Origin of the sequence: Novosphingobium olei (assembly GCF_012927405.1) — a bacterium.
GTDB classification, from domain to species: Bacteria; Pseudomonadota; Alphaproteobacteria; order Sphingomonadales; family Sphingomonadaceae; genus Novosphingobium; species Novosphingobium olei.
In genome coordinates this window covers 453,053-508,775 of record NZ_JABBGM010000002.1, presented here as the reverse complement: position 1 = coordinate 508,775, position 55,723 = coordinate 453,053, and the positions used below count along the sequence as shown (strand labels likewise).

The window sequence follows — 55,723 nt, the reverse complement described above, 5'->3', positions numbered from 1 at the left end:
GGCGCTGAAGCGGCTGGTTCGCAAAGGGACGCTGACGGTTACCGAAAGCTCGGGCAAGACACGGGTCTATGGCACCGCGACCGAGGGCTGGCCCGATCTGGGGCTGCGGCTGATGGATGCGAAGGTGCCGGGCGCGATCGCGCGCGATCCCTCGCTCGGTTTTGCCGAAGCCTACATGGACGGACGCGCCAGGATCGAGGGCGGCGACATCATGGATTTCGTCGGCTTCATCCGCCGCAACAACCCGTGGGAACGCGGGGGCGACCTCGACAATCCCGGCCCGCTGAAGAAGGTGCTGGAGCGCATCGCGTTCCTGATCGACCAGCGCAACCAGCGCGTCGCCTCCAAGCGCAACGTGGCGCACCACTACGACATCGGCAACGATCTCTACGAGCTGTTCCTCGATCCGCTGCGGCAATATTCCTGTGCCTACTGGCCGGAGGGCGTGACCACGCTCGAGGCCGCTCAGGAAGCCAAGATCGCGCACATCGCGGCAAAGCTGGACCTGCGCCCGGGCCAGCGGGTGCTCGACATCGGCTGCGGCTGGGGCGGGCTTGCCATGACGATCCATCGCATGACCGGGGCAAGCGTCCATGGCGTGACGCTGAGCGAGGAGCAGATCTCGTACGCCAAGGCCTGGGCCGCGCGCGAGGGCGTGGCCGACAAGGTGACGTTCTCGCTGACCGACTATCGCGACGTGGAAGGACGGTTCGACCGCATCGTTTCGGTGGGCATGTTCGAGCACGTTGGCGTGCCGAACTATCGCACCTTTTTCCGCACGTGCCATGACCTGCTGGCCGACGATGGGGTGATGCTGCTGCACACGATCGGCCGTGCTGGCCCGCCGACCGGGACCGACGGCTTCACGCGCAAGTACATTTTCCCCGGCGGCTACATTCCGTCGATGAGCGAGATGCTGCAGGGGATCGAACTCAACAAGCTGATGGTAAGCGATGTCGAGGTGCTGCGCCGCCACTATGCCCTGACCCTGCGCGAATGGTATCGGCGCTGCATTGCCAACGAAGGGCGCATCGTCGAGCTGTACGACGCGCGGTTCTATCGCATGTGGCTGTTCTACCTTGCCGGGGCTGCCACCGCGTTCGAGCACGGCGACCTGGTCAACTTCCAGTTCCAGATCGTGCGCGATCGTGACGCGCTGCCGCTGACGCGGGACTATATCGGAACGACCGAGGCGCAACTGATGAAGGGATATGCGCAAGGCAACGTGGTCCCGCTGGGCAAGGCGGGACGGGCCGGCTGACCCTTCAGCCGGATGCCGCGTCCGTTAGCGGCGCGGCGCGCCCGGGCCGGCGCGCACGCCAGTCCTGGATCGTTCCCCAGCTCATCGTCAGCAGCGCGGGGAGCGCCCAGACGGCGGCGAGGTTCGAGAAGATAAGGTGGGGAACGCCGTCGACGATCAGCGAGACGAAGTGGGTGATCACCGATAGCGACTGCATGGCGGCAAACCAGATCGGCCAGTAGCGGTTCGATTTGAGGGCCAGGACCCAGGCGATCAGCAGGATAAGAATGTCGGAACCGCTTCCGATACTCGCGAGGAAGGCTGGTGACACTAACGCGTTCGCAATCACCATGCCGACACTGATCAAACAAAGTAGGCCGGCGAAGCCCCGCTCGAGCCGCTGTCCGAAGACCATCTCCGTGATCATGTTGCTCAGCAGCATGACCCAGAAGAGGATAAGGATAGCAAGCGCGAACACGGGGCTTCCTCAAATCAGCAGGCGACCGGTTCGGTCACGTCGGCAATGGCAGTCCACGGGCCGGTCGGGCAGCCGAAGCTGGTTTCGCGCAAGTTGCTGTGCTTCAGGATCTTGGTCATTTCACGAACCGAATTGGACATCTTGGCACGGCCTTGGACAAGGCAGGTGAGCCCTTCGGCGAGCGACTGGAGCGCCGCCTGGGTCATCGGCATGGCGAGTTTGGATTCCTGGCTGGCTTCGATGAAGCTGGTGGCGAGCCGCATCTGCTGCAGCAGTGCGCGATCGATCATGCCACCCATTTCCTGGGCATCGCTGGCGACAACGCGGGTCGAGCCTTCACGCAGGTTGATCATGGAATACCTCCTGTTTCGCTTCGAGGTCCATGATTATACAGTCAGATATGCAATTTCAGGACGAAGATCAAACCAAGAACAAAAGTGATGATGGCAGATGTGGCCATAATCGAGAGGATCGACACCTGGGCGACCGACAAAATCCTTTCCTTCAACGAAAGTGAATTGCGAATCCCTCCCGTTGGGATTGATCTGCCCACTATCCGCATCGCCGATGGAGGCGGTTCCGGCTTTACCTGGTTGCGCTGCGACTCGACCGTTTCGCGATACCACCGCGCCACGGCGCCGCGGTTCTGGAAACCAAACTGGTGCATCGCGATGGCAATGTGATTGTCGACAGTCGAAGGCGAGATGCCGAGCTCACGACCGATCTCCTTCGAACTCATCCCCTTGGCGACAAGGGCGATGCAATCCTCCTGCCGCGCCGTCAGCCGAACTTCCTCTAGGCGATGGAGAGCGTCATTAAGTGTGTGCATGGCATAAAAATCAATGCCATGGCGCTCCGACCCCTGCATCTCCAACAACGGCCAATTTGGTATGAAATGTCCGAATCGGTGGTTTGCGGCTCAGAAAATCGCGCTTTTAAAACAAATACTTGATCAACGATTCGCGCGCCGGAACCGCGATTTCGGACGATGTCCAGCCGATCTCCAGTGATCTCCAGTCGATCTCCAGCATTCCCCAAGCGATTCTCCGCACAGGTCGGGCAGGCATGGGCAATCTCCAGTGATCTCCAGCGAAGTGCCTCCAATGGTCTGGAGAGCCCACATCCTGCGACAATGCGACCAGCGAAAGGCGGATTGGCCATAGCTCCGGAGGGTTGCCAGCGGCGTGGGTAGTCGTGGCAGCTGCTATCCGTCGGGAGGTCCACTGTCCCGACCCGCCAACCCTGAAGCGACCGGGCCGGCCGTACCGCCGGCTCGGGAAGAACTGGAATGAAACCGGCCGAGGGCGATTTGCCTTCCGACCGGCCACATCGACAAGCGATGGCCAGACGGCACGGGCCAGATTGCGGGTGCCAGCTTGCGGCGCTGCCTGCGTGGCTTGTGTAACAAGCCCATGTGGCCGAGCCGGAAGGCGTACGCGCCGACGCGTTGCGCCACCCTCGACACAGCTCGCGATCGCGATGCCGCGGTGGCCGGGGACCTTTCAGGTTCCTCTCCGGTTGCGCCCCCGCCCCCCGCCTGTTAGGCGCGCGGCGCGAAATTTCTGGCGCGCATACGGGAGTCGCCCATGTCCGATATCAAGCGGGTCGTCCTTGCCTACTCCGGCGGGCTCGACACCTCCGTCATCCTCAAGTGGCTGCAGGTCACCTACAACTGCGAAGTGGTGACCTTCACCGCAGACCTCGGCCAGGGCGAGGAACTCGGACCGGCCCGCGCCAAGGCCGAACTGATGGGCGTGAAGCCCGAGCACATCTACATCGACGACCTGCGCGAGGAATTCGTGCGCGACTTCGTTTTCCCGATGATGCGCGCGAACGCCCGCTACGAGGGCGACTACCTGCTCGGCACCTCGATCGCGCGTCCGCTGATCTCCAAGCGCCTGATCGAGATCGCGCACGAAACCGGCGCCGATGCCGTGGCTCACGGCGCCACCGGCAAGGGCAACGACCAGGTCCGCTTCGAGCTGTCGGCCTATGCGCTCGATCCGTCGATCAAGGTGATCGCGCCGTGGCGCGAATGGGATCTGACCAGCCGCACCGCGCTGATCGCCTGGGCCGAAGCGCACCAGATCCCCGTACCCAAGGACAAGCGCGGCGAAAGCCCGTTCTCGACCGATGCCAACCTCCTCCACACCTCGTCCGAGGGCAAGGTGCTCGAGGATCCGTGGGAAGAGACGCCCGACTACGTCTATTCACGCACGGTGAACCCGGAAGACGCGCCCGACGCCCCGGAATACATCACCATCGACTTCGAAAAGGGCGATGGCGTTGCGCTGAACGGCGAAGCGATGTCGCCCGCCACGCTGCTGACCGCGCTCAACGAACTCGGCCGCAAGCACGGCATCGGCCGGCTGGACCTGGTCGAGAACCGCTTCGTGGGCATGAAGAGCCGCGGCATGTACGAAACGCCGGGCGGCGAGATCTATGCCCGCGCGCATCGCGGGATCGAAAGCATCACGCTCGACCGGGGTGCCGCGCACCTCAAGGACGAGCTCATGCCCAAGTATGCCGAGCTGATCTACAACGGCTTCTGGTTCAGCCCCGAACGCGAGATGCTGCAGGCGGCGATCGACCACAGCCAGGCGCGCGTCAACGGCACGGTCCGGCTCAAGCTCTACAAGGGCAGCGCGCAGGTCGTCGGCCGCAAGTCGCCCGACAGCCTCTATTCGGAACGCCACGTGACGTTCGAGGACGATGCCGGCGCCTATGACCAGAAGGACGCGGCGGGCTTCATCAAGCTTAACGCCCTGCGCCTGCGCCTGCTCGCCCAGCGCGACAGCCGCTGACCGGTTCGCGGGGAAGCGTTCAATTCGCCGCTTCCCCGCCCCGCCATCATGCTGCCAGCCGACCTGACCCCGCTGCATGCCCTTGCCGGCGTTGGGGCCATGCTGCTTGCTATCTCGATCTTCGCTGGCTGGCGCGACCGCCGCAACTTGCGACGCGAGGATCTCGACCGGGTGAGCCTGATCAACTGGCGCCAGATCGCCGCGGTCACCTCCATCATTGCGATCGTCGCGCTCAGCGCGGCCGCGCACCTGTGGTTTACCGCCTGACCTGCTGGGCGGAGTAGAAATTCTTGATTGCCCGAAACCCCTCCCAGATGGGAGGTGGGGTCTGTGGGGGCGCATGCCATTTGCGCCGCCAATAGGTTCATCAAGGGTTGATCATGGCCGATCCCAAAGTCCTTACCCATCTGCAGCGGCTGGAAGCCGAAGCGATCCACATCATGCGCGAGGTCGTGGCCGAGGCGGACAACCCGGTCATGCTCTATTCGGTGGGCAAGGACAGCGCGGTCATGCTGCACCTGGCGCGCAAGGCATTCTACCCCTCGCCGCCGCCCTTCCCGCTGCTGCACGTCGACACCACGTGGAAATTCCAGGCGATGTACGAGCTGCGCGACCGCATGGCGCGTGAATCCGGCATGGAACTGCTCGTCTACCAGAACCCCGAAGCCGAAGCGCGGGGCATCAACCCGTTCGACCATGGCGCGCTCCACACCGACATGTGGAAGACCGAAGGGTTGAAGCAGGCGCTCGACAAGTACGGCTTCGACGCTGCCTTCGGTGGCGCGCGTCGCGACGAGGAGAAGAGCCGCGCCAAGGAGCGCATCTTCTCGTTCCGCACCGCCAGCCACGGCTGGGACCCCAAGAACCAGCGTCCCGAGCTGTGGAACCTCTACAACGCCCGCAAGAACAAGGGCGAGAGCATCCGCGTGTTCCCGATCTCGAACTGGACCGAGCTTGACATCTGGCAGTACATCCACCTGAACGACGTGCCGATCGTGCCGCTGTACTTCGCTGAAGAGCGCCCGACCTATGAATGGGAAGGCCAGTTGTTCATGGCCGACGACATTCCCCGGCTGGAGCGCGTGCTTGGCCGCAAGCCCGAGATCGTCAACCGTTCGATCCGCTTCCGCACGCTGGGCTGCTTCCCGCTGACCGGCGCGGTCGAAAGCACGGCCAAGACCTTGCCCGAAGTGATCCAGGAAACGCTGCTGACCACCACCAGCGAACGCCAGGGCCGCGTGATCGACAAGGACGCCGGCGGCGCCGGCATGGAAGTGAAGAAGCAGCAGGGGTATTTTTGACCTGCCACGGAATGCTTGGCGTTCCGAAGGGTCAACCCCGGACTTGATCCGGGGCCCCGCTTCCTTCCGGAGGAAGCAAGAAACAGCGGGATCCCGGATCAAGTCCGGGATGACGGGTGAGCAAAATGACTGACCAGACCGACGTGATTTACAAGACCGATGACCTCATCGCGCAGGACATCGACGCCTACCTCGAGCAGCACCAGCACAAGACGATGCTGCGCTTCATCACCTGCGGGTCGGTGGACGACGGCAAATCCACGCTGATCGGTCGGCTGCTCTACGATTCGAAGATGATCTTCGAGGACCAGCTCGCCGCGCTGGAAAGCGACAGCAAGAAGGTGGGCACGCAAGGGGCCGAGATCGATTTCGCGCTGCTCGTCGACGGGCTCGCCGCGGAGCGCGAACAGGGCATCACCATCGACGTTGCCTATCGCTTCTTCGGCACCGAGAAGCGCAAGTTCATCGTGGCCGACACGCCGGGGCACGAACAGTACACGCGCAACATGGTCACCGGCGCCTCGACCGCCGACCTTGCCGTCATCCTGATCGATGCGCGCAAGGGCGTGCTGACGCAGACCCGCCGCCATTCGTACCTCGCCCACCTGATCGGCATCCGCCACATCGTGCTGGCAGTGAACAAGATGGACCTCGTCGGCTACGATCAGGCGACGTATGACGCGATCGTTGCCGATTATGCCGCCTTCGCCCGATCGATCGGGATCGAACGCTTCGTGCCGATGCCGATCTCGGGCTTCAAGGGCGACAACATAACCGGGCTGAGCGCCAATACGCCCTGGTACACCGGGCCCAGCCTGATCCAGCATCTGGAAACGGTCGAGGTCGATACCACCACGGACCAAGCCAAGCCCTTCCGCATGCCGGTGCAGTGGGTGAACCGTCCCAACCTCGATTTCCGAGGCTTTTCGGGCCTGATCGCCAGCGGCACGGTGCGCCCGGGCGACACCGTGCGCGTGCTGCCGTCGGGCAAGACCAGCACCGTCTCGCGCGTGGTCACTCTCGATGGCGACCTTGACGAGGCAGTGGCCGGGCAGTCGGTAACGATCTGCCTTGCCGACGAGATCGACTGTTCGCGCGGCGATGTCCTTGCCACCGCCGATGCGCCGCCGCAGGCGGCGGACCAGTTCGAGAGCACGCTCGTGTGGATGGCAGACGAAGCGCTGCTTCCCGGTCGCGCCTACTGGCTCAAGCTCGGTACGCAGACCGTGTCGGCCACGGTGCAGGAGCCCAAGTACACCGTCAACGTCAACACCATGGAGCATCTTGCCTGCAAGACGCTCGATCTCAACGCGATCGGCGTGGCCGAGATCACGACCGACCGCGCGATCGTGTTCGAACCCTATGCCGAAGGGCGCACGCTCGGCGGGTTCATCCTGATCGACAAGATCACCAACGCCACGGTCGCCGCCGGCATGCTGCACTTCAGCCTGCGCCGGGCGCAGAACGTGCACTGGCAGGCGATGGACGTCAGCCGTGCCGCGCACGCCGCGCTCAAGAACCAGCAGCCCGCCGTGCTGTGGTTCACCGGCCTTTCCGGCTCGGGCAAGTCGACCATCGCCAACCTGGTCGAAAAGAAGCTCCATGCGCTGGGCAAGCACACGTTCGTGCTCGATGGCGACAACGTGCGCCACGGGCTCAACAAGGACCTGGGCTTTACCGAGGCCGATCGCATCGAGAACATCCGCCGCGTGGGCGAAGTCGCCAAGCTGATGACCGATGCGGGCCTTATCGTCCTCACCGCCTTCATCAGCCCCTTCCGCGCCGAGCGCGAGATGGTGCGCGAACTGCTGGCCGACGGGGAATTCCTCGAAGTGTTCATCGACACCCCGCTCGAACTGGCAGAGGCGCGCGACGTGAAGGGCCTCTACAAGAAGGCGCGTTCGGGCCAGCTCAAGAACTTCACCGGGATCGACAGCCCCTACGAAGCACCCGAGAGCCCCGAAATCCGGGTGGACACCACGAAGGAAAGCCCCGAAGACGCGGCCGAACGGATCGTCGACCACCTGCTCGGCTGGGCGCCGACGATCTGATTGCGGAGAGCTGACTTGTGGCGATGACCGACGCTGACCTTGCCGCGCATCTGGCCGAAGTGGCCGGGCGCCTGCTGTTGACCGTGCGCGACAGCCAGGTGCTCAGCCTGAAGTCGCTGGGCAAGGCGGGCGATGCCACCGCCAACCAGTTCCTCTGCCACGCCCTGCGCGAGCAGCGCCCCGACGACGGGCTGCTGTCGGAAGAGGAAAAGGACAACCTCGACCGCCTCGCCTTTTCGCGCACCTGGATCGTCGATCCGGTCGACGGGACGCGCGAATATGGAGAGGAGCGCACTGACTGGGCAGTCCACGTCGGCCTTTCGATCGACGGCGTCGCCACCACCGGCGCGGTCGCGCTGCCGGGCGCGGGGATCGTCCTGCGCTCGGACCAGCCGCGTGCCCTGCCCGCAGCCCCTGAAACGCTGCGCATGGTGGTCAGCCGCACGCGCCCCGCAAGGGAAGCGCTGGCGGTGGCCGAAACGCTCGGCGCCGAACTGGTGCCGATGGGCAGTGCCGGGGCCAAGGCGATGGCGGTGATCCTCGGCACCGCCGACATCTACCTGCATTCGGGCGGCCAGTACGAATGGGACTCCTGCGCGCCCGTCGCAGTCGCCCTCGCCTACGGCTTGCACTGCAGCCGCATCGACGGCAGCCCGCTGGTCTATAACCAGGCCAACACTTACATGCCCGACCTGCTGATCTGCCGGAAGGAACATGCCGAGCGGGTTCTCTCCGAAGTCGCGAGGGTCTCCGCCTAAGCGAGCGCCAGCACGCTGGTCAGGATGTGGCGGACAAGGTCCGCCTGCCCGCGCGCGCCGGTCTTGGCGTAGATCTTCTTCGAATAGTTGCGCGCGGTTTCCACCGTCAGCCCCAGCTCTGCCGCCGCTTCGGCAATGCCAAGCCCCTGCGCCATGGCCCAGGCCAGTCGCGCTTCGCTGGGGCTCAGGCCGAACAGCCCGACCAGCTGCTCGCGCCGGTCGGCGCTCGAACTGCGGTCTCCCGAAATATAGGCCACGGCGACCGGCTGGTTGCCACCGGCAAGGCCGTGCAGCCGCACCGGCGCCACCAGCAGGTCGATCCACGGATCGCGACTGAGATGCAGCGCCTTGGGCCGCGCGGCTGGATCGGCGGCGAGCGCGCGAACCTGGCTGGTCAGCGCGCGGTCGATCTCGGGCGAGGCGGGCAGCAGGCGGCCGCGCGGGCCCTTGCGGATCGCCGATGTGCGCGCGAGCAGGCTTTCGGCCTGCGAGTCCATGTCGACCACGCAGCACGCGGCATCGAGCGTGATCCAGCCGAAATTCATTCGCCGGAACGCCTCGGCGCTGATCTGCGCGCGGGCGCGTTCGCGCTCCAGCGCGGAAAAGGCGCGCAGGGCGGCGCGGAAATGCGGCACCACCAGCGCCAGCAGCCGCCCCTGCGCCGCGCCCAGCTCCTCGCGCCCGGCCAGGATCAGCCAGCCATCGAGCCCCGCCGGTTCGCGCAGGCGCACGGCGCGCAAGTCGAAGATCCCCGCCGGCCGCAGCACGTCTGCGGCAAAGCCGGCTTGCGCCGGGCCGCCCGCCGCGACGATCTCCTCCAGCGCATAGACCCGCGCCTCGCGCATCAGCTGCAGCCGGGCGGATTCGTCGGCATGCCCTTCGGTCAGGAAGCGGGCAAAGCCTTCGCCTCCCTGCCCCGAGCGGACTTCGATGACGTCCTCCCCGCTCGCCGCCATGACGACGATAGCCGCCTGCGCAACGCCCGCCGCCGCGCGCAGGCGCGACAGGAAGGTTTGCCACATCGGCTGTTCGAACAGGCCTTCGTGCAGCGGGACGAGCAGGTCGGTCTCGCCGGGAACGGGGGTACGCATCGGCGGCAGTCTATCGCCGCCACGCCTGAACCGCCACCGGGCAAGTCCAGGCGATCGTCGCGATCAGCTCAGGACCAGCCGTCCTGCGCTTCGAGGCTCTTCGCCAGTTCGCCGATCACGCGGTAGCAATCGAGCACCTTGCCCACCGACGAGTTGGGCTCGCGCCCTTCGCGGATGGCGGCGACGAACTCGCGGTCCTGCAGCTCGATGCCGTTCATGCTGACATCGACCTTCGACACGTCGATCGGCTCTTCCTTGCCGTTCACCAGATCATCGTAGCGCGCGATGTAGGTGCCGGTATCGCCGATGTAGCGGAAGAAGGTGCCGAGCGGTCCGTCGTTGTTGAACGAAAGCGACAGCGTGCAGATCGCGCCGGTTTCGGCCTTCAGCTGGATCGACATGTCCATCGCGATGCCAAGCTCGGGGTGCTTGGGCCCCTGCAGCACGTTGGCGGCAACGATCTTGCCCGACTGGTATGCGAACAGGTCGATCGTGTGCGCCGCGTGGTGCCACAGCAGGTGGTCGGTCCAGGACCGCGGCTCACCCTTGGCGTTCATGTTCTTGCGGCGGAAGAAGTAGGTCTGCACGTCCATCTGCTGAAGCGACAGTTCGCCCGCGACGATCTTGTTGTGCACGTACTGGTGCGAAGGATTGAAGCGACGGGTGTGGCCGACCATGCAGACAAGGCCGGTTTCGCTGCTCTTGGCGACCACCGCCTTGGCATCGGCCCAGCTGTCGGACAGCGGAATTTCGACCTGCACGTGCTTGCCGGCATCCATGCAGGCGATCGCCTGTTCGGCGTGCATCTGCGTCGGGGTGCACAGGATCACCGCATCGACATCGTCGCGCGCCAGCGCATCGGCCAGCTCGGTCGACGAATGCTTCGCGCCGTACTTGGCGGCAACCGCGGCGGCCTGCTCTCCGGTGCGGCTGATGATCGAGACGATCTCGACCCCGTCGATCTTCTTTAGGCCGTCGAGGTGCTTCTCGCCGAAGGCGCCAGCCCCGGCGAGCGCGATGCGGATAGGTTGGGTCATTCTACTGGCTCCAGAACAAGGTGGCCGATGGCCGTGTTGCTGCAAGGGATGTGGTAGTGACGATGCAGGCAGCGGGTTTCGCGCCCCAGCGCACCGCGCATGATCAGCCACATCACCATCTCGATGCCTTCGCTGCCGGTTTCGCGCAGGTATTCGATGTGCGGAATGGCCCGCGCCTCCTGGCTGTCACCGACCAGCAGGTCCATGAACATGTTGTCCCATTCCCGGTTGAGCAGCCCGGCACGCGGCCCCTGGAGCTGGTGGCTCATGCCGCCGGTGCCCCAGATCTGCACGTTGAGGTCCTCGGGGAAGCTCTCGACCGCGCGCTTGATCGCTTCGCCCAGCGCCCAGCAGCGGTTGCCCGACGGTACGGGATAGGTGACGACATTGACCGCCAGCGGGATGACCTTCACCGGCCACCGGTCCGGCTGGCCGAACATCATCGACAGCGGCACGGTCAAACCGTGATCGACGTCCATCTCGTTGATGATGGTCATGTCGAAATCGTCGAGGATCAGGCTCTGTGCGATGTGCCAGGCAAGGTCGGCATGGCCTTCGACGTCGGGCACAGGGCGCGGTCCCCAGCCCTCGTCTGCCGGCTTGTAGCGTTCGCCGCAGCCGATCGCGAAGGTCGGGATGATGTTCGCATCGAAGGCAGAGGCGTGGTCGTTGTAGACCAGCACGATCACGTCGGGCTTCTGCTCGGCCTCCCAGGCCCTGGTCCAGTCGTAGCCGGCGAAGATCGGGCCGAAATAGTCGTCACGGCTCTTGCCCTGGTCGACTGCGACACCGAGCAACGGCACGTGGCTCGACCCCACGCCTGCGGTAATGCGCGCCATGTCAGAAGCCCCCCTTGATGCTGCGATTGCCCACCGGAGAGCGTCCGCCATCCAGCATCATCTGCCGGTATTCGGGAAAGGTCATGTCGGTCATCGTCGAACAGGCTTCCGCAAACGGAATGCCGTCGGTCGAAAAGATCTTGGACAGGAAGTAGATGTTCCCGCCCAGATCGAGCATGCGGTTGTAGTCGCGCGCCAGGACCGCGAGCTTCTGGTCCTCTGTCAGCGGCCATTCGTCGAGATAGGCGCGCTCGCCCGCCTTCCACCGCTCGCGGTTTTCCGGCTTCATCAGGCTCATCGCGAACTGGTTCAGGTGATACCCCTTGCGCGCGCGGCTCGCGGTATAGACGCGCGTTCCGGGAATATCCTCGAACTCGGCGAGATATTCGTGGATGTCCTGCACGGACCTGTCGTTCTGGTCGGTCACAGGCCTCGGTCCTTGAGCTGGGCGTCGAGCCGCGGGAACACCCGCCGCGCGTTGCCCTCGAAGATCGCGTGACGTTCGGCATCGGTGATGTCGAGCGCGTCGATGTACCGCTTGGTGTCATCGAAGTAGTGCCCGGTCGTGGGATCGATGCCGCGCACCGCGCCCACCATCTCGCTGCCGAACAGGATGTTCTTGTTCTCGATCACGTCGGCCAGCAGGTCGATGCCCGGCTGGTGATAGACGCAGGTATCGAAGTAGATGTTGTTCATCAGATGCGTGTCGAGCGACGGCTTCTTCAGCATGTCGGCAAGACCGCGATAGCGGCCCCAGTGATAGGGCACCGCGCCGCCGCCGTGCGGGATGATGAAGCGCAGCGTCGGGAAACGGCCGAACAGGTCGCCTTCGAGCAACTGCATGAACGCGATCGTATCGGCCGCGATGTAGTACCCGCCCGTGGCATGCATCGCCGGATTGCACGATCCCGACACGTGGATCATCGCCGGAACGTCCAGCTCGACCATCTTCTCGTAGAACGGGAACCAGAATTCGTCGGTCAGCGGCGGATGCTTGAAATGGCCGCCACCGGGATCGGGATTGAGATTGCAGCCGATGAAGCCAAGCTGGGTGACGCAACGTTCCAACTCGGCGATCGAGCTGCTCATGTCCGCCTCGGGCGACTGGGGCAGCATGCACACCCCGGCGAAGATGTCGGGGTAGAGCCCGACGACCCGCGCGATGAGATCGTTGCACACCTGTGCCCACTTCACCGCCACCGACTGATCGCCCACGTGCGGCGCCATGGCCGAAGCGCGCGGGGAAAAGATCGTCATGTCCGCGCCGCGCTCCTTGAGCAGGCGCAGCTGGTTGCCCTCGATCGTCTCACGGATCTCGTCATCGGAAATCTCGGGGTACGGCGGGCATTCGGTGCCGGCCTTGAACGCCGCCTTCTGCGCCTCTCGCCAGGCGTCGTGCGCCTTCGGCAACACGGTGTAGTGGCCGTGGCAATCGATGATCATCGTCATGCAACCGTTCCCTCAGTTCTGGCGGCAGGCTTGGCAGGTGTCTCGATGGGGTGGCCGGCCTGCGCGCGCTGGCGTCGCACCGTGCCGTTGGTCATCATCGGTTCGACGCCCAGATCGGCCAGTGTCTTGGCCGATTCCTCCATCTCGGCGGCGCGGCGTATGCCGTGGGTCGCCATCCGCTCGATGTTGTAGGCCGCGCGCTCGAACCAGCTCTGCGTCCGTTCGCTGGCATCGAGCGAGGCAAGCACATCCTCGGCCACGCCGGCGGCGTTGGCCGCAAGCATCATCTCGGCGGTCAGCGCCTCGATGCCCTTGACCATGACCGAGCGGATCATCTTGATCGCGCTCGCCCGACCCACTTCGGCACCGACCACACGCATGTTGGCAAAGCCCGCAGCAAGCAGCGCCTGCGCCGCATCATCCGCCGCCGCGCCCGCCACCAGCAGCGGCACGTTCATCCGCGCCGGATTGACCGGCGCCAGCACCGCCACGTCGACATAGCGCGCGCCCGCTGCCTCCACGGCCCGCGCCGCCGCGCGCTTGGTCTCGGGCGAAACCGAGTTCATGTCGCAGAACAGCGCCCCTGGCCGCAGCAGGCCCGCAAAGTCACGCGCCGCATCGAGCGCGGAATCGGCCGTCACCAACGACAGCGCCAGGTCGGCATCGCCCAGCGCGCAGTCGGCTGTGGCACAGGCAATCACGCCCGCCTCCTCCATCACCGCGCGGCGCGCGGGCTGCACGTCATAGGCGAGCGCGCCTGCTTCCCAGCCCGCGGCCTTGGCGAACGTCGAGCCGGCCTCGCCGAAACCGATAAGGGCGATGCGAATATCCATTCCCCGCCTCTCGCCCGCGCCCCGCCATCACACAAATGGGAAGAGCGCCCGGATCATAACTTTATGCGAAGTCTTCTTCAGCCACTTCGCGCAGGATGGCGATGAACCGGGCCTGCGTCGCGGTGGGCCGCCAGCCCAGCCGGGTGGTGACTCCGATTGTCCGCGCGACCGGCATCGGCGGGGGTACTGCGACCAGCAGACCGGCGTCGAGCTCGACCGCCAGCTGCGCTGGCGAAAGGATCGTCAGCGCATCCGATGCGACCAGCAGCTGGCGGATGGTCATTACCGATCCGCATTCGATGGCGATGGCCGGCGGCTCCACGCCAAGCGTGCGCATCATGTCTTCCCAATAACCGCGCAACGGCGTTTCGCGTCCTGGCAGGATCCATTCGCATTGCGCCAGCGCCGCGCCGTGCAGAGCTGCTGCCTGCGCCAGCGGGTGCCCCGCCCGCATGATCAGGGCCGGCCGGTCCTCGAACATCGGCTCCTGCGCCAGGTCATCAAGCGCGCTGTCCGCCCGCAGCGCGCCGAGCATCAGGTCGATATCGCCTTCGCGCAAGGGACCGGCCAGTTCGGCATGGCTGCCTTCGACCACCGAAAGCGCTACGGCAGGCGCCTCGGCACGAAAGCGCAGCATGGCCTGCGGCAGCCACGCCGCCCGCGACAGCGGCATCGCGCCGATGACGATGCGCCCCGCCGCCTTGCCCTGCCAGGCCGCCACTTCGTCCAGCCCGCTGCGCAGCTCGGCGAGCGCGAGGCCGAAGCCCTTGGCGCGGCGCTCGCCCGCAGGCGTCAGCAGGATCGAGCGGCCGCGCCGGTCGACCAGCCGCTGCCCCAGCGCGACCCCCAGGTCCGCCACCGCGCGGTGGAGCGATGCGGCCGACAGGCCGGTTTCCTCCGAAGCGCCGGCATAGGACCCCGCCCGCGCCAGCGCACTGAACGCCCGAAGCTGGGTCGCCGTCACGCGCGAGCTGCCGATGTGCGCCAGCGCGGCTTCGGCACGCGGAGAAAGCAGCAAAGCGGCCTCGGTGGGCGTCATCCCGGCGGTACAGCGTTCGAACAGCACGCAGCCAAGATCGCTTTCGAGCCGCGCGATCGCCTGGGTCAGCGCCGGCTGGGTCAGGTTGACCGCCTTTGCCGCCCGCGTCAGGCTGCCATAGCGAACCGTTGCGACCAGTGCGGCAAGGTGTCGGATATTGGGGACGGATGCAGTCATCACAAACGCACTTAGCATTTCCTTATGGCATGGCGCAAACATCGGATTAGCGCTCGCGGCGCGAGGGGCAGAAGGCAACGCTGCACATAGCCCCCCCCCGCATAAGGAGCTGCCCATGTCGGGTATCGTCGTCCAGAACATCGAACGCGCCGATCTTGCGGTGATCGACGGCCTTGCCGCTTGCGGCGTCGCCACGGTCCACGAAGCGCAAGGACGCACCGGCCTTCTCGCCTCCTACATGCGTCCGATCTACCGTGGCGCGCGCGTCGCCGGCAGCGCGGTGACGATCAGCGCCCCTCCGGGTGACAACTGGATGGTCCACGTCGCCATCGAACAGCTGAAAGCGGGCGACATCCTCCTGCTCGCCCCCACCTCGCCGTGCGAAGACGGCTATTTCGGCGATCTCCTCGCCACCAGCGCGCAGGCACGCGGCTGCCGCGGCCTCATCATAGATGCCGGCGTGCGCGATGTTCGCGACCTCACCGAAATGCAGTTCCCCGTCTGGTCCAAGGCGATCTACGCGCAAGGCACGGTCAAGAACACCTTGGGCAGCGTCAACGTGCCGGTGGTCTGCGCCAATGCGCTGGTCAACCCCGGTGACGTGATCGTGGCCGACGACGACGGCGTCTGCGTCGTACCCCGCGCCAATGCCGAAGCCGTGCTCAAGGCGGCGCAGGCCCGCGAAGCCAACGAGGGCGAAAAGCGCGAAAAACTCGCTGCCGGCGTGCTCGGGCTCGACATGTACAAGATGCGCGAGCGCCTCGAAAAGGAAGGCCTCAAGTATGTCTGACGCCCGCCTCACCGGGCACAGCGCACCCTGCCTATGGATGCGCGGCGGCACCTCGAAGGGCGGCTATTTCCTCAAGTCCGACTTGCCCGCCGATACGGCCGCACGCGATGCCTTCCTGCTCGCCGTGATGGGCAGTCCCGATCCGCGCCAGATCGACGGCATGGGCGGTGCCGATCCGCTGACCAGCAAGGTCGCGGTGGTAGCCAAATCGGAGCGCGAGGGCATCGACGTCGATTACCTGTTCCTGCAGGTCTTCGTCGATCAGGCGATCGTCACCGATGCGCAGAATTGCGGCAACATCCTGGCGGGCGTCGGCCCCTTCGCCATCGAACGCGGCCTCGTCGCTGCGACGGGCGATGAGACCCGCGTCGCCATCTACATGGAAAACACCGGGCAGGTCGCTGTCGCCACTGTGCAGACCCCGGGCGGGCACGTGACCTATACGGGTGATGCCGCCATCGACGGCGTCCCCGGCACCCACGCCCCCGTCCCGCTCGAATTCCGCGATACGGCCGGTTCCAGCTGCGGCGCGCTGCTGCCCACCGGCAATGCGGTCGACGTGGTCAACGGCGTGCCCGTCACGCTGATCGACAACGGCATGCCCTGCGTGGTGATGAAGGCCGCCGACCTCGGCATCACCGGCTACGAGGACCGCGACTGGCTCGACAATGCCACGGAACTCAAGGCCCGGATCGAAGCCATCCGCCTTGCCGTCGGCGAACGCATGAACCTTGGCGACGTCAAGGAAAAGTCGGTGCCCAAGATGATGCTCGTTGCCCCGCCGAAGAATGGCGGCGCGGTCACCGTGCGCAGCTTCATCCCGCACCGCGCCCATGCCACCATCGGTGTGCTCGGCGCGGTCAGCGTTGCCACGGCCTGCCTGATCCCGGGCTCGCCCGCCGCCGAAGTGGCCGAGATCCCCGGAGGTGCCCGCAAGACGCTCTCGGTCGAACACCCGACCGGCGAAATGAGTTGCGTGCTCGAAACCGACGAAACCGGCGCGGTCCGCACCGCCGCCCTGCTGCGCACCGCGCGCAAACTGATGGACGGAGTTGTATTCGGATGACCTCTGACCGCATCCTTTCCTGGCACACCAATCCCAGCAAGCCGCGCTACACCCCGCCGCCGGGCGCCGTGGACGCGCACTGCCACGTCTTCGGCCCGATGGCGCAGTTCCCCTTCTCGCCCAAGGCCAAGTACCTTCCGCAGGACGCCGGCCCGGACAAGCTGTTCGCGCTGCGCGACTTCCTCGGCTTCGAGCGCAACGTCATCGTGCAGGCGAGCTGCCACGGCACCGACAACGCCGCCACGCTCGACGCCATCGCCAAGTCGAAAGGCAAGGCGCGCGGCGTCGCCGTGGTCGATCCCGCCATCTCGGAAGCAGACCTCAACGCCCTGCACGAAGGCGGCATCCGCGGCATCCGTTTCAACTTCCTCAAACGGCTTGTCGACGATGCGCCCAAGGACAAGTTTCTCGAAGTCGCCCGCCGCCTGCCCAAGGGCTGGCACGTGGTCATCTACTTCGAGGCCGACATCCTTGAAGAACTGCGCCCGTTCATGGACGCCATCCCCGTCCCCCTCGTCATCGACCACATGGGCCGGCCCGACGTGCGGCAAGGGCCGGACGGCGCGGACATGAAGGCGTTCCGCGCGTTTCTCGACAGCCGCGACGACATCTGGTTCAAGGCCACCTGCCCTGACCGGCTCGACGCGATCAAGGAGGGCGGCGCGGGAGACCCGTGGAACGCCTTTGCCGCTGCGGTGGCGCCGCTGGTGGCCGATTACCAGGACCGCGTGCTGTGGGGCACCGACTGGCCGCACCCCAACATGGACACCGAGATCCCCGACGATGGCCACCTCGTCGACATGATCCCGCGCATCGCGCCCACGGTCGATCTTCAGCGCAAGTTGCTGATCGACAACCCGATGCGGCTCTACTGGCCCGAGGAACTCTGACCACACGGCTTGCCAAAGCTCGGCCTGCACCATAATCAGAATTTGAATTCTATTATAGTGGGGAGAGTGCAGAGTGGAACTCGATCGTCGATCGTTGATCGCCGGCGCGGCAGCTTTGGGTGCCGCGCCGCTGGTCGCGCAGGCCAAGGCCACAAAGCCGAGCCCGGCCTTTCCGCAGGGCTTCCTGTGGGGCTCGGCAACGGCCGCTCACCAGGTGGAAGGCAACAACATCAACGCCGATGCCTGGCTGATGGAAAACGTCAAGCCGACCACGTTCGTCGAGCCCTCCGGCGATGCGGCGAACAGTTTCGAGCTGTGGCAGACCGATCTCGATCTGGTGAAGACCCTCGGCCTCAACACCTATCGCTTCAGCCTCGAATGGGCGCGGATCGAACCTGAACCCGGCCTGTTCTCGATCGCCATGCTCGATCACTACAAGGCGATGATCGAAGGCTGCCGTGCGCGCGGGCTTCACCCGATCGTCACCTTCAACCACTTCACCACCCCGCGCTGGTTCGCCGGGCGCGGGGGCTGGCACAATCCCGAAGCCCCGGCCCTGTTCGCCCGCTATTGCGACCGCGCTGCCCGTCACCTGGCCGAAGGTATCGGCCATGCGACCACGCTGAACGAGCCCAACCTTGCCGGGCTGCTCGCCGAACTGCTGCCGGGTGATCTTCTTGCCCAGGACAAGGCGATGCTGAAGGCCTGCGCCCGTGCGATGGGCGTGGAACGCTTCAGTGCGGGCAGCGCGCTGCACATCGACGATCCCAAATCCTTCCGCGCGCATCAGCTGGAAGGGCACAAGCAGGGACGAGCCGCGATCAAGGCGGTGCGTGGCGACCTGCCTGTGGGCGTAAGCCTGGCCATGATGGACGATCAGGCGGTGGGCCGGAACTCGCTGCGCGACGCAATGCGCGAACGCTATTACGGCGAATGGCTGCGTGCCGCCCGCGGTGACGATTTCGTCGGCGTGCAGAATTACGAGCGCAAGGTCTGGAACGACAAGGGCGTGGTCCCCGCCCCCGCCGACGCGCGGCGCAACAAGATGGGGGCCGAAGTCTGGCCGGGCTCGCTGGCGGGCGCGGTGCGCTATGCCCATGAAGCGACGGGCATCCCCGTGATCGTGACCGAGCACGGTGTCGGAAGCGACGATGACAGCATCCGCGCATGGCTGATCCCGAACGCGCTGCGCGAACTGAAGCTGGCGATGGACCAGGGCGTGCCCGTCCACGGCTATTGCCACTGGTCGCTGATCGACAACTTCGAATGGGTGTTCGGCTATGGCATCCACTTCGGGCTGTGCACGCTCGACCGGACAACGTTCAAGCGGACGCCCAAGCCGAGCGCGATGGTGCTAAAGCGCATCGCCGAGGCTAACGCGCTCGTCTGATCGAACGAAGGGGCGGTCCCCACCGCCTCTTCGCCCTCTTCAGACCGGAAGGCCGACGTAGTTTTCCGCGATCGTCTGCTGCGCAGCGCGGCTGTTGGCGATGTAGTCCAGCTCGGCCACCTGCATGCGCCGCTCGAACGGACCGTCTTCGGGGAAGCGGTGCATCAGCTTGGTCAGCGACCAGCTGAATCGCTCGGACTTCCACACGCGGGCCAGCGCCTTGTCGGAATAGCCGGCGATCGCGTCGGCATCGTTGCGCTTGAAGAATGCGGTCAGCGCGGCCGAAGCATAGTGCACGTCCGATGCCGCAAGGTTCAGCCCCTTGGCCCCTGTGGGCGGCACGATGTGCGCGGCATCGCCGCACAGCAGCAGGCTGCCGTACCGCATCGGCTCGAACACGAAGCTGCGCAGTGGCGCGATCGACTTCTCGATCGAAGGGCCGCGCGTCATGTTGGCCGCGGCATCGGGGCCAAGGCGCAGCGCCAGTTCGTCCCAGATGCGATCGTCGGACCAGTCCTCGATCTTTTCGGTCAGCGGCACGTCGACGTAGTAGCGGCTGCGCGTCGGGCTGCGCATCGATGCAAGCGCAAAGCCGCGTTCGTGGTTGGCATAGATCAGCTCGTCGTTGCACGGCGCCACGTCGGCCAGGATGCCGAGCCAGCCGAACGGATAGACGCGCTCGAAGCTCTTGCCCACGCTCGCCGGGATCGCCTGGCGGCTGGGGCCGTGGAAGCCGTCGCACCCGACGATGAAGCGCGCGTCGATCCGCTGCGCCGCCCCGTCCTTGGTAAAGGTGAGATAAGGCGCATCGCCTTCGATATCGTGCAGCGCCACGTCACCCGCATCATAGATCACGTTCAGCCCGCGCGGGGCGGCCGCGTCCATCAGGTCGCGGGTGATTTCGGTCTGGCCATAGACGACCACAGTCTTGCCGGTGAGGCCTTCGCAATCGATGCGGATCAGTCGCTCGCCATCGGCAAGGTTGAAGCCGCCCTCGATCAGCCCTTCGGCCTTGAGACGGGCATCAAGGCCAAGCCGCTCCATCAGCTGCACGGTAATCTGTTCGAGCACGCCGGCCCGGATGCGCGACAGCACATAGTCGCCGCTCTGGCGCTCGACCACGACGCAGTCGATGCCCTCCGCCTTGAGCAGATGGCCAAGCAGCAGGCCTGCAGGGCCGGCGCCAACGATCGCAACCTGGGTCTTCATTGCCTGGCTCTCCCCACGATGGCCGCTCGCCGGCGGCGCGTCATTCCAGTGGACATGCAATTGACATCGGCGCTTGCCGGGGTGAAGGGACGGCAACGTCAATCTTCTGGCATTTTCAGGACATGCGATGAATCAGCCCGCCGCGATCCCGACGTTTGCCCTCTATGGTGAAGGAGATTGGCAGAGCCCCGCCGGTTTCGCGCATATTGAGACGATCGCCGAACGCAGCGCGCTCCATGACTGGACCATTGCGCCGCATCGCCACGATCGCGTCGTGCAGCTTCTCGTGGTGCAGGAAGGACATGCGCGCGTCACGCTCGATGGCGCGCCCTTTGCCCTGCCCGCGCCTAGTTTCATCGTGGTGCCGACCGGCGTGGTCCACGGTTTCCGCTTCGATCCCGGCACCCGTGGCCACGTGCTGACGCTATCGCAGGAATTTGCCGGGCGCGGGCGCGGCGATGGCGATCCTCTGCCCGGCTTTCTTGCGCAGGGCGGCTCGGGCGAGATCGCCGCCGACGCCGTCGCGCGGGTTGACTGGCTGACCCGGGAACTGCTGCACATCGCCGAAAGCGCGGGCGCCACCGCCGACCCGCTGTTCGAGGCGCTGGCCGAAGCGCTGGTCCGCTCGATCGCCGGGCAAGCTGCCACGCCCGGCGACGACCGCCGGCTGGGCCTGTTCCGCCACCTCGTCGAAACGCACCTTGCCGAACAGCGCCCGCTCGAATTCTATGCACGCTCGATGGGGCTCACCGTGCGCACGCTCACCCGCCTCACCCGCGCCCGGCTGGGCGCGCCGCCGCAGGTGCTGATCAACCGCCGCCTCGCGCTCGAAGCGCAGCGCCGCCTGCGCTACACGAGCGCCACGGTAGCGCAGATCGCCGAAGACCTCGGTTTTGCCGATCCCTCGTGGTTCTCGCGCTTCTACCTGCGCATGACGGGCCATCGTCCGCTCGCCGAACGGCAAGCGCTGCGGGGCCGCTTGATCCAGGACAATGATCCCGCCGCCTGATCGCGCCAACCCTCACGGCAAAGGGGGGCGATCGTCATGGACTTCGAATTTTCCGCGCGGGTCAACGAATTGCGGCGGCAGGTCGAGGATTTCCTCGAAGACTACATGCTGCCCTACAACGCCGAATGGAATGCCGAGGTCGCCGCCGGGCGATATCCCCTGCACATCATGGAGCCGCTCAAGCAGATCGCCCGCGCCGACGGTCTGTGGAACCTGTTCCTGCCCGGCTTGCGTGACGACGAGCCCGGCACCCGCCTCACCAACCTCGAATATGCACCGCTCGCCGAAATCATGGGCCGCCTGCCCTGGGCTTCGGAGGCGTTCAACTGCAATGCGCCTGATAGCGGGAACATCGAACTTCTCCATCTTCATGCGAATGGAGCACAGAAAGCCCGCTGGCTGGTCCCGCTGCTCGACGGCAGCGTCCGCTCGTGCTTCGCGATGAGCGAGCCCGACGTCGCCTCGTCCGATGCCACCAACATCCGCACCACGATCCGCCGCGACGGCGATGATTACGTCATCAACGGGCGCAAGTGGTTCATCACCGGCGCGCTCCACCCGTTGTGCCGGTTCGCGGTGGTCATGGGCGTGAGCGATGCCGACGAAGTGCAGCCGCGCCATGCGCGCCATTCGATGATCATCGTGCCGATGGACACGCCGGGCCTGACCGTGGTGCGCAACATCCCGATCCTGCACCACTACGCGATCGAGGGGCAGTGCGAACTTGTGTTCCGCGATTGCCGCGTGCCCGCCGCCAATCTGCTGGGCGCCGAAGGACAGGGCTTCGCGCTGGCGCAGGCGCGGCTGGGGCCGGGGCGGGTGCACCATTGCATGCGCACCATCGGCCAATGCGAACTCGCGCTCGATCTGATGTGCGAACGCGCGCTCGAACGCCGCGCCTTCGGCCATGCGATTTGCGGCTATGCCAACATCCAGGACTGGATCGCGCAATCGCGGGTGGAGATCGACATGGCCCGCCTGCTGGTGCTGCGCGCCGCAGCGCGGCTCGATGCGCAGGGCAACAAGGCCTGCAAGGTCGACGTATCGGCGATCAAGCTCGTCGCCGCCCAGCTCCAGACGCGGGTGCTCGACCGCGCAATCCAGGTGTTCGGGGCAATGGGGCTGACCAGCGACACCCCGCTCGCGTATTTCTACACCTGGGGCCGCGCGCTGCACTTGTTCGACGGGCCGGACGAAGTGCACCTGCGCACCGTGGCGCGGGCCGAACTCGATCGCGTGGGCGACACGCTGGGCCGCAACACGCGCTACTTCACCATTCCCGAAACCTTGCGCTAAGCGGCGTTCAGGCGGGCGTCCCCGGATCGCCGACATGGCGCACGCCCCGCGCCGCGGCGAGCTTTTCCTGCCGATGCCGTTCGCGATACGAAGCGCGCTGCGCGTCGGTCTTTTCCGGGTAACAGGCGGCGCAGCTCACCCCTTCCTCGTAGAGCGGCGGTGCCCGGTCGGCCGCGCTCACCGGGCGGCGGCACGAACGGCACAGGCCGTGGCTACCTTCGCGCAGGCCGTGGCCAACGGCGACGCGTTCGTCGAACACGAAGCATTCGCCCTGCCACAGGCTTTCGTCCTCGGGCACCGTCTCGAGGTATTTCAGGATGCCGCCCTTGAGGTGGTAGACCTCGTCGATCCCTTCCTGACGCAGGAACGCGGTCGATTTCTCGCAGCGGATGCCACCGGTGCAGAACATTGCGACCTTGGGCCTGCGCCCTTCCCCCAGCAGTTCATCGCGGTGCGCGCGGAACCAGCCGGGAAAGTCGCGGAAGGTGGCGGTCTTGGGGTCGATCGCACCGGCGAAGGTGCCGATCGCCACTTCGTAGTCGTTGCGGGTGTCGATCACGATCGTATCGGGATCGGCGATCAGCGCGTTCCAGTCCTGCGCATCGACATAGGTTCCGACGCTGGCGCGCGGATCGATGTCGGGCACGCCCATCGTCACGATCTCGCGCTTCAGCCGCACCTTCAGCCGGTGGAACGGCATGGCCGAGGCATGGGACAGCTTGACGTCAAGATCGGCACAGCCCGGCAGTGCGCGAATATGCGCCAGCACATCGGCAATGCCTGCGTCCGGGCCAGCGATGGTGCCGTTGATGCCCTCGTGCGCCAGCAGCAGCGTGCCTTTGACGCGGCTTGCGCGGCAGATCGCCTCGAGCGGCCCCTGCAGCGCCGCCGTATCCTGGAACGGCGTGAAGCAGTACAGCGCGGCGACGGTGAACGGGGAAGCAGCTGCGGTCATGATGCGCCGCCCTTCCCCGATAGCGGCCTTTTCGTCAATTCACTCAGCCGCCACCAAACGCGCGTTCGAGCAGCGGATCGCGCGTGCTGCGCGGATCGCGGCGGATTTCCGCTTCCTCGCGGCCGATCGCCCGCCAGATCGCGTCATCGGCCTGCCGGGCCAGATCGTTGGCAATGGCATTCACATCCACGCCGGTCGCCACCTGCAGCGCCTGGCCCACCAGCGGGTCCGACGTTGCGTGGAGCAGGTTGCCGAATTCGGGGAACATCACGTCGATCAGCCGTCCTGACATCTCGCCGCGCAAGTAGTTGGTCGCCTCGTCCGGGCGGCCGCGCACCAGCGCCAGCGCATCGCGCACGCCGATCCCGCGAATCGCCTCGGTCACCGCGGGCGCCGCGCGATAGGCGGCGCGCTCCGCCATGTCATTGAAGGCACGCGCCAGCCGGTCCTTGAACAGCGGCCCGGTCAGCAGCTGCTGCAGCATGCCGCCGCGATTGCCGAGCTGTTCGGGCAGCGCCAGCCGCGCCATCTGGTCATCATAGAACCCGCCGGGCGCCAGCAACCGGTCGAACGCGCGGTTGGCCGAAGCCTGCAGCAGGTGCCGCACCACTTCGGTCAGCGAAAAGCCGCCATAGCTGGCGCATCCCGCCAGGCTCAGCGCCGCCGTTCCGGCCAGCGCGCCGCTGCCGATCATCCATCCCCTGCGGGTCAGCACTGCTGCCATGCCCATGTCTCCTCTTTTTGCCGCGCGGGCTTTCACCGCCCGCTCATGCCCGCCATATGCAGTCCCCACGATGAACCGCGTCCGCTGCCTTGTCTTCAACGCCGCCCTCGGGCCGCTGGACTATCGCGTGCCCGAAGGCATGACGGTGGAGCCGGGCAGCGTGGTTGTTGCGCCGCTGGGGCCACGCCAGATCGTGGGCGTTGTCTGGGAGGCCGAACGGCTGCCCGCCAGCGAGGTTCCGGATGCGAAGCTGCGCCCGCTGCTGCAGGTCCTGCCGGTGCCGCCGCTGGCCGCCCCGCTGCGCCGGCTGATCGAATGGTGCGCAGATTACTACGTCACAAGCCTCGCCTCGGTCGCGCGGATGGCGCTGTCGAGCAGTGCGGCGCTGCGCGGCGGTGGCACAGTCACCGAATACCGCCTGACCGGGCACGAACCGGCGCGCCTTACCCCGCAGCGCGCGCAGGCGCTCGATCTTCTGAACGGACAGCAGGGGACGATCCGCGAACTGGCCGAGATCGCCGGCGTGTCCGACGCGGTACTGCGCGGCATGGTCAATGCCGGCATCCTCGAAGCCGTGCTGGTCGATAGCGACCGCCCCTATCCCGCGCCCGATCCGCGCCATGCCGAGCCCGATCTTTCGGCCGAGCAGGCCGAGGCCGCCGCCAAGATGGTCGCCGCGGTCGAGGCGCACGAATTCCGCCCGTACCTGCTCGACGGGGTGACCGGTTCGGGCAAGACCGAAACCTACAGCGAAGCCATCGCCGCCGCGATCGCGCAAGGGCGGCAGGTGCTTGTCCTGCTGCCCGAAATCGCGCTGACCGAAAGCTTCCTTAAACGGTTCGAGGCGCGCTTCGGCGTGCCGCCGGTCACTTGGCATTCCTCGCTCAAATCGTCCGAGCGCCGCCGCGCCTGGCGGCAGGTCGCCTTCGGGCAGGCCCGCGTCGTGGTCGGCGCGCGCTCGGCGCTGTTCCTGCCGTTCGCCCGGCTGGGCCTGATCGTGGTCGACGAAGCGCACGAGATCAGCTTCAAGCAGGACGATGGCGTGCGCTACAACGCGCGCGACGTGGCGGTGATGCGCGCCCATTTCGAAAGCGTGCCGGTGGTGCTGGCCAGCGCCACGCCCGCGCTCGAAAGCCTGCAGATGGCCGAGGCCGGGCGCTACGAACGGCTCGTCCTGCCGAGCCGTTTCGGCGGCGCGACCCTGCCCGACATCCGCGTCGTCGATCTGCGCGAGCAGCAGCCGCCCCGGGGCCAGTGGCTCGCCCCCGCGCTGGTCGATGCGCTGAAGGACCGGCTGCTCAAGGGCGAACAGAGCCTGCTGTTCCTCAACCGTCGCGGCTATGCGCCGCTCACGCTATGCCGCACCTGCGGCCATCGCTTCCAGTGCCCCAACTGCTCGGCCTGGCTGGTCGAACACCGCCTTTCGCGCCGCCTCGCCTGCCACCACTGCGGCTACGAAGTGCCCCCGCCCGACGCCTGCCCCGAATGCGGCGAGAAGGACTGCCTCGTCGCCTGCGGCCCCGGCGTGGAACGCATTGCCGATGAAGTCGCCGCGATCCTGCCGCAGGCGCGCGTCGCGCTGGTCACCTCGGACACGCTGACCAGCCCGGCCAAGGCCGCCGAATTCGTGGCGCAGGCCGAAGCGAAGGCAATCGACGTGATCGTCGGCACGCAGCTCGTCACCAAGGGCTTCCACTTTCCCGAGCTCACCCTCGTCGGCGTGGTCGATGCCGACATGGGGCTGGAAGGCGGCGATCTGCGCGCGGCCGAACGCACCTACCAGCAGGTCGCCCAAGTCGCGGGCCGTGCCGGGCGCGGCGAAAAGCCGGGCGAAGTGCTGATCCAGACCCGCCACCCGGATGCCCCGGTGATCGAGGCGCTGGCAAGCGGCGACCGCGACGCGTTCTACGCCGCAGAGACCGAAGCCCGGCGCGAGGCGAACGCCCCGCCGTTCGGGCGCTGGGCCGCGATCATCGTCTCATCCGAGGACGAGGCCGAGGCCCGCGATGCCGCCCGCGCCATCGGCGGCACCGCGCCGCGCCTGAAGGACGTGCTGGTGCTGGGCCCCGCGCCCGCCCCGCTTTCGCTGCTGCGCGGGCGCTATCGCTATCGCCTGCTGATCAACGCCCGCCGCTCGACGGAATTGCAGCGCGTGATCCGCGAATGGCTCGATCCCTTGCGCTTTGCCCCCGGTGTCAGGGTTGCGGTGGACGTCGATCCCTATAGCTTCGTGTGATGCGTTCCCCCGGCCCCGCACGACGCCGCATCCTTTTCGTCGAAACCTTCGGCGGCGCGGTCTACGACGATCGCACGCTCGGCCAGGCCGGCCCCGCCATCGGCGGCAGCGAGACCACGCTGGTGCGCATCGCCTGCGGCCTTGCCGCCACCCATCATGTCGACGTGGTGCAATATGTCCGCACGGAGCCGCGCGATGGCGGCGGCGTGCGCTGGCATCCGTGGAGCGCCCTGCGTCAGCTTGCCCGCGCCGCCGATGCCATCGTCGTCCAGCGTCACGACGAACTTGCCCCGCGCCTGCGCCGCTTTGCCCTGCGCACGCCTATCTTTCTGTGGAACCACGATTCGATCGATTACGCCGAACTGCCGCCGCCCTCGTTCAAGGCCGACCGCGAAGTGCTGCTCCACGGCCTAGCCGGCGTTACCCGCGTGTGCCTTTCGCCCTTCCACGCCGCCAACCAGGCAGAGGCGCTGCAGCGCCAGCGGCGCCTGCCCGGTCCGCCTTCCCCGCGCATCCGGGTCATTCCCAACCCGGTGGTGGTGTACCCGCCCGATCCGCGACCGCCGCTCGATCGCGACAAGCTGGTCTATTGCTCCAGCCCGACCGACCGCCTGCCGATGATCCTTGCCGCGTTCGCCGCCGCCCGGGCGGAGATGCCATTGCTGCGCCTGCACCTCGCCAGCCCGCGCTACGATCCGATTCGCGAGGAGGACCTGCCCGCTGATCGCGACGGCATCGTGCTGATGGGCTCGCTGCCCCAGCCCGAACTCCATCGCCAGCTGTCCGATGCGCTGTGCCTGTTCTACCCGCAATGGGTCGTGCCCGAGGCGTTCGGGCTGGTCTTTGCCGAAGCGCACGCGCTCGGCACGCCCGCGCTGGCGCACAATTTCGGCGCGGCGGTCGACCTGTTGACGCCGGACGAGCGGCTGGATGCGCGCGATCTTGGCGCCGTCGTCGCGCGGGTGCGCGCCTGGCGCGATGGCGCGCGGCCGCACGTCAGCGCCAACCCCGCGCTCACGCTGGAAGCCGTGCTCGGCCAGTGGCGGGAGCTGCTCGGATGACCACAAGCAACGACAAGCAGGGCCCGGTCCTCGTGCTGATCCTGGGCGACCAGCTTTCGCCCGCGATCTCCAGCCTCGCCGACCGGACGCCTGACGATACCGTCGTGCTCATGGCCGAAGTCGCCGACGAGACCACCTACGTGCGCCATCACAAGGCCAAGATCGCGCTGGTCCTCTCGGCCATGCGCCATTTCGCCACCGAGCTGCGGCAGGCGGGCTGGACTGTCGATTACGTGCGGCTGGAAGACGAAGGCAATTCGGGCAGCCTCACCGGCGAAGTCGCGCGCGCCATTGCCCGGCACGATGCCCGCGGCGTGCAGGTGACCGAACCCGGCGAATACCGCCTGCGGCAAGCGATGGAGCAATGGCGCGAGGATCTGCCCGTTCGCCTGCGGATCCTGGCCGACACGCGCTTCGTCTGCCCACTGCCCGATTTCTACGAATGGGCCGCCGGGCGGCGCGAACTGCGCATGGAGTATTTCTACCGCGACATGCGCCGCAAGACCGGCCTGCTGATGGAGGGCGACAAGCCGGTCGGCGGGCGCTGGAACTTCGACGCCGAAAACCGCGCCGGGCCCGAAAGAGGCGCCAGCTTCCCCGCCCCGCCACGCTTCGCCCCCGATGCCACGACGCGCGACGTGATCGCCATGGTGGAAAGCCGCTTCGCCCGCCACTTCGGCACTCTGGATGAATTCAACTGGCCGGTGACGCGGGCGGACGCCGAACGGCTCCTCGCCCACTTCCTGAAAAGGCGCCTGCCTCACTTCGGACGCTGGCAGGATGCGATGGTGGCGGGGCAGGATTTCGTGTTCCACGCCCTGCTTTCGCCGGCGATCAACCTGGGCCTGCTCGATCCGCTCGCCGTGTGCCGGGCCGCCGAGGCCGAGTACCACGAAGGCCGCGCGCCCATCGAGGCGGTCGAGGGTTTCATCCGCCAGATCATCGGCTGGCGCGAATACGTGCGCGGCATGTACTGGCTCGACATGCCCGGCATGGCCGAGGCCAATTTCCTCGACGCCACGCGCCCGCTGCCCGACTTCTGGTGGACGGGCGAAACGAAGATGCGCTGCTTGTCGGAAGCCGTACGCACCACGCGCGACAATGCCTATGCCCATCACATCCAGCGGCTGATGGTGCTGGGCAACTTCGCGCTGCTGGCGGGGCTCAAGCCGCAAGAGGTGGCCGACTGGTTCCTCACCGTCTATGCCGATGCCTACGAATGGGTCGAACTGCCCAACGTCGCCGGCATGGCGCTCCACGCCGACGGCGGCCGCCTCGCCTCCAAACCCTATGCCGCGAGCGGCGCCTACATCGACCGGATGAGCGACTATTGCGGCACCTGCGCCTACAAGGTGAAGGTCAAGACCGGCCCGGACGCCTGCCCCTTCAACGCGCTCTACTGGCACTTCCTCGCCCGCAACGAGAGCAAGCTCGCCCGCAACCCCCGCCTGTTCCAGCCCTACGCCACCTGGCGCCGCATGACCGATGACAAGCGGCGCGACTATATCGAGAGCGCCGAGGCGTTTCTGGCGACGCTGGAACCGGCGGAACCGGGCTGGGCGCGAGGTTAGTTGGGGTCTTGGCGGTTTGCGCTGAGAAGCGGGCGTCCGGTTAGTGGCGACCGATGTTGTCGATAAAGAGGCCGATAATGGGACGGCTGGGATCGCAGGAAGGAAGTGCGGAATGGATCGCGGTTACGTTTGCTGCTTCTGCGGCAACGGCATAGCCAAGGAAGATTACGCCGCCCTGCGTTTGATCGCGACCAACCTGTGGGAGCGGGAGGCAGCGCAAAGTGTTTACGCACACTCGCTCTGCGCGGAAAAACAAATGGCATTTGGGCAGCTGGCCCCGGATGCGCTTCTCGACAGCAAAACCGGTCACTCTCTGCAGGAGATCATCCGGGGTGAGGACGAAGCCGGGCTCTCCTTGCCTCGCTGGGGCTGCTTCGTGATCGCAGCCTTAATTGTCCTAGCCATCGGGATGGTGGTCCGCGCCGTGGTTGCGTAGGCCGGGTGTTTCCACACTATCGGCTGCGCGAGCGCAAGGGAGCGAGCCGTCAGCGTGGCGGAAATGTCGCAAGGACATCAGGATGCAGGCCGGCATCACACCGTAAACCGGAAGTGATGCCAGCTTTCGCTCGCATGACAGTTGGTGATTCGATCTCAACCCTAAGATCGCCGTCATCCCGGGCTTGACCCGGGATCCCGCTTCTTTCCTGCAACCTCGTCAGAAAAGCGGGACCCCGGGTCAGGCCCGGGGTGACGGGAGACAATGCGGACCTTCTTCCGGACACCAGCTTCCCTACCCCTCCAGCAGTTCCGCCGCCGCCAGCAACCTGTTCCCGTGGTCCACTTCCTCCGCCCCGTTCTGGCGCAGCAGCGCGGCGGCTTGCGGGTTGTCGATGCGCGCGGCCCAGCTTTCGTAGAGCGCCTGCCCGCCGAATTCGCCCTGCGCCTGCTTACGCAGGCCTTCGGGCGTGATGGCTGCTACCGGCAGGTCATCGGCGGCGGCGAGATAGGGATTGTCCTCAGCCTCCGGCGGCTCGAACTCGCCACCGCCGAGCAGGCCGACGACTTGCGCCGCACGGCGGGCGTGGACCATTTCCTCGCGGCCGTTGCTGTGCAGGATGTCGATCACGCCAGGATGCTCGGTGCCCTTGGCCGAAAGCTGGTAGAGCGTCTCGCTCGCCGCCTCGACCAGCGCCATGATCTTGATGTCGTCCACGCTCGGGCTGGTCACCGTCCCGATGTGCGCGAAAGCCTCGCGCAAGCTCTGCGGCCAGCCCGGCTCCAGTGCAAAGGCCATTGCTTCTCTCCCCGATTGTCGTTCGCTCGCAGCCTGCCTGAAACCGGCCCCTGCGTTAAGCGCTTTTCGCCTCGTCCGTCGGGGGCAACCAACCGAACGGCACCCAGTGTCCGCGCCGGATCGCGATGCGCAGCATGATCAGCCCGGCGATCGTCGCGATCACCAGCGTCACCGCCGATGCTTCGAGCCCGAAGGCTCCGCCGGTCAGCCAGTCGGGGCCGTTGCGTTCGGTCAGGAACAGGCCGTCGCCCGCCGGATTGCCCGAAACCGGGATCGACCAGATGAACCCTTGGGTGAAGTTCCAGCCGGCGTGGAGCCCCACCGCCAGCCACAGCCTCCGCGTGACCATGTAGGCCGCGCCGAGCAGGATGCCCGCCTCGACCGCGATGGCCACCGCCGCGAACAGCGACGCGCCGGGATTGGCAAGGTGCGCCAAGCCGAAGAACAGCGAGGCGGCGAACAGGCCGACGATGCTGCCGCCCAGCTTTTCCACGAAGCGGAAACCGATGGCGCGGAACATCACTTCCTCGTTGACCCCCGCCGCAAGCGACATCGCCGCAATGGGGAAGAAGATCGTGCCGTGCCCCATGCCGGTAACCTTCAGCCCGCCCATCAGCGCCACCGCGCCGACAAGCAGGCTGAACAGCGCAACGCCGAGCGCGAAGCCGCCCGTCACCTCTTTCAGCGAACCCAAGCCGAGCGGAAGTTCGCCATCGGGCTTGCGTTCGATCCATCGCTTGAACGCGCGGTACGCCACGAACGTCGCCATTACCGCCGCGACGGTGAACGGGAACACCAGCGCCGGGTTGATCGCCCGGATCTGATTGGGACCGAAGCTGGCGAGAACGATCGCCGGGAAGCCGACCAGCGCCTCGCCAAGGATCAGCAAGGTCAGCGGATGGGCAAGGATGCGTGAAAACGTACCAGGCGCAGGATCGCGCGCAGAAGTGGCCATGGTTACCCCCCTACGTCGCGTCCGCCCTCCTTATCGAGCAGCGCCTGCTTTATCGCAAGGCCATAGGCATAGCCGCCAAGGCTACCGTCCGATCGCACCACGCGGTGACAGGGGATCAGCACGGCAACGTTGTTGGCCCCGTTGGCGCTGCCCGCCGCGCGCACCGCGCCGGGCTTGCCCACCGCGGCCGCGATCTGGGCATAGCTGCGCGTCTCGCCCGGCGGGATGCGCTGCAGCTCGCGCCACACCGCCTCCTGGAACGCGGTGCCGCGCACGTCGAGCGGGATGTGCGCGGCACTGCCCGGCGCCTCGACCGCCGCCACGACTTGCGCCAGCAGCGCGGCGAACTCCTTGCCGCCTTCGACCAGCTCGGCCTTGGGGAAGCGCCGGGCCAGCGCCTCGGGCCCTTCGGCGAAGGAGAGGCGGCACACCCCCTTGTCGGTCGCGGCCACCAGCATGGCCCCCAGCGATGTTTCGACCACCGCCCAGCGGATCGTCACGCCCGCCCCGCCGTTGACCCACGCCGATGGCGCCATGCCCAATCTCCCCTCGCTCGCCGCGTAGAACCGCGACGGTCCTGAAAACCCCGCTTCGTAGATGGCGCCCGTCACGCTGTCCTCGCCGCTCAGCGCCTCGGCGGTCCGCTCGGCGCGCAGCGCGCGGGCATAGGCGGCGGGCGAAAGGCCGGTGTGGCGCGCAAACACGCGACTGAAATGCGTCGGCGAATAGCCTGCCTGCGCGGCGAGATCGGCAAGCGCCAGCGGCTGGCCCGCGCTGCGGATCGCCGCAATCGCTGCCAGCACCGCGCGTTCATCGCGCGCCACGTCGTCGGGGCTGCAGCGCAGGCATGGCCTAAGTCCCGCCGCGCGCGCCGCCGCGCCGTCTGCGAAGAAGCGCACGTTCTCGCGCCGGGGATGCCGCGCCGCACAGCTTGGCCGGCAATAGATCCCCGTGGTCAGCACGCCCGTCACGAAGCGCCCGTCGGACGCCCGGTCGCGCAGCAGCACCGCGCTCCAGCATTCCTCGTCATCCAGTGCCTCGCTCATGATGTTCGACATGACAGGTCTCCTTCCTGCCGAAAAGACTATGCGCTCCACCTCGCGTCCGCGTCCCGCCGCTTGCGGTCAAAGCGAAAGGCGGCAAGAAGTCCGCGCATGACAAGAACGGTCGCCCGCCTTTTCGCCGCCCTCTGCCTCGTGCTGCTTGGCAGCCCCGCGCTTGCCGACCCAGCCGACATCGCCGCCGCCAGCCGCAGCGTGGTGCGCGTGGTGATCCTGCAGACCGACGGCACCCGCGCCAGCATGGTCGGCCACGGCACCGGCTTTGCCGTTGCGCCCAACCTTGTCGTCACCAACGCCCACGTCGTCGAACAGCTGCGCAATGACGATTCGCTGCTGGTCGGCGTCGTCCCGCCCGAAGGCCGCGCCGGCGTGCAGGCCACGCTTGTCGCCTATTCCCCGCGCAACGACCTCGCGCTGCTGCGCATCGACGGCAAAGGGATACTGCCCGCCGCCACGATCTATCCCGGGACGGTGCAGGACAGTGCCGAAGTCTTCGCCGTGGGCTACCCCGGCAATGTGGACATGGCGCAAGGCCTGTCGATGGCCGACCTCGTCACGCCGCAGGCCGCGGTGAAGACGCGCGGCTATGTCTCGGCCGGGCGCTCATCGAAGCAGTTCGACACCATCCTGCACACCGCGCCGCTGGGCTCTGGCAATTCGGGCGGGCCGCTGCTCGATTCGTGCGGCCGCGTCGTCGGCGTAAACAGCTTCGGCACGGTCAGCGACAACGGCACCGATTCGTCGTTCTTCTTCGCCATCTCGATGCGCGAACTGGCAGCCTTCCTCCGCCAGGCCGGGGTAGAGCCGCACACCAGCGGGCTGCCCTGCACCTCGATCGCCGATCTCGACCGCGCCGATGCCACCCGCGCGATGAGCGATCAGGCCCGGGCCGCCGCCGAGGAACAGACCCGCTTGGAAGCCCGCCAGCGCGCGCAGGACAAGGCGCGCCGCGATGCAGAACTTGCCGTGCTGTCCGAACGCGACAACGGCCTGGCGCTTGCCGCGCTGCTGCTGGTCGGAGCGCTCGCCATGGGCGGCTGGGCGTTCATGCAGGGACAGCGCGGCGAATCCCGAGCGATGAAAGTGTTCGGCGCGGTGGCCGGCCTGCTGGTGCTCGGCGCGGTGGTCGCCTGGTTCCTGCGCCCCTCGCTCGCCAGCATCGATGAACGCGCCGCCGATCTCGCCGCCGCCCCGGACGCGAGCGCATCGGCCAGCGATGCCGCTCTGCCTGCGCGCGCCAACGGCACCGGCAAGATGACCTGCGTGATCGATGCGCAGCGCAGCCGCGTCACCGTGTCGGACATCACCGATGTGCCGCTCGACTGGAGCGCCGACGGCTGCGTCAACGGTCGCACCCAGTATGGCCTGGCCGAGAACGGCTGGAGCCGCGTGCTCGTCCCCAATGGCGAGGACACGATCTCGGTCACCCATTATGACCCGGCGACGCGCGGCTACACCGTCGAACGCTTCCTGATGGGGCTGGACGCGATGAACCAGGCCCGCGCCGCCCGCGCCAAGATCGTCGCCCCGGCCTGCGGTGCGGGCGAAGACGCCGCGCGCCAGTTCGGCGCGGCACAAGCGGCGATCACCGCGCTGCTGCCCGCCGAACCCAACGAGCGCATGCGCTACAACTGCCAGCCGACGCCCTGACGGAGCGCCACCCCCGCCTGCCCTGAATCTTGTCGAGCACCTTCCTTCCCCGACCCTGTGGGACCCAAGGCAGGACGATCCTTCGACAAGCTCAGGATGGGGGGCTGAGGGACAGACAGCAGCCCGCGAAACCCAAGCGCTCCCCCACCACCCCCGCTCGCCCTGAGCCTGTCGAAGGGCTGCCCTTTCCTCGACGGCGCACCCCAGCTCGCAAACAAGCGGTCCAGTTCGGCAAGCCCGGAACCGGCAAAGACGAACCCCGACGCGCACCCCGCGCGCATACGTCTGCACAGGCGAGACGGTCCGGCGGCATCTGCTCTCTTGTCATATGGGGTCGACGTTGCTAGGCGCGCCCCGTCTGCGGGCCGTCGCGTGTTTTTCGCGCGGCATGAGTGCCTGCCCGGCTCATCGGTACTAAGGGGACACAGGCGCGTGGAGATTTCCGGCGGCATTACGGCCAGCTTGGCAGGGCGCTACGCTTCGGCGCTCTATGATCTGGCGAACGAGCAGGGCTTCGTCGCCGCTGTCGAGGCGGATCTCGAAAAGCTCGCCGCTGCGGTGCGCGAATCGGACGATCTCGCCGCGCTGATCCGCAACCCGCAGATCGGCCGCGATGCGGCTGGTCGCGCGGTCGATGCGGTCGCGAACCTGCTGGCGCTCTCGCCGCTGACCAGGAACTTCCTCGGCGTGCTCGCCGGCAACCGCCGCCTGTCGGCGCTGCCCGATGTCGTCCGCGCCTTCGTGACCATCGCCGCCGCCATGCGCGGCGAAGTCACCGCCGAAGTGACCACTGCCCATCCGCTCGACGATTCGCAGCTGGCCGCGATCACCGAAAAGCTCGCCGCGCGTGAAGGCAAGGCCGTGAAGGTCAAGGCTTCGGTCGATCCCGAAATCCTCGGTGGTCTGGTCGTGCGCATCGGCAGCCAGATGATCGACAGCTCGATCCGCACCCGTCTCAATTCTCTCGCCCAGGCGATGAAGGCCTAATCGGCCCGTACAAGGTTCCAGGAAGGACTGAACATGGAAATCCGCGCCGCTGAAATCTCCAAGGTCATCAAGGACCAGATCGCCAGCTTCGGCGCCGAGGCTCAGGTCTCGGAAGTCGGTTCGGTGCTGTCGGTCGGTGACGGCATCGCCCGCATCCACGGCCTCGACAAGGTCCAGGCCGGCGAGATGGTCGAATTCGCCAACGGCGTGAAGGGCATGGCCCTCAACCTCGAAGCCGACAACGTCGGCGTCGTGATCTTCGGCTCGGACGCCGAAATCCGTGAAGGCGACACCGTCAAGCGCACCGGCACCATCGTCGACGTGCCCGTCGGCAAGGGCCTGCTCGGCCGCGTCGTCGACGCCCTTGGCAACCCGATCGACGGCAAGGGCCCGATCGAGAACGCCACCCGCCAGCGCGTGGAAGTCAAGGCGCCGGGCATCATCCCGCGCAAGTCGGTGCACGAACCCGTGCAGACCGGCCTCAAGGCGATCGACGCCCTCGTTCCCGTGGGCCGTGGCCAGCGCGAGCTGATCATCGGTGACCGCCAGACCGGCAAGACCGCCGTCGCGATCGACACCTTCATCAACCAGAAGGACGTCAACAAGGGCGACGACGAAGGCAAGAAGCTCTACTGCATCTACGTCGCCGTCGGCCAGAAGCGCTCGACCGTGGCGCAGATCGTCCGCCAGCTCGAAGAAAACGGCGCGATGGAATACTCCATCGTCATCGCCGCCACCGCTTCGGAGCCCGCACCGCTGCAGTACCTCGCGCCTTACACCGGTGCGACCATGGGCGAATTCTTCCGCGACAACGGCATGCACGCCGTGATCGTGTACGACGACCTTTCCAAGCAGGCCGTGGCCTACCGCCAGATGTCGCTGCTGCTCCGCCGCCCGCCGGGCCGCGAAGCCTACCCCGGCGACGTGTTCTATCTCCACAGCCGCCTGCTTGAGCGCGCCGCGAAGATGAACGACGAAAACGGCGCCGGCTCGCTCACCGCGCTGCCGATCATCGAAACCCAGGCGGGCGACGTTTCGGCCTACATCCCGACCAACGTGATCTCGATCACCGACGGCCAGATCTTCCTTGAAACCGGCCTGTTCTACCAGGGCATCCGTCCGGCCATCAACGTCGGCCTCTCGGTGTCGCGCGTCGGTTCGTCGGCCCAGACCAAGGCGATGAAGAAGGTCGCCGGCTCGATCAAGCTGGAGCTCGCGCAGTACCGCGAAATGGCGGCCTTCGCGCAGTTCGGTTCGGACCTCGACGCCTCGACCCAGAAGCTGCTCAACCGCGGTGCGCGCCTGACCGAGCTGCTCAAGCAGCCGCAGTTCAGCCCGCTCGCCTTCGAAGAGCAGACCATCGTGATCTTCGCCGGCACCAACGGCTACCTCGACAACATCCCCGTGTCGCAGGTCACCGAATACGAAGCCGAGCTGCTGCACCACCTGCGCAACGACAAGCCCGAGCTGCTCGCGGAAATCCGCAACAGCAAGGACCTGGGCGATGCCGCCAAGGCCAAGGTCATCGAAACGCTCGACGCCTTCGGCAAGCAGTTCGCCTGACGCCCTTTTCCCGTCACCCCGGCCTCCGCGCCGGGGTCCCGCTCTTGCGGGGCAGAACCAAGCGGGACCCCGGATCAATTCCGGGGTGACGATTTAGAGGAACCGATAGAGTGGCTTCACTCAAGGAACTCAAGGGCCGGATCAACTCGGTCAAGTCGACCCAGAAGATCACCAAGGCCAAGCAGATGGTCGCCGCGGCCAAGCTGCGCAAGGCGCAGGCCGCGGCCGAAGCCGCGCGCCCCTACGCCAGCCGCCTCGCCGAAGTGATGGGCAGCCTTGCCGCCAAGGTCGCTGGCCAGAACAACGGTCCGCTGCTGATGCGCGGGACGGGTTCGGACAAGCGCCACCTCCTCGTCGTGGTCAACACCGACAAGGGGCTGTGCGGCGGTCTCAACTCGAACATCGTCAAGGAAGCGCGCCTGCGCGCCCGCGCGCTCGCCGCAGAGGGCAAGGACGTGACTTTCTACCTCGTCGGCAAGAAGGGCCGCGCGCCGATTAAGCGTGACTTCCCCGGCGCCATCGCCAAGAGCTTCGACACCAGCCTGGTGCGCACGCCCGGCTTCGACGAAGCCAGTGCGATCGCCCACGAACTGATCGCCATGTTCGAAGCGGGTGCGTTTGATGTCGCCCACCTCGTCGCGCCGAAGTTCCGCACCGCGCTGTCGCAGGACCCGGTCACCACCCAGCTCATCCCGGTCCCGGCGCCCGTCGCCAAGACCGAAGGCGGCGCCGTGGTCGAATACGAACCGAGCGAAGAGGAAATCCTCGAGGACCTGCTGCCGCGCTACGTCACCACGCAGCTGTTCGGTGCGCTGCTGGAACGCGAAGCATCCGAACAGGGCGCCTCGATGACCGCGATGGACAACGCCACGCGCAATGCGGGCGAGTTGATCAACAAGCTCACCATCCAGTACAACCGCAGCCGCCAGGCGGCGATCACGACCGAACTGATCGAGATCATCGCCGGCGCCGAAGCGCTCTGATCGAACGAAAAGGCCGGGGCTTGCTCCGGCCTTTCTCTTTGGAGCCGAGTCCGTGGCCGAACCGCTTTCCGCAGAGGCAACCGGCAACCGCGAAGGCGGGCCCTCGTTCTCGCTTGGCAACCGCCTGTTCCGGATCGTCTGGGGCCTTGCCTGGCTGCTGCTGTGCCGCTGGACCCCGCCCCCGCTCCATGCCTGGCGCGCGCTCGTGCTGCGCGCGTTCGGGGCGCAGCTTGGGCCCAGGTGCCGCATCTATGGCTCGGTCTCGATCTGGCACCCCGGCAACCTGGTGTGCGGGCGCAACGTCACCGTCGGCCCCGGCGCGCGGCTCTACAACCAGGGGCGCATCACCATCGGCGATGACGTGACCATCTCGCAGCGCGCCCACGTCTGCGCCAGCACCCACCGCGTCAACGACTTCCACTTCCAGCTCGTGCTGCGGCCGGTCACGATCGAACGGCTCAGCTGGATCGCCGCCGAAGCCTTCGTCGGGCCGGGCGTCACCGTGGCCGAAGGCAGCGTCCTTGCCGCGCGCGGCGCGCTGTTTGAATCGACGCAAGCCTACGGCGTGTACCGCGGCAATCCCGCCACCCTGCTCAAGACCCGGGTACTCTCCAATGTACCGCAGGAATGAAGCCATTCCGCCCCTTAGCCTCGCCTCTGGCGACAGCGCTATCCGCCTGCCCGCCCTGTCCGAAATCGCGCCGGCCCTCGCCAGCCAGCTCGATCGTGATGGGTTCGTCTGCGTCAAAGATGCCGTCGACATGGCTTGGGTCGAACGCGCCCGCGCCTATGTCCGCGACCATCTGGACGCCAATGGCGAGAAGTTCTTCTCGGTAATCCGGCCTAGCGACGAAAAGGGCTCGCCGTTCGACGACCTGGCCCACGATCCCAAGATCGCTGGTCTGCTCGAAGGCGTTGCGCGGATCGCCTGCCCGCAGGCCATCTTCGACGACGAGGTCTACAACGTACTTCGCGTCATCGCCGGTCCGAAAGGCACCGATGGTTCGTGCGAGTTCCATTACGACGCCTCAGTCATCACCATGCTCGTGCCGATCATCATGCCCGACGGGGGCGAACCGCACCAGTCGGGCGAACTGCTGACGTTCCCCAACAACCGCCCCTATCGCAACTCGGTGCTGACCAACCTCGCCGAAAAGGCGCTGGTCCAGAACAAGTGGTCTTGGCGTCGTACAAAGAAGAAGGCCCTCGCCAATCTCGAACAGCACATGAAGAAGCTTCTTCCCGGCAACCTCTACCTATTTTGGGGCTACCGTACGCTGCATGGCAACCTGCCCTGCGCGCCCAATTCGCTGCGGGCGACGATGCTGCTTCACCATGGCGATCCACACGGGGGCAACCCCCTGATCAAGGTGGTGCGGTCGGCGCGCAAGGTGGTCGAGAATCGCCGGCGCAGCCGTGCCTGAAAGCTCGGTGCGCTCGCAGGACGAACAGCGCGGCTGGCTGCGTCCCCTACCCAACGGCAAGCAGGTCTCGGCGCTCGGCTTCGGCTGCTCGTCGATCTGGGCCAAGGCTGGCTTTGACGAGGGTCGCGCCTTCGAGATACTCGACACGCTTCTTGCCGAAGGGGTCAACCACCTCGACACCGGCCCCAGCTACGGCGAGGGCCTCGGCGAAGCGCGCCTCGGCCGCTGGCTCAAGGGCAAGGATGCCTCCTCGCTCGTCATTACAACCAAGATCGGCACCAACCTCGTCGACGGGCGGATCAAGCGTGGCTTTGCGCCTGACCTAGTGATGCGCAGCCTCGAAGGAAGCCTCGAGCGCCTCGGGCTCGACAAGATTGACATACTCTACCTCCATGGCCCGGCGGCGGAGGATCTGGGCGCCGCCGTCTTCGACCTTTTCGACCGGCTCAAGGCCGATGACCGCATCACCTGGTGCGGCGTCAACTCCTTCGACAATCAGGTGCTGATGAAGGCTGCGCAGAGCCCGTTAGACGTCGCCATGCTGCAGTACAACGTCGCCGATTTCCGCAACCTGGCGGCGATGGAAGCGCTGGTCGCCGCCGGCAAGCTGGTCATGTGCGGCACCGCGCTCGCCCGCGCCCGCTTCTTGCCCACAAACTTCCTGCCCACAAGCCCCACAAAGCTGTGGTACCTGCTGCGCCTGATGCGCCAGGAGCCGCTGTTTCCAATCACCGGTCTGCGCCTTGCCAAGCGCCTGCGCGAAACCGGCAAGGACCCGGCAGAGGCCGCGCTTCAGTACCTCGTGGGCCACCCGCAGATCGTCTCCAGCCTGTTCGGCACCTCGTCAGCGGAACACGCTCGCGCCAACGCGCGCGCCGGCCATGGGCGATTGGCCAATCGACAGTGGACGCGGCTCGCAGGTTGTGCTTAGGGGCACGCCGACTCAACTGCCGCTTTGGACCGATGCCTCGGCCTCGCCACACGTGTGGGCCGAGCGAAGAAAGATAAGGAACTGACGCATGGCAACCGCCCCCGTCATCAGCACCACTGGCAAGATCAGCCAGGTCATCGGTGCTGTCGTCGACGTGACCTTCGATGGCGAGCTCCCGCCGATCCTGACTGCGCTTGAAACCGACAACAACGGCAACCGCCTCGTTCTCGAAGTCGCGCAGCACCTGGGCGAGAACACCGTCCGCACCATCGCGATGGACTCGACCGACGGCCTGACCCGCGGCCAGGCGGTGGCCAGCACCGGCGCGCAGATCTCGGTTCCGGTTGGCCCCAAGACGCTGGGCCGCATTATGAACGTCATCGGCGATCCGATCGACGAACGTGGCCCGGTCGGCGCGGAACAGACCGCCCCGATCCATGCCAAGGCACCCGAATTCATCGACCAGTCGACCGAAGCGGCGATCCTGGTCACCGGCATCAAGGTCATCGACCTGCTCGCGCCTTATGCGCGCGGCGGCAAGATCGGCCTGTTCGGCGGTGCGGGCGTGGGCAAGACCGTGCTCATCCAGGAACTGATCAACAACATCGCCAAGGGCCACGGCGGCGTGTCGGTCTTCGCGGGCGTCGGTGAACGCACCCGTGAAGGCAACGACCTCTACCACGAATTCCTCGACGCCGGCGTCATCGCCAAGGATGCCGACGGCAACCCGACCTCGGAAGGCTCGAAGGTCGCGCTCGTGTTCGGCCAGATGAACGAACCGCCGGGCGCCCGCGCCCGCGTCGCGCTCTCGGGCCTGACCATGGCCGAATACTTCCGCGATCAGGAAGGCCAGGACGTCCTGTTCTTCGTCGACAACATCTTCCGCTTCACCCAGGCGGGGTCGGAAGTGTCGGCGCTGCTCGGCCGCATTCCTTCGGCGGTGGGCTACCAGCCGACGCTCGCCACCGACATGGGCCAGCTGCAGGAACGCATCACCTCGACCACCAAGGGCTCGATCACCTCGGTGCAGGCGATCTACGTTCCCGCGGACGACTTGACCGACCCTGCCCCGGCCGCCTCGTTCGCGCACCTTGACGCGACGACCACGCTGAACCGCGCGATCTCGGAGCTGGGCATCTACCCGGCGGTCGACCCGCTCGATTCGACCAGCCGCGTGCTGTCGCCCGCGATCGTCGGCCAGGAGCACTACGACACCGCCCGCCGCGTTCAGGAAACGCTGCAGAAGTACAAGTCGCTGCAGGACATCATCGCGATCCTGGGCATGGACGAGCTTTCGGAAGAAGATAAGCTCACCGTCGCCCGCGCCCGCAAGATCCAGCGCTTCCTGTCGCAGCCGTTCCACGTCGCCGAAGTGTTCACCGGCATCCCGGGCAAGTTCGTCCAGGTGGAAGACACCGTGAAGTCGTTCAAGGCTGTCGTCGACGGCGAATACGACCACCTTCCCGAAGCCGCGTTCTACATGGTCGGCGGCATCGACGAAGCGGTCGAAAAGGCCAAGAAGCTGGCCGCCGAGGCCTAAGGCTCACTGGCCCTCTCCCCTCGGGGAGAGGGTTGGGAGAGGGGTGGCCCGCCTCCCCGTCTCACGCCGCCCAGTTTCACGAAGGACCACAGATGTCGCTGCACTTCGAACTCGTCACCCCGGCCCGCCAGGTCCGTTCGGAAGAAGTCTACATGGTCGTCGTGCCCGGCACCGACGGTGAATTCGGCGTGCTGGAAGGCCACGCGCCGTTCATGTCGACGATCAAGGACGGCACCATCCGCGTCTACCGCGCGGCGGGGGCAAGCCCGGAAGAAATCAAGGTCCAGGGCGGTTTCGCCGAAGTGGGCGACAAGGGCCTGACCGTCCTTGCCGAACACGTCGAAGGCTGATCCTTAGCCCCGAGACCTGACGAAAAGGCCGGCCCGATGGGTCGGCCTTTTTCGTTTGTGCCGATGCGCTGTCCACGCAGCACTCACCACCAGCGCCAGTGTGCGACGTCAATCGTCAGCGCAATGTTCGAAGATCCACCACCATTGCCGACCGCCGCAAAACGGCCATGCACCCGTGCCTGAAACACCTTGTACCGTTCAGTACAATATTGTACCAATAGGTACACAAAGGCGAGTCGAGGTGATCGCGATGAAGCGCCACCAAGGGTCCCGCCTGTTTCGAAAGGCATCCTCATGTCCCCTCCTCCGCTGCCCCCGTTCACCCACGAAACCGCGGTCGAGAAGGTTCGTCTGGCCGAGGATGGCTGGAACAGCCGCGATGCGGCCAAGGTCGCGCTGGCCTACACGCCCGACACGCGCTGGCGGAACCGCGTCGAATTCGCCACCAACCGGCAGGAGGCGCAGGCCTTTCTCGAGCGGAAGTGGAACAGGGAGCACGACTACCGCCTGATCAAGGAACTGTGGGCCTTCACCGGCAATCGCATTGCCGTGCGCTACGCCTACGAATACCATGACGATAACGGCCAGTGGTTCCGCGCCTATGGCAACGAGAACTGGCTCTTTGCGGAAGATGGCCTGATGTCGAACCGGCATGCCAGCATCAACGAGATGCCGATCGGCGAAGCTGAGCGCCTGTTCCACTGGCCGCTGGGCCGCCGCCCGGATGACCAAGCCTCGCTGAGCGCACTCGGCCTGTGAGTGCGAAACGCGTCCTGACCGATCGTGCAAGCGCCCTGCCTGCCCTGGCCGAAGCCTTTCGCGAACACGGGTTCGAGGGCGCGTCGCTCGCCATCCTGTCGAAGGCTACCGGCCTTGGCAAAGGCAGTCTCTACAACTTCTTTCCCGGCGGGAAGGAAGAGATGATGGCCGCTGTGCTCGACAACATCGACGGCTGGTTTGCCGACGCGATTTTCACACCGCTGGAGCAAGCCCGCGATCCGGCAACCGCAGTCAACGGCATGTTCGACGATGTCACCGCGTACTTCCGCTCGGGACAGCGCGTCTGCCTCGTCGGCGCCCTCGGCCTGAACTCCGCCGGCTCCGCCTTCACCACGAAAGTGAAAGGCTACTTCACCCGCTGGATCGCGGCCCTTGCCCGCTGCCTCGAATCCGGTGGGGTTGCGCCAGCCTTGGCCGCGAACCTTGCCGAAGATGCCGTCTCCGGCATCCAGGGCGCGATCGTATTGGCGCGGGCGGTTGGCGAAGAGGCAAGCTTCCTGCGCATCGTGGCCCGCCATCGGGCAGCATTGCTCGAAGCCCTCGGTCACCACGAATGAACTCCCACCGCCGCTCGTCCTTCGATGCGGCGCATACTGCACAGCGTTAAACCGCCCTGCGATCGGTGCCTTCACACCGACCTCAGAACACGAGGAAACAGACCATGGCGCAGACATTCCTGAAAACCATGTTCGGCCCGAACGCGCGCGCGCTGCAGGAGGCGGACGGGTCGCGGGCCTCTTACGCCCGCATGGAAGCGCAAGCCGGTGAAACGGACATTCTGACCGAGCGCGAACTGGCGTTCATTGCCGAACGCGACAGCTTCTACCTCGCCAGCCTGAGCGAACAGGGATGGCCCTACGTGCAGCATCGGGGTGGCCCGGCGGGGTTCTTGCGACAAATCAGCGGCAATCGCCTCGGCTTTGCTGATTATCGCGGAAACCGGCAGTACATGTCGACCGGAAATCTGGCCGCGGACGATCGGGTGAGCTTGTTCCTGATGGATTATCCGGCACGGCGGCGCCTGAAGATGATCGGCCATGCCACCACCACCGAGGACCCCGACACGATCGCGACCTTGCGCATACCGGGTTACGAGGCAGTGGCAGAGCGGGCTTTCGTGATCGATATCGTCGGGTTCGACTGGAACTGCCCGCAGCACATCACCCCTCGCTTCACGGAGGCGCAAGTCGCCGAGGCCGTTCGTCCGCTTCGCGCGGAACTGGAGATTCTGCGCGCGCGTGTCGCCGAGCTTGAGGGACGCTGACGCGCTTTCCCAGGCGGCGGACCGCGTTCCCTCGCGCGCCGCCATGCGCTAGCCTGTTGCCGACCATGTCCCACATCCAACCCGACATCCGCACCGCTACCCCCGCCGACGTGCCGGCGCTGCTCGATCTCGTGCGCGATACCGGCACGCTCGATCTGCACACGCCCTATACCTACTGGGCGCTCGCCCATGCCGGCGTGATCCTCGTTGCCGAGCGCGACGGGGGGCTGGTGGGGTTGCTCACCGCGATGCGCGCGCCGGAAGGCAGCGCCATGCTGCTCTGGCAGGTCGGCCTGCGCGAAAGCGAGCGGGGGACGGGACTGTCGCAGCGGCTGCTTGATGCCTTCTTGGACGAAGCGCGGGCGCTTGGCGTCGGGGCCGTCACCCTGACCATCGCCGAGGACAACCTCGCCTCGCAGGGCATGATGCAGCGGTTCGCCGCAAGGCATGGTCTGGTGCTCGAACGCATCGGCGATACCGGCCCCGCCGCCACGGCGATGGCGCTCGAAACGCTCTACCGAATAAAGCTGACGCACGCGTCAGTATAGGCGTTGCATATACAAGATGGGCAAGCGCTGTCCTACAGGCGCAGGATGCGCTAGAAGTGCCCTCCTCGCTCGTTGAAATCGTCGGTAATCAAGGTCTTGTGCCAGTACTCGCGATCAGCGGGCAAGGCGGCCGGATTTAGCTCCTGGACCGTGTAAACCCCGTCAACCCCCTGCCCTGTGCCGAATCGGAAAAGGGGCCGCCGAAGCGACCCCTTCCCCCCTCCCCGAACCGTGATGGCACCAGGCGCTCAGTGGCCGCCGAGCGTGTAGACGTCGCCCGCCACGCGGGTGACCGTGCCACCCGCCTTGACCCCGGTGCCCCACAACAGCAGGCCGGCCAGGTGCGGCGTCGCCATCGACGTGCCCGAGATCGTGTTGGTGCCGCCGTGAGCCAGAGCGAGAGCACGTTCACGCCAGGCTCGATGTAATCGACCGGCGGCTGGCCGTAGTTCGAAAAGCTCGCCCAGACATTGCCCTGCTGTTCGGCCGCGACGATGAAGGTGTTGGCGCAGGTGACGTGCGAGGGCGAATAGCCCGAGGCATCCGCCCCGTCGTTGCCCGCGGCAATCGCGAACAGCACGCCGGTCGCCGCCGCCTGGCACACGGCGGTGTCGAGATCGGTAGACACCGGCCCGCCCAGGCTCATGTTGGCGACATCGCCGGGCTTGCCCTTGGCCGCCACCGCGTTGACGCCCGCGATCACGTCCGAATAGGCGCCGCTGCCACGCCGGTCGAGCACGCGGATGGCGACCACCTTGGCGCCGGCTGCAACGCCGACGACGCCCTTGCCGTTGCCGCCGATCGCCGCGATCGTGCCGGCCACGTGGGTGCCATGGCCGTTCAGATCCTGCGGCGAGGTTTCGCGGGTGACGTAGTTGGCGCTGAGCGCGGTATCGACATTGAGATCGGGGTGGGTCAGGTCGATGCCGGTATCGACCACGAACGCCCGGCCAGTGCCGGTATAGGCCTGCCCGCCGTTGACCGCGGTGATGCCCCAGGGCACCGTCTCGGTCGAACCGCCGCCGCCGCCAGGCTTGGCGCTCGCTTCGATCGGCTTGACCAGTTCGGCCACCTGGTCCTGCGAGCAGTGATCGATGTTGGGGTTCTTTTCCACCAGCACTTGCGCCGCCTGCTGCGGCAGCGTGATCGAGAAGCCGCCGAGCACCGCGTCATAGACATGGCCCGGCTTGCCTCCGACCGAACCCGCCGCGCCCTGCGCCGCGGTCCGCATGGCGGCGCGTTCGACCGCGCCCTTGGCGAACACGCAGATCCAGCTGTCGGGAATGCCCTTGCCCGCAGATGCCAGGATGAGCCGGCCTGTGCCGGTCGTCGCCCGGGCCGCCGGGACGCCCGTCGCGCCGCTCCCGCCGCCCCCGCTCGCCAGCGTGACGAGGCTTGAGACCGCGGTGGCCGCCGCTCCGTTGCCCCCTGCCGCCGCCAGCACCACGCCGCCCGCTGCCAGCGCCACAACCGACGCCGCCATCATCCACTTCTTCATGCACGCCCCCGTTCACAAGAAATTATTATCGGAAGCTATCACCGAACACGGCGAGAGCGAACGGGAATCTCCGCCATCGCGCCAAGCGGCCGCCGCAGCCTTCATCGTCATGCAAGCGTCACAAAATCACGACAGATAGGCCTCGCCTCAAGTTGCGGGACCCCATGCGCCAGATCGACATCCTGCTTACCGAAACGCTGCCCGGCGGGCACGATCCGTTCGTCCACGGCGACCTGAAGGTGCAGTTCCACCGCTGGCGCTGGGGCAGCCCGATCCCGCTGCTCGATGGCCAGCCGTGGGCCTTCGTCGACTGGGTCTTGCCCGACATGTCGGGTCTGGAGCTGTGCCGCCGCCTGCGCTGCGATCCGGTGACCGAGCAGGCCCACGTGACGATGATCCTGGAAGAGGACGAAGCCGAGGCCAAGCGCCGCGCGCTGCGCGCCGGGGCTGATGACTACATCGTCGGGCCGGTCGACCGCGGCACCGTGCTGGATCGCGTGCTTTCGGTGCAGATCCCCGAGCGGGAGGCGCCGGGCCGGACGCTGCAGCTCGGCAACCTTACGCTCGACCTTGCCGCGCTGCAGGCCCGCTGGAAGGACACGCCAATCGCGCTGATGCCCAACGAGCTGCGCCTGCTGCGCTACCTGATGGAACAGCCGGGCAAGGTGTTCAGTCGCACACAGCTGATCGGCGCGCTGGGCAAGAACGACCAGCCGATCGACGAACGCACCGTCGATGCCTGGGTCAGCCGCCTGCGCCGCGCGCTGCGCGAAGTGGGCGCGGGCTACCCCTTAAGGACCGTGCGCTCGCTCGGCTACGTGCTGGACAAGCCGTAGCCGCCCCTTTCAGCCGAGCGAGCGCGACGGATCAGAACTTCGCGCCGGCACGCAAGCCGATCGTGCGCGGCGTGATCGGCACGTAGTATGGCCGGCTGGTGCACGCCCCGCACTGCACGAACCGCGACAGCTGCCCGCGTTCGTCGAGCAGGTTCTGCACGAAGAGTTCCAGCGAGTAGTTCGGCCAGTCCGCGCCCAGCGAGAGGTTGACCGTGGCGAAATCGGGCAGCTCGCCCAGCTTGGCGGCATAGTCGACCCGGATGTCGGACGAGGCCTTGGACTGGTAGGCCAGGTTGAACTGGCCATAGACCTTCGCTTCGCCCACCGGCACGGTGTAGCGCACCGTCGTCGTCGCCTTGAACCGGGGGGTAATCGGCAGGCGGGTGCCGGCCGGGGCCTGAACCGACGAGGTAGCGCAGGTGAACGTCGGATCGAACACCGCGCACAGGTTCTGGCGCGTCTTGGCGTCGGTATAGGCCGCCGCCACGTTCACGCTCAGCCGTTCGATGTTGAAGCCGGCATCGATGTCGAAACCGCGGATCCGGGCGTTCGGGCCGTTGGTAATGACGGTGAAGCTGTTCGGCCCCAGATAGGCGAACTGGAAGTGCTTCCAGTCCTGCTGGTAGATCGCCGCGTTCAGCCGCAGCACGCCGCCCAGCGTGGTCTTGAGCCCCAGTTCGTAGTTGATCAGGTAATCGGGCTGGTAGGCGCCGAAATCGCCACGCCGGTTCTGGCCGCCGGGGCGGAAGCCCTTGGACACGGTGGCGTACATCATCAGCGTGTCGGTGGGCTTGTAGGTCGCATTGAAGCGCCAGGTCACGCCATCGCCCTTGGCGACGACCGGCTTGACCTTGCCGTTTTCATAGACGCCCAGGTTGGTGCACGGGCTGCCCGAAACGACCGCCGGCAACAGCACGCGCGACGTGGCGTACGTGTCGGTATCGCGGTCATAGAGCCGCTGGCCGGATTCGGTGAAGCACTGCGCCACGCCGGTGCGGTTGCTGCCCACGGCGTTGGGCGGCGAGCCATCGTAGAGGCCGTTCGCCCCCGGATTGCGGCCGAAGCCGAAGAAGCCAACCAGCGAGTTGTCGTACTTGAACAGGCGCGCGCCGCCCGTCACCGAGAACTTCGAGGTGATGTCCCAGGTCAGTTCGCCGAACGCGGCGTAGTCCTTGTCGACACGTTCCTGCTGGGTGAGCCAGAGCGTGCCGGGCGAACCGTTGACCGAAAGTTCGGGCGCGAGGTTCGCGACCTGGTAATCCTGGTGGATCGCGTTCGACTGGCGCTGGAAGAACGCGCCCGCCACCAGCCGCAGCGGCTGGTCAGACGGCGAGGCGATGCGCAGTTCCTGGCTGATCTTCTTGAAGTGATCGGTGCCGATCACCTTCTGGCGCGGGTCGATCGTGTTGCCGGCCGCATCGTGGAAGTAGAGGTAGCTGGCGACGCCGCCGTAAGAAGCATAGAGCTGGTCGTAGGTTTCGGCGTAGTCGGTATAGTCGCTCGACGAGTAGGTCTTCCGCTCCATGTAGGAGCCGGCATAGGTCACGTCCCAGTTGCCGAGCTTGCCTTCGATGGTGAGCGCCGCGCTCCAGAAATTGTCGTCGCGGTATTCGGGGAAGAAGTGCTGCACGGCAAGGTCGCCCACGCGGGCATCGGTGCCATAGGAGCCGTGGCTCTTGGTATCCTGGTACATCACGGTCGGCGTGACGGTCCAGTTGTCGTCGAGATCGACCTTGAGCGCGGCGCGGCCGCCGTAGATTTCGGTGTCGTTGTAGTCCTTCTTCACGAAGGCCGAATTGTCGACCGAGATGCCGCCGTTCTTCGATGGCGGGCAGCCGAGCGGATCGCTTTCGGGCAGGAAGCTGCGGCAACCGGCGACGTTGTCGATGAACCCGGCATCGCGCTGGTAATAGCCGACCACGCGCAGCGCCGCCGTCTGCGAGAACGGCACGTTGATCATGCCTTCGAGCTTGCCGCCCTGCCCGCCCTTGTGGACGGTGTTCACTTCGCCATCGACGCGCCCGTAGAAGCCGCTGGTATCGGGCTTGTTGGTGATGATGCGCAGCGTGCCCGCTTCCGACGAGGCGCCGTAGAGCGTGCCCTGCGGCCCGGACAGGCTTTCGATGCGGGCAACGTCGTATATGTGGACATCGAGATTGCCGCCGACCGTGGTGACCGGCTGTTCATCGAGATAGACGCCGACCGAGGGTAGCGAACCCGAGTGGTTGCCATCGCCGCCCGAGGCGACGCCGCGCATGTAGATCACGTTGGTGCCGGGGGTGCCGGCCGACTGCGCGACGACCGAAGGCAGCTGCTGGGTGTAGCTGTTGAAGTTGCTGACGTTGAGCTGTTCGAGCTTCGCTTCGCCCAGCGCCTGGATCGAGATCGGCACCTTCTGCAGGTTTTCGCTGCGCTTCTGCGCGGTGACGATGATGACGTCGGGCCCGTCGGCCGCCGCTGCGTTATCGGCCTGCGGCGCCTGTGGCGCCTCCTGCGCCAGGGCCGGTGCGGCCAGCAGCGCGCCCGATGCGAGAAGGAGGCCGTGTGCGATCCGCGCCTTGCGGGACATCCTCATGATATTTGCCCACCCTTGTTATGACTTTGTCCAATAACAAGCGTGCGCCGCGCAAGGGCGGGCGGTCAAGATAGCAACGCTTTGAAACTATCGTTCGTCCACGGGCGTGGCGAAATTACAACGATGTCAGCGGAACCTGCGGGTAGGCATCGAGCACCGGGCCGAGCGCGGCCTTCAGTTCACCTAGCCAGGGTTCGAAGGGCTTCCACGCATCGGCCCCGTCGCGGTTGATCGGGCGGCGCACCTGTTCGGAGCTGGCGGTGCGCACGGCGCGTTCGGTCTTGTGGAAGGCAAGGCACGCCTGTTCGAACGGAAGGCCGCAGGCGGCGAGCAGCTTGCGCACTTCCGCTTCGAAATCATCGAGCAGCGCTTCGTGGATCACGCGGTGCACGGCGCCCGGCGCGATGGCGTCGACATGGGCCATCAGCCGCACATAGTCGCGATAGTAGCGGCCCATGTCGTCGAGGCTGTAGGTGAACCCCTGCCCCCGCGCGAAGTGCTGCTTGAAATTGGAAAAGCCGCAGGCGAGCGGATGGCGGCGCGCATCGATGATCGTGGCATTGGGCAGGATCATGCGGATGAACGGCACGTAGAGCCAATTGTTGGGCATCTTGTCGACGAACAGCGGCCTCGCCGTATGGCGCTGGATGCGCGTGCGATCGAGGTACTGTTCGCCCAAGGCCCGAAGATCGTCACCCGAAAGCGTGGCGAGGCCCGCGGGAAAGTCCTCCACGCTGCGCGACAGCAGCGCGATGTCGCCCAGTTCGCTGGTGCCTTCGACCTGGCTGTGACTGGCAAGAATCTGTTCGACCAGCGTGGACCCGGCGCGCGGCATGCCGAGCACGAAGATCGGATCGCGGGCGAGGCAGCCCTTGCCCGCAGCACCGGCCAGCAGCGCAGGCGTTGCGGCGGCGATCATCCGGTCGACTTGCGCGGTCGTCTCCTCCGCCTTGTAAGGCATGCGCCGCTTGCGCAGGGCATTGCCCGCCGCATAGTGCGCGAACGCGCGTTCCGGCTCGCCGCGATCCTCGAACGCCTTGCCCAGCGCAAAATCGAGATGCCAGCGGTCCTCTGCCGAGATACCCTCGTCGGCCAGAGCCGCTTCCATCGCGGCGATGTCCTCGTCCGAAAAGCGCACGGTCTTGAGGTTGGCAAGGCTCCACCAAACCTCACCCAGCGTGGGCGTCAGCTCGATCGCGCGGCGATACGCAGCGATGCCGTCCGCCTGCCGGCCCACGGTCTTGAGCATGTGGCCATAGCTCATCCACACCTTCGGCTGGTTCGGCAGTTCCTTGAGCACTTGCGCATAGAGCGCCAGCGCCTCGTCGAATTCGCCGATGCGGCCATAAGCGGCGGCCTGCAGGTTCGACACGCCGATATTGTCGGGATCCTCGGCCGAGACACGCGCCAGTTCCTCGAGCGCCTCGCCCGCGCGGTTGGTGCGATAGAGCACCAGCGCGAGGTTGGCGCGCGCCGGGGTGAACTGAGGTGCAAGCTCGATGGCGCGGCGCAGCAGGTTCTCGGCATCCTGATAGCGCCCGATGCGCCCGGCAAGTTCTGCAAACAGGCGGATGGCGCGCACGTCGAACGGATTGTCCTTGAGCAGCGCGCGCAGCAGCGGCTCGGCGGCTGGCAGGTCGTTCGCGTTCATCGCATGCGCGGCGCGGACGAGGCGCGGGTCGTAGGAACGGGGGTCGAAGTCGGGAAGGCTCGCCATCGGTGTGCAACAAACACGGTGACGCGGCGCGATCAAGCGTTAGTCTGCACGCTTCGAGACGGCGGGGAGAGTATTCGCTTGAGCACCACAGGCACCAGACCGGCCCGCCAGCTCGGCTTTCTGATGACGCTGGCGCTGGTCGTCGGCAATCTGATCGGATCGGGCATCTACCTGCTGCCGGCGACGCTGGCGCCGCTGGGGGCGAACCAGCTGCTCGGCTGGATGGTGACGATCGGCGGCGCCCTGTGCCTTGCCATCGTGTTCGCGCGGCTGGGCGGCAAGCTGCCGCTGGCGGGCGGCCCTTATGCCTATGCCAATGCCGCGTTCGGCCCGCTCGCCGGGTTTGCCACGGCGTGGTCGTACTGGACGATGATCTGGGCGGGCAACGGTGCGATCGCGGTGGCGGTGGTGAGCAACATCAGCCTGCTCGCCCCGGTCATCGGCCGGACGCCTGGCCTGCCCGCGCTGCTCGCGGTCGGCTGCGTCTGGCTGTTGACCGCGGTGAACATTCGTGGCGTGCGCACGGCGGGCGAAGTGTCGCTGGTGACGAGCGCGCTCAAGCTGATCCCGCTGGTGGTGCTGATCGCGCTGGCGCTGTGGCTGGCCCTCACTGGCGCGCCGCATGTGACGCAGCCGCCGGTGCCGATCGCGGCAGGCGCGATCGCCAGCGCGGCGGGGCTGACCTTCTGGGGTTTCCTCGGACTCGAATCCGCGACCGTTCCGGCGGACAAGGTGGAGAATGCAAGCGCGGTGGTGCCGCGCGCCACGCTGATCGGCACGGTGCTGACCGGCGTGGTCTATGTCGGCATCAGCCTTGCCTTCTTCGCCTATATGCCGACCGGACAGGCGGCGGCCTCGCCAGCGCCTGTGGCCGACTTTCTGGGCCAGCATTTCGGCAGCGGGGTGGCGAGCGTGGTTGCCGTGTTCGCCGCGATCAGCGCGTTCGGAACCCTGAACGGCTTCATCCTGCTGCAGGGCGAAGTGCCCTGGGCGATGGCGAGGGGCGGCGTGTTCCCGGCGTGGTTCGCCAAGGAGACGACGCGCGGCACGCCGGGGCGGGCGCACGTCGTCTCGTCCATCCTGCTGACCTGCGTGGCGGTGATGAACTACTCCAAGGGGCTGGGCGACCTGTTCCAGTTCATCGCCTCGGTCAGCCTGGCGGCGGGCATGCTCAGCTACCTGATGGTGATGATCGCCGCGCTCAAGCTGCTGCCGGGCGAGCGGCTTCTCGCCGTGGTCGCGCTGATCGCGGCAGCGTTCATCGTCTGGGCCTCGTGGGGCCTTGGCGCGCACGCGCTGGGTTATGGGGCGCTGTTCGTGGTGGCGGGGGTGCCGGTGTACTGGGCGGTGCGGCGGGGGCAAAAGAAGGACGGCCCTTCGACAAGCTCAGGGCAGGCGGTCTAGGAGGACGTCCCCGCCCTTACCCGTCCTTGCTGAACCTGTCGAAGCACTGCCCTTGCTTCACACCACGCTCACCGCGCCCGGTGCAGCACCTTCCACAGCATCGAGCGGTCGCGGATGATCTCGGCCGCCGCGTTGTGGCCGGGGGCACCGGTCACGCCGCCGCCCGGGTGGGTGCCGCTGCCGCACATGTAGAGGCCCTTGATCGGCGCGCGATAATCGCCGTGGCCCAGGAACGGGCGCGCGGCCCAGAGCTGATCCAGCCCCATGTTGCCGTGGAAGATGTCACCCCCGATCAGGCCGAACTTGCGTTCGAGATCGAGCGGCGAGTGGATCTGGCGGGCGATCACGCTGGCCTTGAAATTGGGAGCATGGTCGTTGACGGTATTGATGATCAGGTCGGCGACCTTCTCGCGGTGCTTGTCCCAATCGACGTTGGGATCGAACTGCTGGCAGAACAGGCTGGCGACGTGTTGGCCCGGAGGGGCGAGGCTGTCGTCGACGGTGCTCGGGATCTTGATCTCGACGATCGGCTTCTTCGACCAGCCCTTCTGCTGCGCATCGATGAAGGCCTGGTCCATGTAGTCCATGCCCGGCGCGATGATGATGCCGGCGGTGTGGTGTTCGGCCTGTTCCTTGCCCGGCAGCACGGTGAAGTCGGGCAGTTCGGACAGCGCGACGTTCATGCGGAACGTGCCCGAACCGGTCTTGTAGTTCTTCACCCGGCGGTTGAAGTCCTCGTCGAGGTCGCTTGAATCGACCAGCTGGCGATAGAGCAGCGCGGGGCCGACGTTGGCGGCGATGATCGGCGCATAAAGCTCCTCGCCGCTTTCGAGCTTCACGCCCTGCGCCTTGCCATTGTTGACGAGCACCTTGGCGACCGGCGCTTCGAGGCTGATCTCGACGCCATATTCCGCGCAGGCCTGCGCCATCGCCTGGGTGATCGCGCCCATGCCGCCGACCGAGTGGCCCCAGGCACCGAGCTTGCCGTTCACTTCGCCGAACACGTGGTGCAGCAGGACATAGGCGCTGCCGGGGGTGGACACGCCGGCATAGTTGCCGACCACCGCGTCGAAGGCAAAGGCCGACTTGACGTGGTCGTCCTCGAACCAGCCGTCGAGGAAATCGCGCGCGGACTTGGTGAAGATGTCGAGCAGGTCGCGCTGCGTCGCCAGGTCGAGCTTGGCGAGCGGCCATCCCTGCATCGCGGCATTCTTCAGTGCGGCCAGCCCGCCACCGAGATTGGGCGGGGTCTGCAGCGCGATGTCGCGCAGCACGTTGGCAACCTTTTCCAGCGCGGCGTCGTACTTGGGATAAGCCTCAGCGTCCTTCTTCGAGAAGCGCGCGAACTCGGCCTCGGTGCGGCCTGGGCCGCCGCCCAGCTTCAGGTAGGTGTCTTCGAACGGGAAGAAGTTGCTGATCGTCCGTTCGATCACGCGATAGCCACGTTCGTGTAGCTTCATGTCGGCGATGACCTTGGGCCGCAGGAGGCTGACTGTGTAGCTCGCGGTCGAATTGCGGAAGCCGGGGTGGAATTCCTCGGTCACCGCTGCGCCGCCCACCACGTGGCGGCGTTCGAGCACGCGCACCTTCATGCCGGCGCGCGCAAGGTAGAAGGCGCAAGTGAGGCCATTGTGGCCGCCGCCGATCACGATGGCGTCGTAGCGATTGGTCATGCGATGCTCCCGGAACTCTCTTCTGACGCCCCGTTCGTGTCCAGCGCAGTCGAGACACGGTGCGCGGCGTGTCTCGACTGCGCTCGACACGAACGGAAGCTGGTTTTGCTCACTTTAGCGCTTGCTCCATCCCGCAGGCGGCGCCTTGTGCAGGCGCGCTTCGGGGAAGATCGCGCGGATCTTGCGGGCGAAGCTGCGCAGGCAGACCTCGCTGCGGCCGATCGGCCCTGCGCCATACGTGCCGCTGGCCATACCCTGCTGCACCCGCTCGATCAGCCAGGTGTCCTCCTGGTTGACCACGCGGTTGATGCGCCAGTTGGCGTAGCGAGCCAGCTTCATCTCGCGGCGGTCATCCGGCAGCGCATAGGCCATTTCGCGCAGCACGCAGCTGGTGGGTCCCGTGGGGATCCACTGCATGAAGTCGATCTGATCGGCGTAGATGTCGAAGGCGATGTTGGGCCACAGCTTGTAGTAGAGCCAGCGGCGCTGCGCCGTTTCGGACAGGTGCGGCACTTCCGGCAGGTGCGCCTGGTAGAACCGTTCCCAGAAGTTGGCCGAGGGCTTTTCCACCAGATCACCCTTCATCCGGTCGGCCCAGCCGTGCGCCGAAATCTCGTACGACTTCGCGAAGATGCGCGTCAGGCCATCGTGCGCGACCGGGATGTGCAGGTTGTCGGAATAGTTGTCGCCCACGTTCTTCCAGTTCACTGCGCGCGGGCGCAGGCGGACGTCGGAAATGCGCTGCATCTCCTCGAAGCGGTAAGGCGCGACTTCGTCTTCGAACGGCGCCATCATTTCGGCGACGGAGGGGAAGCCCTTGTCGACGAGGCGGACGAAGACGAAGCCGCGCCAGATCTCGACCGAAACCGGATGAAGCCCGTTGTCCTCCATCTTGAGCGCGGGGTAATCGGACTTCATCGGCACGCCGGTAAGGCGGCCATCGGTTTCGAAAGCCCAGGCGTGGTAGGGACAGATCAGCTTCTTCGTGCAACCCGAAGGGCCCTCGACCAGTCGCATCGCGCGATGACGGCAGACGTTGGTAAAGGCGCGGATCTGGCCGTCGTCGCCACGAATGGCGAGGACGCTTTCACCCAGGTAGTCGAGAGTACGGTAATCACCGGAGGCCGGAATGTCGTTTGCGTGACATACAATCTGCCACGAAGGTCGGATAACTTCCTCAACCTCCTTCGCGTAATACTCGGGATCGGTATAGAGCCAGCCAGGAAGGCTCCAGTCACCATCCGGATCGACGTCGACCGACGAGATCGCAGCGAAGGCGGAAGAAAGATCACCCATCACGCAACGCCCCTGAATCACCCGGCTTATTGAACGATCGTATAACAGATTTGAAAGTCGATGCCAGCATGAAAGAACCCGCATACCGCCGTTCCGAACCCGACGCGCGGCGGCGCAGCCTGATCGAGGCGTGCATGCGCGTGCTCGGCCGCCTTGGCGC

General features: G+C 66.4%; 53 protein-coding genes (2 of these 53 cut by a window edge). 32 read left to right on the top strand and 21 right to left on the bottom strand.

What is annotated here, in order from left to right:
• Nucleotides 1-1,261 carry the 3' portion of an SAM-dependent methyltransferase gene (locus HHL27_RS06460; protein ID WP_169492816.1) on the top strand. Its footprint begins 17 nt before the window's first position, so 1,261 of the gene's 1,278 nt are visible here — the last part of the coding sequence; its start codon lies off the left edge, out of view; it ends in the stop codon at nt 1,259-1,261.
• A gap of 4 nt (nt 1,262-1,265) precedes the next feature.
• Here the strand turns inward: HHL27_RS06460 and HHL27_RS06455 are convergent, their stop codons facing one another.
• From HHL27_RS06455 to HHL27_RS06445, 3 genes are read right to left on the bottom strand one after another with little or no spacing between them, the layout of a single operon-like run.
• Nucleotides 1,266-1,718 (bottom strand): hypothetical protein, encoded by a 453-nt coding sequence (locus HHL27_RS06455; RefSeq protein WP_169492548.1) that lies wholly within the window; start codon nt 1,716-1,718, stop codon nt 1,266-1,268.
• Nucleotides 1,719-1,732: 14 nt separating this feature from the next.
• Complete coding sequence (locus HHL27_RS06450; protein WP_169492547.1) at nt 1,733-2,071, bottom strand: hypothetical protein; 339 nt, start codon at nt 2,069-2,071, stop codon at nt 1,733-1,735.
• A gap of 41 nt (nt 2,072-2,112) precedes the next feature.
• Nucleotides 2,113-2,586, bottom strand: a complete 474-nt coding sequence (locus HHL27_RS06445; protein WP_240959424.1) for a response regulator transcription factor — start codon at nt 2,584-2,586, stop codon at nt 2,113-2,115.
• A gap of 718 nt (nt 2,587-3,304) precedes the next feature.
• Here HHL27_RS06445 and HHL27_RS06440 point away from each other — a divergent pair.
• From HHL27_RS06440 to HHL27_RS06420, 5 genes are all read left to right on the top strand, one after another.
• Nucleotides 3,305-4,522 (top strand): argininosuccinate synthase, encoded by a 1,218-nt coding sequence (locus HHL27_RS06440; RefSeq protein ID WP_169492546.1) that lies wholly within the window; start codon nt 3,305-3,307, stop codon nt 4,520-4,522.
• A gap of 48 nt (nt 4,523-4,570) precedes the next feature.
• Nucleotides 4,571-4,789 carry a hypothetical protein gene (locus HHL27_RS06435; protein WP_169492545.1) on the top strand — a complete coding sequence of 73 codons (219 nt, stop codon included), beginning with the start codon at nt 4,571-4,573 and terminating at the stop codon, nt 4,787-4,789.
• Between the two features lie 113 nt (nt 4,790-4,902).
• Nucleotides 4,903-5,823 (top strand): sulfate adenylyltransferase subunit CysD, encoded by a 921-nt coding sequence (gene cysD, locus HHL27_RS06430; RefSeq protein WP_169492544.1) that lies wholly within the window; start codon nt 4,903-4,905, stop codon nt 5,821-5,823.
• A gap of 125 nt (nt 5,824-5,948) precedes the next feature.
• Nucleotides 5,949-7,874 carry a sulfate adenylyltransferase subunit CysN gene (gene cysN / locus HHL27_RS06425; protein ID WP_169492543.1) on the top strand — a complete coding sequence of 642 codons (1,926 nt, stop codon included), beginning with the start codon at nt 5,949-5,951 and terminating at the stop codon, nt 7,872-7,874.
• A 23-nt stretch (nt 7,875-7,897) separates the two neighbouring features.
• Nucleotides 7,898-8,632, top strand: a complete 735-nt coding sequence (locus HHL27_RS06420) for a 3'(2'),5'-bisphosphate nucleotidase CysQ (RefSeq protein WP_169492813.1) — start codon at nt 7,898-7,900, stop codon at nt 8,630-8,632.
• Here the strand turns inward: HHL27_RS06420 and HHL27_RS06415 are convergent.
• The 7 genes from HHL27_RS06415 to HHL27_RS06385 form a co-directional block, all read right to left on the bottom strand.
• Nucleotides 8,629-9,723 (bottom strand): helix-turn-helix transcriptional regulator, encoded by a 1,095-nt coding sequence (locus HHL27_RS06415; RefSeq protein WP_240959423.1) that lies wholly within the window; start codon nt 9,721-9,723, stop codon nt 8,629-8,631. The two genes, HHL27_RS06420 and HHL27_RS06415, sit on opposite strands and share 4 nt — an antisense overlap.
• 68 nt (nt 9,724-9,791) lie before the next feature.
• A complete protein-coding gene (locus HHL27_RS06410; protein ID WP_169492812.1) occupies nt 9,792-10,748 on the bottom strand; it encodes a Gfo/Idh/MocA family oxidoreductase in 957 nt (318 codons plus the stop codon).
• An 8-nt stretch (nt 10,749-10,756) separates the two neighbouring features.
• Entirely contained in the window at nt 10,757-11,599 is an 843-nt protein-coding gene (locus tag HHL27_RS06405) for a class III extradiol dioxygenase subunit beta (protein WP_169492542.1), read from the bottom strand.
• Between the two features lies 1 nt (nt 11,600).
• Nucleotides 11,601-12,026: a protocatechuate 4,5-dioxygenase subunit alpha gene (gene ligA, locus HHL27_RS06400; protein ID WP_169492541.1), complete on the bottom strand. Its 426-nt coding sequence runs from the start codon at nt 12,024-12,026 to the stop codon at nt 11,601-11,603.
• Nucleotides 12,023-13,048, bottom strand: coding sequence for an amidohydrolase family protein (locus tag HHL27_RS06395; protein WP_169492540.1), 1,026 nt, complete (start codon nt 13,046-13,048; stop codon nt 12,023-12,025). Before HHL27_RS06395 ends, ligA begins: the two co-directional genes overlap by 4 nt.
• Entirely contained in the window at nt 13,045-13,881 is an 837-nt protein-coding gene (locus tag HHL27_RS06390; protein ID WP_169492539.1) for an NAD(P)-dependent oxidoreductase, read from the bottom strand. Before HHL27_RS06390 ends, HHL27_RS06395 begins: the two co-directional genes overlap by 4 nt.
• A 61-nt stretch (nt 13,882-13,942) precedes the next feature.
• The gene (locus HHL27_RS06385; protein ID WP_169492538.1) at nt 13,943-15,097 is read right to left on the bottom strand and encodes a LysR family transcriptional regulator; all 1,155 of its coding nucleotides are present in this window, start codon (nt 15,095-15,097) and stop codon (nt 13,943-13,945) included.
• 115 nt (nt 15,098-15,212) lie between these two features.
• Between HHL27_RS06385 and ligK the strand changes: the two genes are divergently transcribed.
• The 4 genes from ligK (at nt 15,213) to HHL27_RS06365 (ending at nt 19,233) form a co-directional block, all read left to right on the top strand.
• A complete protein-coding gene (gene ligK / locus HHL27_RS06380) occupies nt 15,213-15,887 on the top strand; it encodes a 4-carboxy-4-hydroxy-2-oxoadipate aldolase/oxaloacetate decarboxylase (RefSeq protein ID WP_169492537.1) in 675 nt (224 codons plus the stop codon).
• Nucleotides 15,880-16,953 carry a 4-oxalomesaconate tautomerase gene (locus HHL27_RS06375; protein WP_169492536.1) on the top strand — a complete coding sequence of 358 codons (1,074 nt, stop codon included), beginning with the start codon at nt 15,880-15,882 and terminating at the stop codon, nt 16,951-16,953. Before ligK ends, HHL27_RS06375 begins: the two co-directional genes overlap by 8 nt.
• Nucleotides 16,950-17,843: an amidohydrolase family protein gene (locus HHL27_RS06370; RefSeq protein WP_169492535.1), complete on the top strand. Its 894-nt coding sequence runs from the start codon at nt 16,950-16,952 to the stop codon at nt 17,841-17,843. Before HHL27_RS06375 ends, HHL27_RS06370 begins: the two co-directional genes overlap by 4 nt.
• Before the next feature lie 73 nt (nt 17,844-17,916).
• The gene (locus HHL27_RS06365; protein WP_169492534.1) at nt 17,917-19,233 is read left to right on the top strand and encodes a family 1 glycosylhydrolase; all 1,317 of its coding nucleotides are present in this window, start codon (nt 17,917-17,919) and stop codon (nt 19,231-19,233) included.
• Nucleotides 19,234-19,272: 39 nt separating this feature from the next.
• Here HHL27_RS06365 and pobA read toward each other — a convergent pair whose 3' ends face one another.
• Entirely contained in the window at nt 19,273-20,442 is a 1,170-nt protein-coding gene (gene pobA, locus HHL27_RS06360) for a 4-hydroxybenzoate 3-monooxygenase (protein ID WP_169492533.1), read from the bottom strand.
• Between the two features lie 127 nt (nt 20,443-20,569).
• On the opposite strand from pobA, the gene HHL27_RS06355 reads away from it, so the two are divergent.
• Both HHL27_RS06355 and HHL27_RS06350 read left to right on the top strand, forming a co-directional pair.
• Nucleotides 20,570-21,451: a helix-turn-helix domain-containing protein gene (locus tag HHL27_RS06355; protein WP_169492532.1), complete on the top strand. Its 882-nt coding sequence runs from the start codon at nt 20,570-20,572 to the stop codon at nt 21,449-21,451.
• Between the two features lie 36 nt (nt 21,452-21,487).
• Complete coding sequence (locus HHL27_RS06350) at nt 21,488-22,747, top strand: acyl-CoA dehydrogenase family protein (protein WP_169492531.1); 1,260 nt, start codon at nt 21,488-21,490, stop codon at nt 22,745-22,747.
• 7 nt (nt 22,748-22,754) lie between these two features.
• Here the strand turns inward: HHL27_RS06350 and trhO are convergent, their stop codons facing one another.
• Together trhO and HHL27_RS06340 are read right to left on the bottom strand one after the other, a co-directional pair.
• Nucleotides 22,755-23,702 (bottom strand): oxygen-dependent tRNA uridine(34) hydroxylase TrhO, encoded by a 948-nt coding sequence (trhO, locus tag HHL27_RS06345; RefSeq protein ID WP_169492530.1) that lies wholly within the window; start codon nt 23,700-23,702, stop codon nt 22,755-22,757.
• 43 nt (nt 23,703-23,745) lie between these two features.
• Nucleotides 23,746-24,426, bottom strand: coding sequence for a DUF4197 domain-containing protein (locus HHL27_RS06340; RefSeq protein ID WP_169492529.1), 681 nt, complete (start codon nt 24,424-24,426; stop codon nt 23,746-23,748).
• Between the two features lie 70 nt (nt 24,427-24,496).
• On the opposite strand from HHL27_RS06340, the gene HHL27_RS06335 reads away from it, so the two are divergent.
• From HHL27_RS06335 to HHL27_RS06320, 4 genes are all read left to right on the top strand, one after another.
• Nucleotides 24,497-26,662: a primosomal protein N' gene (locus HHL27_RS06335; protein ID WP_169492528.1), complete on the top strand. Its 2,166-nt coding sequence runs from the start codon at nt 24,497-24,499 to the stop codon at nt 26,660-26,662.
• Nucleotides 26,662-27,723: a glycosyltransferase gene (locus HHL27_RS06330; RefSeq protein WP_169492527.1), complete on the top strand. Its 1,062-nt coding sequence runs from the start codon at nt 26,662-26,664 to the stop codon at nt 27,721-27,723. The genes HHL27_RS06335 and HHL27_RS06330 overlap by 1 nt, the downstream gene beginning before the upstream one ends.
• A complete protein-coding gene (locus tag HHL27_RS06325; RefSeq protein ID WP_169492526.1) occupies nt 27,720-29,294 on the top strand; it encodes a cryptochrome/photolyase family protein in 1,575 nt (524 codons plus the stop codon). The genes HHL27_RS06330 and HHL27_RS06325 overlap by 4 nt, the downstream gene beginning before the upstream one ends.
• 112 nt (nt 29,295-29,406) lie before the next feature.
• Complete coding sequence (locus HHL27_RS06320) at nt 29,407-29,730, top strand: hypothetical protein (protein ID WP_169492525.1); 324 nt, start codon at nt 29,407-29,409, stop codon at nt 29,728-29,730.
• 294 nt (nt 29,731-30,024) lie between these two features.
• Here the strand turns inward: HHL27_RS06320 and HHL27_RS06315 are convergent, their stop codons facing one another.
• From HHL27_RS06315 to ada, 3 genes are read right to left on the bottom strand one after another with little or no spacing between them, the layout of a single operon-like run.
• Nucleotides 30,025-30,528, bottom strand: coding sequence for a ferritin-like domain-containing protein (locus HHL27_RS06315; protein WP_169492524.1), 504 nt, complete (start codon nt 30,526-30,528; stop codon nt 30,025-30,027).
• A gap of 55 nt (nt 30,529-30,583) precedes the next feature.
• A complete protein-coding gene (locus tag HHL27_RS06310) occupies nt 30,584-31,483 on the bottom strand; it encodes a CPBP family intramembrane glutamic endopeptidase (RefSeq protein ID WP_169492523.1) in 900 nt (299 codons plus the stop codon).
• Between the two features lie 2 nt (nt 31,484-31,485).
• Nucleotides 31,486-32,541, bottom strand: coding sequence for a bifunctional DNA-binding transcriptional regulator/O6-methylguanine-DNA methyltransferase Ada (gene ada, locus HHL27_RS06305; protein WP_169492522.1), 1,056 nt, complete (start codon nt 32,539-32,541; stop codon nt 31,486-31,488).
• Nucleotides 32,542-32,637: 96 nt separating this feature from the next.
• On the opposite strand from ada, the gene HHL27_RS06300 reads away from it, so the two are divergent.
• The 13 genes from HHL27_RS06300 to HHL27_RS06240 all read left to right on the top strand — a co-directional run bounded on the left by HHL27_RS06300 (nt 32,638) and on the right by HHL27_RS06240 (nt 44,564).
• On the top strand, nt 32,638-34,194 hold the full coding sequence (locus tag HHL27_RS06300) for a S1C family serine protease (RefSeq protein WP_169492521.1): 1,557 nt from the start codon (nt 32,638-32,640) through the stop codon (nt 34,192-34,194).
• 432 nt (nt 34,195-34,626) lie between these two features.
• The gene (locus HHL27_RS06295) at nt 34,627-35,181 is read left to right on the top strand and encodes a F0F1 ATP synthase subunit delta (RefSeq protein WP_169492520.1); all 555 of its coding nucleotides are present in this window, start codon (nt 34,627-34,629) and stop codon (nt 35,179-35,181) included.
• Between the two features lie 33 nt (nt 35,182-35,214).
• On the top strand, nt 35,215-36,744 hold the full coding sequence (atpA, locus tag HHL27_RS06290) for a F0F1 ATP synthase subunit alpha (RefSeq protein ID WP_169492519.1): 1,530 nt from the start codon (nt 35,215-35,217) through the stop codon (nt 36,742-36,744).
• A 110-nt stretch (nt 36,745-36,854) separates the two neighbouring features.
• Complete coding sequence (locus tag HHL27_RS06285; protein WP_169492518.1) at nt 36,855-37,727, top strand: F0F1 ATP synthase subunit gamma; 873 nt, start codon at nt 36,855-36,857, stop codon at nt 37,725-37,727.
• 52 nt (nt 37,728-37,779) lie between these two features.
• Nucleotides 37,780-38,358, top strand: a complete 579-nt coding sequence (locus HHL27_RS06280; protein ID WP_169492517.1) for an LbetaH domain-containing protein — start codon at nt 37,780-37,782, stop codon at nt 38,356-38,358.
• Complete coding sequence (locus HHL27_RS06275; protein WP_169492516.1) at nt 38,342-39,151, top strand: phytanoyl-CoA dioxygenase family protein; 810 nt, start codon at nt 38,342-38,344, stop codon at nt 39,149-39,151. The genes HHL27_RS06280 and HHL27_RS06275 overlap by 17 nt, the downstream gene beginning before the upstream one ends.
• Nucleotides 39,144-40,082, top strand: a complete 939-nt coding sequence (locus HHL27_RS06270; RefSeq protein WP_169492515.1) for an aldo/keto reductase — start codon at nt 39,144-39,146, stop codon at nt 40,080-40,082. The genes HHL27_RS06275 and HHL27_RS06270 overlap by 8 nt, the downstream gene beginning before the upstream one ends.
• 88 nt (nt 40,083-40,170) lie before the next feature.
• Nucleotides 40,171-41,622 carry a F0F1 ATP synthase subunit beta gene (gene atpD, locus HHL27_RS06265; protein ID WP_169492514.1) on the top strand — a complete coding sequence of 484 codons (1,452 nt, stop codon included), beginning with the start codon at nt 40,171-40,173 and terminating at the stop codon, nt 41,620-41,622.
• 92 nt (nt 41,623-41,714) lie between these two features.
• Nucleotides 41,715-41,972, top strand: coding sequence for an ATP synthase F1 subunit epsilon (locus tag HHL27_RS06260; RefSeq protein ID WP_169492513.1), 258 nt, complete (start codon nt 41,715-41,717; stop codon nt 41,970-41,972).
• A gap of 294 nt (nt 41,973-42,266) precedes the next feature.
• Complete coding sequence (locus tag HHL27_RS06255; RefSeq protein ID WP_169492512.1) at nt 42,267-42,731, top strand: nuclear transport factor 2 family protein; 465 nt, start codon at nt 42,267-42,269, stop codon at nt 42,729-42,731.
• Nucleotides 42,728-43,309 carry an LmrA/YxaF family transcription factor gene (locus tag HHL27_RS06250; RefSeq protein ID WP_169492511.1) on the top strand — a complete coding sequence of 194 codons (582 nt, stop codon included), beginning with the start codon at nt 42,728-42,730 and terminating at the stop codon, nt 43,307-43,309. The genes HHL27_RS06255 and HHL27_RS06250 overlap by 4 nt, the downstream gene beginning before the upstream one ends.
• Before the next feature lie 104 nt (nt 43,310-43,413).
• On the top strand, nt 43,414-44,016 hold the full coding sequence (locus HHL27_RS06245; protein WP_169492510.1) for a pyridoxamine 5'-phosphate oxidase family protein: 603 nt from the start codon (nt 43,414-43,416) through the stop codon (nt 44,014-44,016).
• Between the two features lie 65 nt (nt 44,017-44,081).
• A complete protein-coding gene (locus HHL27_RS06240; RefSeq protein ID WP_169492509.1) occupies nt 44,082-44,564 on the top strand; it encodes a GNAT family N-acetyltransferase in 483 nt (160 codons plus the stop codon).
• A gap of 136 nt (nt 44,565-44,700) precedes the next feature.
• Here the strand turns inward: HHL27_RS06240 and HHL27_RS06235 are convergent, their stop codons facing one another.
• On the bottom strand, nt 44,701-46,062 hold the full coding sequence (locus tag HHL27_RS06235; protein WP_206069407.1) for a S8 family serine peptidase: 1,362 nt from the start codon (nt 46,060-46,062) through the stop codon (nt 44,701-44,703).
• Between the two features lie 164 nt (nt 46,063-46,226).
• Here HHL27_RS06235 and HHL27_RS06230 point away from each other — a divergent pair, with 164 nt between their 5' ends.
• Complete coding sequence (locus HHL27_RS06230) at nt 46,227-46,898, top strand: response regulator transcription factor (protein WP_169492508.1); 672 nt, start codon at nt 46,227-46,229, stop codon at nt 46,896-46,898.
• 31 nt (nt 46,899-46,929) lie between these two features.
• On the opposite strand, the gene HHL27_RS06225 is transcribed toward HHL27_RS06230, so the two are convergent.
• The gene (locus tag HHL27_RS06225) at nt 46,930-49,473 is read right to left on the bottom strand and encodes a TonB-dependent receptor (RefSeq protein ID WP_169492507.1); all 2,544 of its coding nucleotides are present in this window, start codon (nt 49,471-49,473) and stop codon (nt 46,930-46,932) included.
• Between the two features lie 115 nt (nt 49,474-49,588).
• Nucleotides 49,589-51,190 (bottom strand): tetratricopeptide repeat-containing sulfotransferase family protein, encoded by a 1,602-nt coding sequence (locus tag HHL27_RS06220; RefSeq protein ID WP_169492506.1) that lies wholly within the window; start codon nt 51,188-51,190, stop codon nt 49,589-49,591.
• A gap of 78 nt (nt 51,191-51,268) precedes the next feature.
• Here HHL27_RS06220 and HHL27_RS06215 point away from each other — a divergent pair, with 78 nt between their 5' ends.
• A complete protein-coding gene (locus HHL27_RS06215) occupies nt 51,269-52,594 on the top strand; it encodes an amino acid permease (RefSeq protein WP_240959420.1) in 1,326 nt (441 codons plus the stop codon).
• Nucleotides 52,595-52,662: 68 nt separating this feature from the next.
• Here the strand turns inward: HHL27_RS06215 and HHL27_RS06210 are convergent, their stop codons facing one another.
• A complete protein-coding gene (locus HHL27_RS06210; protein ID WP_338114837.1) occupies nt 52,663-54,357 on the bottom strand; it encodes a phytoene desaturase family protein in 1,695 nt (564 codons plus the stop codon).
• Between the two features lie 24 nt (nt 54,358-54,381).
• Nucleotides 54,382-55,563, bottom strand: a complete 1,182-nt coding sequence (locus tag HHL27_RS06205; protein ID WP_169492504.1) for an aromatic ring-hydroxylating oxygenase subunit alpha — start codon at nt 55,561-55,563, stop codon at nt 54,382-54,384.
• Nucleotides 55,564-55,631: 68 nt separating this feature from the next.
• Between HHL27_RS06205 and betI the strand changes: the two genes are divergently transcribed.
• A protein-coding gene (betI, locus tag HHL27_RS06200) for a transcriptional regulator BetI (protein ID WP_169492503.1) crosses the window boundary here: on the top strand, nt 55,632-55,723 show its start. The gene runs 511 nt beyond the window's last position; 92 of the gene's 603 nt are visible here — the first part of the coding sequence; its start codon is at nt 55,632-55,634; its stop codon lies off the right edge, out of view.

What these genes read in the sequence shown, in the direction of transcription:
- HHL27_RS06435 (WP_169492545.1), top strand. Translation starts at nt 4,571, where the DNA reads ATGCTGCCAGCCGACCTGACCCCGCTGCATGCCCTTGCCGGCGTTGGG.
- trhO (WP_169492530.1), bottom strand. Translation starts at nt 23,702, where the DNA reads ATGACCGCAGCTGCTTCCCCGTTCACCGTCGCCGCGCTGTACTGCTTC.
- HHL27_RS06415 (WP_240959423.1), bottom strand. Translation starts at nt 9,723, where the DNA reads ATGCGTACCCCCGTTCCCGGCGAGACCGACCTGCTCGTCCCGCTGCAC.
- atpD (WP_169492514.1), top strand. Translation starts at nt 40,171, where the DNA reads ATGGCAACCGCCCCCGTCATCAGCACCACTGGCAAGATCAGCCAGGTC.
- atpA (WP_169492519.1), top strand. Translation starts at nt 35,215, where the DNA reads ATGGAAATCCGCGCCGCTGAAATCTCCAAGGTCATCAAGGACCAGATC.
- HHL27_RS06325 (WP_169492526.1), top strand. Translation starts at nt 27,720, where the DNA reads ATGACCACAAGCAACGACAAGCAGGGCCCGGTCCTCGTGCTGATCCTG.
- HHL27_RS06245 (WP_169492510.1), top strand. Translation starts at nt 43,414, where the DNA reads ATGGCGCAGACATTCCTGAAAACCATGTTCGGCCCGAACGCGCGCGCG.
- HHL27_RS06395 (WP_169492540.1), bottom strand. Translation starts at nt 13,048, where the DNA reads ATGACGATGATCATCGATTGCCACGGCCACTACACCGTGTTGCCGAAG.
- HHL27_RS06370 (WP_169492535.1), top strand. Translation starts at nt 16,950, where the DNA reads ATGACCTCTGACCGCATCCTTTCCTGGCACACCAATCCCAGCAAGCCG.
- HHL27_RS06225 (WP_169492507.1), bottom strand. Translation starts at nt 49,473, where the DNA reads ATGAGGATGTCCCGCAAGGCGCGGATCGCACACGGCCTCCTTCTCGCA.
- cysD (WP_169492544.1), top strand. Translation starts at nt 4,903, where the DNA reads ATGGCCGATCCCAAAGTCCTTACCCATCTGCAGCGGCTGGAAGCCGAA.
- HHL27_RS06335 (WP_169492528.1), top strand. Translation starts at nt 24,497, where the DNA reads ATGAACCGCGTCCGCTGCCTTGTCTTCAACGCCGCCCTCGGGCCGCTG.
- HHL27_RS06205 (WP_169492504.1), bottom strand. Translation starts at nt 55,563, where the DNA reads ATGGGTGATCTTTCTTCCGCCTTCGCTGCGATCTCGTCGGTCGACGTC.
- HHL27_RS06390 (WP_169492539.1), bottom strand. Translation starts at nt 13,881, where the DNA reads ATGGATATTCGCATCGCCCTTATCGGTTTCGGCGAGGCCGGCTCGACG.
- HHL27_RS06275 (WP_169492516.1), top strand. Translation starts at nt 38,342, where the DNA reads ATGTACCGCAGGAATGAAGCCATTCCGCCCCTTAGCCTCGCCTCTGGC.
- HHL27_RS06385 (WP_169492538.1), bottom strand. Translation starts at nt 15,097, where the DNA reads ATGACTGCATCCGTCCCCAATATCCGACACCTTGCCGCACTGGTCGCA.
- HHL27_RS06235 (WP_206069407.1), bottom strand. Translation starts at nt 46,062, where the DNA reads ATGAAGAAGTGGATGATGGCGGCGTCGGTTGTGGCGCTGGCAGCGGGC.
- HHL27_RS06220 (WP_169492506.1), bottom strand. Translation starts at nt 51,190, where the DNA reads ATGGCGAGCCTTCCCGACTTCGACCCCCGTTCCTACGACCCGCGCCTC.
- pobA (WP_169492533.1), bottom strand. Translation starts at nt 20,442, where the DNA reads ATGAAGACCCAGGTTGCGATCGTTGGCGCCGGCCCTGCAGGCCTGCTG.
- HHL27_RS06315 (WP_169492524.1), bottom strand. Translation starts at nt 30,528, where the DNA reads ATGGCCTTTGCACTGGAGCCGGGCTGGCCGCAGAGCTTGCGCGAGGCT.
- ada (WP_169492522.1), bottom strand. Translation starts at nt 32,541, where the DNA reads ATGTCGAACATCATGAGCGAGGCACTGGATGACGAGGAATGCTGGAGC.
- ligK (WP_169492537.1), top strand. Translation starts at nt 15,213, where the DNA reads ATGTCGGGTATCGTCGTCCAGAACATCGAACGCGCCGATCTTGCGGTG.
- HHL27_RS06405 (WP_169492542.1), bottom strand. Translation starts at nt 11,599, where the DNA reads ATGGCGCGCATTACCGCAGGCGTGGGGTCGAGCCACGTGCCGTTGCTC.
- HHL27_RS06230 (WP_169492508.1), top strand. Translation starts at nt 46,227, where the DNA reads ATGCGCCAGATCGACATCCTGCTTACCGAAACGCTGCCCGGCGGGCAC.
- HHL27_RS06375 (WP_169492536.1), top strand. Translation starts at nt 15,880, where the DNA reads ATGTCTGACGCCCGCCTCACCGGGCACAGCGCACCCTGCCTATGGATG.
- HHL27_RS06330 (WP_169492527.1), top strand. Translation starts at nt 26,662, where the DNA reads ATGCGTTCCCCCGGCCCCGCACGACGCCGCATCCTTTTCGTCGAAACC.
- HHL27_RS06300 (WP_169492521.1), top strand. Translation starts at nt 32,638, where the DNA reads ATGACAAGAACGGTCGCCCGCCTTTTCGCCGCCCTCTGCCTCGTGCTG.
- HHL27_RS06240 (WP_169492509.1), top strand. Translation starts at nt 44,082, where the DNA reads ATGTCCCACATCCAACCCGACATCCGCACCGCTACCCCCGCCGACGTG.
- cysN (WP_169492543.1), top strand. Translation starts at nt 5,949, where the DNA reads ATGACTGACCAGACCGACGTGATTTACAAGACCGATGACCTCATCGCG.
- HHL27_RS06350 (WP_169492531.1), top strand. Translation starts at nt 21,488, where the DNA reads ATGGACTTCGAATTTTCCGCGCGGGTCAACGAATTGCGGCGGCAGGTC.
- HHL27_RS06260 (WP_169492513.1), top strand. Translation starts at nt 41,715, where the DNA reads ATGTCGCTGCACTTCGAACTCGTCACCCCGGCCCGCCAGGTCCGTTCG.
- HHL27_RS06450 (WP_169492547.1), bottom strand. Translation starts at nt 2,071, where the DNA reads ATGATCAACCTGCGTGAAGGCTCGACCCGCGTTGTCGCCAGCGATGCC.
- HHL27_RS06440 (WP_169492546.1), top strand. Translation starts at nt 3,305, where the DNA reads ATGTCCGATATCAAGCGGGTCGTCCTTGCCTACTCCGGCGGGCTCGAC.
- HHL27_RS06320 (WP_169492525.1), top strand. Translation starts at nt 29,407, where the DNA reads ATGGATCGCGGTTACGTTTGCTGCTTCTGCGGCAACGGCATAGCCAAG.
- HHL27_RS06445 (WP_240959424.1), bottom strand. Translation starts at nt 2,586, where the DNA reads ATGCAGGGGTCGGAGCGCCATGGCATTGATTTTTATGCCATGCACACA.
- HHL27_RS06255 (WP_169492512.1), top strand. Translation starts at nt 42,267, where the DNA reads ATGTCCCCTCCTCCGCTGCCCCCGTTCACCCACGAAACCGCGGTCGAG.
- HHL27_RS06420 (WP_169492813.1), top strand. Translation starts at nt 7,898, where the DNA reads ATGACCGACGCTGACCTTGCCGCGCATCTGGCCGAAGTGGCCGGGCGC.
- HHL27_RS06355 (WP_169492532.1), top strand. Translation starts at nt 20,570, where the DNA reads ATGAATCAGCCCGCCGCGATCCCGACGTTTGCCCTCTATGGTGAAGGA.
- HHL27_RS06340 (WP_169492529.1), bottom strand. Translation starts at nt 24,426, where the DNA reads ATGGCAGCAGTGCTGACCCGCAGGGGATGGATGATCGGCAGCGGCGCG.
- HHL27_RS06310 (WP_169492523.1), bottom strand. Translation starts at nt 31,483, where the DNA reads ATGGCCACTTCTGCGCGCGATCCTGCGCCTGGTACGTTTTCACGCATC.